This is a genomic window from Enterococcus sp. DIV2379, from assembly GCF_050542965.1.
Lineage (GTDB): Bacteria > Bacillota > Bacilli > Lactobacillales > Enterococcaceae > Enterococcus_D > Enterococcus_D entomosocium.
Map to the genome: position 1 here is coordinate 2,893,774 of NZ_CP172938.1, position 57,671 is coordinate 2,951,444.

52 protein-coding genes (2 of these 52 only partly in view) are annotated in these 57,671 nt (G+C 42.5%); 12 read left to right on the top strand and 40 right to left on the bottom strand.

Annotation, left to right across the window (positions count from 1 at the left end; all coding sequences use genetic code 11):
• A protein-coding gene (xylB, locus tag IGI92_RS13245) for a xylulokinase (RefSeq protein WP_400449864.1) crosses the window boundary here: on the bottom strand, positions 1-652 show its beginning. Its footprint begins 845 nt before the window's first position; only the first 652 of its 1,497 coding nucleotides appear in the window; the start codon lies at positions 650-652; its stop codon lies beyond the left edge, outside the window.
• A 250-nt stretch (positions 653-902) separates the two neighbouring features.
• Here xylB and IGI92_RS13250 point away from each other — a divergent pair, with 250 nt between their 5' ends.
• On the top strand, positions 903-2,081 hold the full coding sequence (locus IGI92_RS13250; RefSeq protein ID WP_005234059.1) for an ROK family transcriptional regulator: 1,179 nt from the start codon (positions 903-905) through the stop codon (positions 2,079-2,081).
• Between the two features lie 55 nt (positions 2,082-2,136).
• Here IGI92_RS13250 and IGI92_RS13255 read toward each other — a convergent pair whose 3' ends face one another.
• The 4 genes from IGI92_RS13255 to IGI92_RS13270 form a co-directional block, all read right to left on the bottom strand.
• Positions 2,137-2,970, bottom strand: a complete 834-nt coding sequence (locus IGI92_RS13255; protein ID WP_196043967.1) for a carbohydrate ABC transporter permease — start codon at positions 2,968-2,970, stop codon at positions 2,137-2,139.
• Positions 2,971-3,882: a carbohydrate ABC transporter permease gene (locus tag IGI92_RS13260; RefSeq protein ID WP_015510298.1), complete on the bottom strand. Its 912-nt coding sequence runs from the start codon at positions 3,880-3,882 to the stop codon at positions 2,971-2,973. It lies immediately after the preceding gene.
• A 129-nt stretch (positions 3,883-4,011) separates the two neighbouring features.
• On the bottom strand, positions 4,012-5,337 hold the full coding sequence (locus tag IGI92_RS13265) for an ABC transporter substrate-binding protein (RefSeq protein ID WP_087664632.1): 1,326 nt from the start codon (positions 5,335-5,337) through the stop codon (positions 4,012-4,014).
• On the bottom strand, positions 5,334-6,950 hold the full coding sequence (locus tag IGI92_RS13270; protein ID WP_087664631.1) for a glycoside hydrolase family 43 protein: 1,617 nt from the start codon (positions 6,948-6,950) through the stop codon (positions 5,334-5,336). The genes IGI92_RS13265 and IGI92_RS13270 overlap by 4 nt, the downstream gene beginning before the upstream one ends.
• A gap of 265 nt (positions 6,951-7,215) precedes the next feature.
• On the opposite strand from IGI92_RS13270, the gene IGI92_RS13275 reads away from it, so the two are divergent.
• Positions 7,216-8,007: a helix-turn-helix domain-containing protein gene (locus tag IGI92_RS13275; RefSeq protein ID WP_400449867.1), complete on the top strand. Its 792-nt coding sequence runs from the start codon at positions 7,216-7,218 to the stop codon at positions 8,005-8,007.
• A 265-nt stretch (positions 8,008-8,272) separates the two neighbouring features.
• Here the strand turns inward: IGI92_RS13275 and IGI92_RS13280 are convergent, their stop codons facing one another.
• The 11 genes from IGI92_RS13280 to gnd form a co-directional block, all read right to left on the bottom strand.
• A complete protein-coding gene (locus tag IGI92_RS13280; RefSeq protein ID WP_087664630.1) occupies positions 8,273-8,995 on the bottom strand; it encodes an HAD family hydrolase in 723 nt (240 codons plus the stop codon).
• A 96-nt stretch (positions 8,996-9,091) separates the two neighbouring features.
• Positions 9,092-9,709, bottom strand: coding sequence for a bifunctional 4-hydroxy-2-oxoglutarate aldolase/2-dehydro-3-deoxy-phosphogluconate aldolase (locus IGI92_RS13285; protein ID WP_301388186.1), 618 nt, complete (start codon positions 9,707-9,709; stop codon positions 9,092-9,094).
• Positions 9,706-10,803: a mannonate dehydratase gene (gene uxuA, locus IGI92_RS13290; protein ID WP_005234052.1), complete on the bottom strand. Its 1,098-nt coding sequence runs from the start codon at positions 10,801-10,803 to the stop codon at positions 9,706-9,708. Before uxuA ends, IGI92_RS13285 begins: the two co-directional genes overlap by 4 nt.
• A gap of 20 nt (positions 10,804-10,823) precedes the next feature.
• On the bottom strand, positions 10,824-11,279 hold the full coding sequence (locus IGI92_RS13295; protein ID WP_005234051.1) for a PTS sugar transporter subunit IIA: 456 nt from the start codon (positions 11,277-11,279) through the stop codon (positions 10,824-10,826).
• A 24-nt stretch (positions 11,280-11,303) separates the two neighbouring features.
• Positions 11,304-12,179 carry a hypothetical protein gene (locus tag IGI92_RS13300; RefSeq protein WP_301388182.1) on the bottom strand — a complete coding sequence of 292 codons (876 nt, stop codon included), beginning with the start codon at positions 12,177-12,179 and terminating at the stop codon, positions 11,304-11,306.
• 102 nt (positions 12,180-12,281) lie between these two features.
• The gene (locus tag IGI92_RS13305; RefSeq protein ID WP_061053213.1) at positions 12,282-12,788 is read right to left on the bottom strand and encodes a PTS system mannose/fructose/N-acetylgalactosamine-transporter subunit IIB; all 507 of its coding nucleotides are present in this window, start codon (positions 12,786-12,788) and stop codon (positions 12,282-12,284) included.
• A gap of 18 nt (positions 12,789-12,806) precedes the next feature.
• Entirely contained in the window at positions 12,807-13,664 is an 858-nt protein-coding gene (locus IGI92_RS13310; RefSeq protein ID WP_301388180.1) for a PTS system mannose/fructose/sorbose family transporter subunit IID, read from the bottom strand.
• Positions 13,665-13,683: 19 nt separating this feature from the next.
• The gene (locus tag IGI92_RS13315) at positions 13,684-14,517 is read right to left on the bottom strand and encodes a PTS mannose/fructose/sorbose/N-acetylgalactosamine transporter subunit IIC (protein ID WP_016621661.1); all 834 of its coding nucleotides are present in this window, start codon (positions 14,515-14,517) and stop codon (positions 13,684-13,686) included.
• Positions 14,518-14,528: 11 nt separating this feature from the next.
• Complete coding sequence (locus IGI92_RS13320) at positions 14,529-15,632, bottom strand: iron-containing alcohol dehydrogenase family protein (RefSeq protein WP_301388178.1); 1,104 nt, start codon at positions 15,630-15,632, stop codon at positions 14,529-14,531.
• Between the two features lie 15 nt (positions 15,633-15,647).
• Positions 15,648-16,649, bottom strand: a complete 1,002-nt coding sequence (locus tag IGI92_RS13325) for a D-isomer specific 2-hydroxyacid dehydrogenase family protein (protein ID WP_016621663.1) — start codon at positions 16,647-16,649, stop codon at positions 15,648-15,650.
• Between the two features lie 11 nt (positions 16,650-16,660).
• Positions 16,661-17,560, bottom strand: coding sequence for a phosphogluconate dehydrogenase (NAD(+)-dependent, decarboxylating) (gnd, locus tag IGI92_RS13330; RefSeq protein ID WP_016621664.1), 900 nt, complete (start codon positions 17,558-17,560; stop codon positions 16,661-16,663).
• A gap of 152 nt (positions 17,561-17,712) precedes the next feature.
• On the opposite strand from gnd, the gene IGI92_RS13335 reads away from it, so the two are divergent.
• The gene (locus IGI92_RS13335) at positions 17,713-18,564 is read left to right on the top strand and encodes a MurR/RpiR family transcriptional regulator (RefSeq protein WP_005228428.1); all 852 of its coding nucleotides are present in this window, start codon (positions 17,713-17,715) and stop codon (positions 18,562-18,564) included.
• Between the two features lie 255 nt (positions 18,565-18,819).
• Here the strand turns inward: IGI92_RS13335 and IGI92_RS13340 are convergent, their stop codons facing one another.
• The 3 genes from IGI92_RS13340 to IGI92_RS13350 all read right to left on the bottom strand — a co-directional run bounded on the left by IGI92_RS13340 (position 18,820) and on the right by IGI92_RS13350 (position 21,597).
• On the bottom strand, positions 18,820-19,191 hold the full coding sequence (locus tag IGI92_RS13340) for a YccF domain-containing protein (protein WP_010749951.1): 372 nt from the start codon (positions 19,189-19,191) through the stop codon (positions 18,820-18,822).
• Positions 19,192-19,341: 150 nt separating this feature from the next.
• Positions 19,342-20,406: a DUF1002 domain-containing protein gene (locus IGI92_RS13345; protein WP_008380562.1), complete on the bottom strand. Its 1,065-nt coding sequence runs from the start codon at positions 20,404-20,406 to the stop codon at positions 19,342-19,344.
• 177 nt (positions 20,407-20,583) lie between these two features.
• Positions 20,584-21,597: an acyltransferase family protein gene (locus tag IGI92_RS13350; protein ID WP_430607233.1), complete on the bottom strand. Its 1,014-nt coding sequence runs from the start codon at positions 21,595-21,597 to the stop codon at positions 20,584-20,586.
• Positions 21,598-21,832: 235 nt separating this feature from the next.
• Between IGI92_RS13350 and IGI92_RS13355 the strand changes: the two genes are divergently transcribed.
• Positions 21,833-22,624 (top strand): helix-turn-helix domain-containing protein, encoded by a 792-nt coding sequence (locus tag IGI92_RS13355; RefSeq protein ID WP_008380558.1) that lies wholly within the window; start codon positions 21,833-21,835, stop codon positions 22,622-22,624.
• A gap of 46 nt (positions 22,625-22,670) precedes the next feature.
• Here the strand turns inward: IGI92_RS13355 and IGI92_RS13360 are convergent, their stop codons facing one another.
• Positions 22,671-23,339, bottom strand: coding sequence for a CPBP family intramembrane glutamic endopeptidase (locus IGI92_RS13360; RefSeq protein ID WP_034872126.1), 669 nt, complete (start codon positions 23,337-23,339; stop codon positions 22,671-22,673).
• Positions 23,340-23,735: 396 nt separating this feature from the next.
• On the opposite strand from IGI92_RS13360, the gene IGI92_RS13365 reads away from it, so the two are divergent.
• The 3 genes from IGI92_RS13365 to IGI92_RS13375 are packed head-to-tail and all read left to right on the top strand — an operon-like array spanning position 23,736 to position 26,289.
• Positions 23,736-24,710: an ABC transporter ATP-binding protein gene (locus IGI92_RS13365; RefSeq protein ID WP_005234036.1), complete on the top strand. Its 975-nt coding sequence runs from the start codon at positions 23,736-23,738 to the stop codon at positions 24,708-24,710.
• Positions 24,707-25,510, top strand: a complete 804-nt coding sequence (locus IGI92_RS13370) for an ABC transporter permease (protein ID WP_016621669.1) — start codon at positions 24,707-24,709, stop codon at positions 25,508-25,510. The genes IGI92_RS13365 and IGI92_RS13370 overlap by 4 nt, the downstream gene beginning before the upstream one ends.
• Positions 25,511-25,515: 5 nt before the next feature.
• Positions 25,516-26,289: an ABC transporter permease gene (locus tag IGI92_RS13375; protein ID WP_005228413.1), complete on the top strand. Its 774-nt coding sequence runs from the start codon at positions 25,516-25,518 to the stop codon at positions 26,287-26,289.
• A 55-nt stretch (positions 26,290-26,344) separates the two neighbouring features.
• Here the strand turns inward: IGI92_RS13375 and IGI92_RS13380 are convergent, their stop codons facing one another.
• The 4 genes from IGI92_RS13380 to IGI92_RS13395 all read right to left on the bottom strand — a co-directional run bounded on the left by IGI92_RS13380 (position 26,345) and on the right by IGI92_RS13395 (position 30,980).
• Positions 26,345-26,803 (bottom strand): PTS sugar transporter subunit IIA, encoded by a 459-nt coding sequence (locus IGI92_RS13380; protein WP_016621670.1) that lies wholly within the window; start codon positions 26,801-26,803, stop codon positions 26,345-26,347.
• A gap of 13 nt (positions 26,804-26,816) precedes the next feature.
• A complete protein-coding gene (locus IGI92_RS13385) occupies positions 26,817-27,983 on the bottom strand; it encodes an MFS transporter (protein ID WP_010749958.1) in 1,167 nt (388 codons plus the stop codon).
• 65 nt (positions 27,984-28,048) lie between these two features.
• Positions 28,049-29,380, bottom strand: coding sequence for a 6-phospho-alpha-glucosidase (locus IGI92_RS13390; protein ID WP_301388876.1), 1,332 nt, complete (start codon positions 29,378-29,380; stop codon positions 28,049-28,051).
• A 28-nt stretch (positions 29,381-29,408) separates the two neighbouring features.
• Positions 29,409-30,980 carry an alpha-glucoside-specific PTS transporter subunit IIBC gene (locus tag IGI92_RS13395; protein WP_016612789.1) on the bottom strand — a complete coding sequence of 524 codons (1,572 nt, stop codon included), beginning with the start codon at positions 30,978-30,980 and terminating at the stop codon, positions 29,409-29,411.
• Between the two features lie 180 nt (positions 30,981-31,160).
• On the opposite strand from IGI92_RS13395, the gene IGI92_RS13400 reads away from it, so the two are divergent.
• Complete coding sequence (locus IGI92_RS13400) at positions 31,161-31,934, top strand: MurR/RpiR family transcriptional regulator (protein ID WP_016621673.1); 774 nt, start codon at positions 31,161-31,163, stop codon at positions 31,932-31,934.
• 27 nt (positions 31,935-31,961) lie between these two features.
• Here IGI92_RS13400 and IGI92_RS13405 read toward each other — a convergent pair whose 3' ends face one another.
• From IGI92_RS13405 to IGI92_RS13445, 9 genes are all read right to left on the bottom strand, one after another.
• Complete coding sequence (locus IGI92_RS13405) at positions 31,962-32,207, bottom strand: hypothetical protein (RefSeq protein WP_181409202.1); 246 nt, start codon at positions 32,205-32,207, stop codon at positions 31,962-31,964.
• Between the two features lie 567 nt (positions 32,208-32,774).
• Complete coding sequence (locus IGI92_RS13410) at positions 32,775-35,690, bottom strand: FAD-dependent oxidoreductase (RefSeq protein ID WP_430607237.1); 2,916 nt, start codon at positions 35,688-35,690, stop codon at positions 32,775-32,777.
• Between the two features lie 138 nt (positions 35,691-35,828).
• On the bottom strand, positions 35,829-36,668 hold the full coding sequence (locus tag IGI92_RS13415; RefSeq protein WP_061053223.1) for an SDR family NAD(P)-dependent oxidoreductase: 840 nt from the start codon (positions 36,666-36,668) through the stop codon (positions 35,829-35,831).
• An 87-nt stretch (positions 36,669-36,755) separates the two neighbouring features.
• Positions 36,756-37,424, bottom strand: coding sequence for a hypothetical protein (locus IGI92_RS13420; RefSeq protein WP_301388869.1), 669 nt, complete (start codon positions 37,422-37,424; stop codon positions 36,756-36,758).
• A 12-nt stretch (positions 37,425-37,436) separates the two neighbouring features.
• Complete coding sequence (locus tag IGI92_RS13425; protein WP_400449875.1) at positions 37,437-39,557, bottom strand: hydantoinase/oxoprolinase family protein; 2,121 nt, start codon at positions 39,555-39,557, stop codon at positions 37,437-37,439.
• A 17-nt stretch (positions 39,558-39,574) separates the two neighbouring features.
• Complete coding sequence (locus tag IGI92_RS13430) at positions 39,575-40,903, bottom strand: citrate transporter (RefSeq protein WP_301388866.1); 1,329 nt, start codon at positions 40,901-40,903, stop codon at positions 39,575-39,577.
• Positions 40,904-41,018: 115 nt separating this feature from the next.
• On the bottom strand, positions 41,019-42,302 hold the full coding sequence (locus tag IGI92_RS13435) for an MFS transporter (RefSeq protein WP_016621680.1): 1,284 nt from the start codon (positions 42,300-42,302) through the stop codon (positions 41,019-41,021).
• A gap of 87 nt (positions 42,303-42,389) precedes the next feature.
• Positions 42,390-43,238 carry a shikimate dehydrogenase gene (gene aroE, locus IGI92_RS13440; RefSeq protein WP_016621681.1) on the bottom strand — a complete coding sequence of 283 codons (849 nt, stop codon included), beginning with the start codon at positions 43,236-43,238 and terminating at the stop codon, positions 42,390-42,392.
• Between the two features lie 30 nt (positions 43,239-43,268).
• Positions 43,269-44,120, bottom strand: coding sequence for a sugar phosphate isomerase/epimerase family protein (locus IGI92_RS13445; RefSeq protein WP_301388864.1), 852 nt, complete (start codon positions 44,118-44,120; stop codon positions 43,269-43,271).
• 236 nt (positions 44,121-44,356) lie between these two features.
• Here IGI92_RS13445 and IGI92_RS13450 point away from each other — a divergent pair, with 236 nt between their 5' ends.
• Positions 44,357-45,256, top strand: coding sequence for a LysR family transcriptional regulator (locus tag IGI92_RS13450; RefSeq protein WP_005234023.1), 900 nt, complete (start codon positions 44,357-44,359; stop codon positions 45,254-45,256).
• A 144-nt stretch (positions 45,257-45,400) separates the two neighbouring features.
• Here the strand turns inward: IGI92_RS13450 and IGI92_RS13455 are convergent, their stop codons facing one another.
• The 4 genes from IGI92_RS13455 to IGI92_RS13470 all read right to left on the bottom strand — a co-directional run bounded on the left by IGI92_RS13455 (position 45,401) and on the right by IGI92_RS13470 (position 49,440).
• The gene (locus IGI92_RS13455) at positions 45,401-46,027 is read right to left on the bottom strand and encodes a restriction endonuclease (RefSeq protein ID WP_016621684.1); all 627 of its coding nucleotides are present in this window, start codon (positions 46,025-46,027) and stop codon (positions 45,401-45,403) included.
• Positions 46,028-46,519: 492 nt separating this feature from the next.
• Positions 46,520-46,783 (bottom strand): type B 50S ribosomal protein L31, encoded by a 264-nt coding sequence (locus IGI92_RS13460; protein WP_008380527.1) that lies wholly within the window; start codon positions 46,781-46,783, stop codon positions 46,520-46,522.
• 99 nt (positions 46,784-46,882) lie between these two features.
• Positions 46,883-48,178 (bottom strand): transcription termination factor Rho, encoded by a 1,296-nt coding sequence (rho, locus tag IGI92_RS13465; RefSeq protein ID WP_005233978.1) that lies wholly within the window; start codon positions 48,176-48,178, stop codon positions 46,883-46,885.
• A 2-nt stretch (positions 48,179-48,180) separates the two neighbouring features.
• Positions 48,181-49,440: a UDP-N-acetylglucosamine 1-carboxyvinyltransferase gene (locus IGI92_RS13470; RefSeq protein WP_005233977.1), complete on the bottom strand. Its 1,260-nt coding sequence runs from the start codon at positions 49,438-49,440 to the stop codon at positions 48,181-48,183.
• A 241-nt stretch (positions 49,441-49,681) separates the two neighbouring features.
• On the opposite strand from IGI92_RS13470, the gene IGI92_RS13475 reads away from it, so the two are divergent.
• Positions 49,682-50,416 (top strand): ABC transporter ATP-binding protein, encoded by a 735-nt coding sequence (locus IGI92_RS13475; RefSeq protein ID WP_016621686.1) that lies wholly within the window; start codon positions 49,682-49,684, stop codon positions 50,414-50,416.
• A complete protein-coding gene (locus tag IGI92_RS13480; RefSeq protein ID WP_430607241.1) occupies positions 50,400-51,947 on the top strand; it encodes a putative ABC exporter domain-containing protein in 1,548 nt (515 codons plus the stop codon). Before IGI92_RS13475 ends, IGI92_RS13480 begins: the two co-directional genes overlap by 17 nt.
• Before the next feature lie 92 nt (positions 51,948-52,039).
• Here the strand turns inward: IGI92_RS13480 and IGI92_RS13485 are convergent, their stop codons facing one another.
• Entirely contained in the window at positions 52,040-52,909 is an 870-nt protein-coding gene (locus IGI92_RS13485; protein WP_005228297.1) for a class II fructose-bisphosphate aldolase, read from the bottom strand.
• A 368-nt stretch (positions 52,910-53,277) separates the two neighbouring features.
• Between IGI92_RS13485 and IGI92_RS13490 the strand changes: the two genes are divergently transcribed.
• Positions 53,278-53,733, top strand: coding sequence for a YehR family lipoprotein (locus IGI92_RS13490; RefSeq protein ID WP_005228292.1), 456 nt, complete (start codon positions 53,278-53,280; stop codon positions 53,731-53,733).
• A gap of 265 nt (positions 53,734-53,998) precedes the next feature.
• Here the strand turns inward: IGI92_RS13490 and IGI92_RS13495 are convergent, their stop codons facing one another.
• A complete protein-coding gene (locus tag IGI92_RS13495) occupies positions 53,999-55,606 on the bottom strand; it encodes a CTP synthase (protein WP_008380521.1) in 1,608 nt (535 codons plus the stop codon).
• Positions 55,607-56,131: 525 nt separating this feature from the next.
• Positions 56,132-57,671, bottom strand: partial view of a glycoside hydrolase family 53 protein gene (locus IGI92_RS13500; RefSeq protein WP_016621690.1) — the 3' portion only. 92 nt of this gene lie beyond the right edge of the window; the window shows 1,540 of its 1,632 coding nt (coding positions 93-1,632); its start codon lies beyond the right edge, outside the window; its stop codon occupies positions 56,132-56,134.

The window sequence follows — 57,671 nt, forward strand, 5'->3', positions numbered from 1 at the left end:
GCATTTTCCCTACAGGCGCTGCTGATTCAAAAAGCGGCGGCAGTAAATCCGATGCGATTGCGAATTTTTCTAGAATGGCTTCAGACCAGCACTTCTTTTCGATATCCAGCAGTAACGTACCCGCCGCATCAGAATAATCCATCGAATAGTTACCAGTCAGCCAAAAAGCCAAGTAGTCTTTTGGCAACATCATGTGACGAACTTGTTGCCAATGTTCAGGCTCGTGTTCTTGGACCCATAAAATTTTGGGTAAGGTGAACCCTTCCAAAGCAATATTCTTGGTGATTGCTTTTATTTCCTCTCCAAAGGATGCCATGATCGCTTGACATTGTTTGGTGGTTCGAACGTCATTCCATAATATTGCCGGACGAATGACTCGGTTTTCTTCATCCAATAAAACAAGACTATGCATTTGCCCGGAAAAGCTGATGCCGATCAATTCTTTCTGCAACGTTGGAAGCTGCTGGATCAAGGTTTTGATTACCTTATCTGCCGCCTCTTGCCAATGCACAGGCTCTTGCTCACTGAACCCCGGTCTAGGGGATGACAATGGATAGTCAACACTTGCTGTTTCTTGGAGTTCCCCGGTTTGATCAAAAACTAAGCCTTTTAACGCACTTGTTCCTAGATCCAACCCTAAAAAATAAGCCATCTCTTCTCTCCTTCCTCTGTTTGAAGCAGTTAACCATTGCCTCTCAATCGGTTAATTAGCATTCAAAACTAACTAATTGGATAGTAAACGATTCTCGTATTTCTGTCAAGCGCTTTCAACGATTCTTTCTTTGATTTTCGTTCTCAAACTGCTGCTCCTACATTCTTCCTCTTTTCTTTATTCTTCAGCTTGCACAATATTAATTTGCACGGTAAACTAACACTAATCACATCTATGAAGAGGAGAACACATGATTATCAATAAAATGGGCATACGCGAACAAAATGAAGCGGCTGTATTGAAGACGATCATTGACAATGAAAATGTGTCACGAGCGGAAGTATCAAATTTGACCCATCTCAATAAAGCGTCTGTTTCTCAAATAACCAAAAAACTGATCGACACGGACTTCGTTCGCGAAGTCGGCATTGGGGATTCCACTTCGATCGGTGGTCGCAAACCGATTCAATTGCAATTCAATCACCGCAGCAGCTTAGCTGTTACCTTTGACATCGGCTATAACTATGTTCGTGGAATGCTTTCTTATATCAATGGCGAGATGATCGCCTCCGCCGATCATTCCCATGAATTGATCACCAAAGAAAATGTACTGGCGACGATCGATTCCATGATGAAAGAATTTTGGCCGCAAATGCCGCAAACCACTCATGGATTAGTAGGAATCTGTTTGGCGATCCACGGCATCGTTCACAATCAGACGATCACCTTTGCCCCCTACTACGACTTGGAACACTTTGATTTGATCGCCCCTTTGAGCCAAAAATACAATACGGCGGTCTATATAGAGAACGAAGCCAATCTGACGGCTTTAGGCGAGTACTGTTTTTCTTCTGATTCCACGAATTTACTGAGCGTCAGCGTCCATAGCGGGATCGGTGTCGGAATCATCGTTGATGGGCAGCTGCAAACCGGTACTCACGGCATGGCGGGGGAAGTTGGCCATTCTACGCTCTTTCCTCACGGCAACTTGTGTCCTTGCGGCAATCGAGGTTGCTTAGAGCAATATGCCTCGAACAAAGTCTTGTTTGATACCTATAGCCACTATACAAAAACTGCGTTCGTTAATTCGGATACCTTCGCACAAGCCTACCATGCCGGAGAAAAATCAGCAGTCGAATTGGCGCAACAAAATGTTGAGTTTCTTAGTATTGGGCTGAATAATGTCATCACTTTTTCTGATCCCGAAGAAGTCTATATCAACAGCTCGATCTATCGCAAAATTCCTGATTTATTGCTGGCGCTGCAGCAAAAATTGACCAGCCAGTTCACCAAAAACACGAAGATCAAAAACAGTCGATTAGGCGATCAAGCCCCGTTATTTGGCGGCAACGTTTTAGTGGCAAAACATTTCTTAAATATCAACGATTTGCGCTTTGCGGCACTTGATCTCTCCCGTGCGATCCGTTAAATGAATGCTGGACTGAAAACTCAGTCCAGCGTTTTCTTTTGGTAAAAGGGTCTCGCTATCCTTTGATTCCGCCAGCCGTCACACCGCCCACGATGTATTTCGATAGAAACAGGTAAATCAGCAGTAAAGGAATAATACTTAATGAGATCCCTAGATACATACTGCCAAATTCAGTACGGTAAACATCAGTTTTCAACAATTGGACCAGCATCGGCAACGTATACTTTTCCGTATCGTTGATCAAGATCAAGGGCATCAAGAAATTATTCCACGAGGTCACGAACGAGAAAATCGCCATGGTAGCTAAGCCCGGTTTCATCAAGGGCAACATGATGCGATGGAAAATTTTGATTTCGCCGGCTCCGTCTAGACGAGCAGAATCTGCCAAATCAGGATGATAGATCGTTTCTAAGTATTGCTTTAAGAAAAAAACGGTCGCGGGTGATGCGATCGCTGGTAAAATCAATGGCAGAAAATTATTTAAGAGCCCTAAGCGATTCATAAATTGATAAAAACCGATCATGCTGATTTGCTGAGGAATCATGATCAGCCCAAGAATGACAGCAAACAGGACTTTCTTGCCACGAAATTCATAGGCGATCACGCCATAAGCCGTCAGCGCCGAAAAATACACATTGAGAACGGTAGCACCAGCAGCAATCAGGAAACTATTTTTAAACCCATTGAAAACATTGAAGCCTCTGCCCATTAAGACGGACCAGTTGTATTGGAGATTACCGCCGGGCCACAAGGACAGCCCTTGCTGGATCTGTTCCGCTGAACGGGTTGCATTGACTAAGACGACCCAAAACGGCAATATACTTAGGATGGTCAGCAATACCAAAAAGACATAGATCAACAATCGTTTTGCTCGATAGTTATTTTCCATTTATTTTCGCCCCACTTTGCTGTTTTCTTTGAAAAATTGAAACAATAACGTGCTTAATACGATTGAAAGTACCAATAATAGTACCGACGCGGTTGCGGCAACGTTGAAATTCCGACTCCCGGTAAAGGCCTGGTTGTAGATGAACATCGTGATCGTTAAGACACTATTGTTGGGATTACCGTTTGTCAGCAAAAAAGGAATGTCGAACATTTGCAAGCCGCCAATCAAGGACGTCACCAATGTATAAAGCAAGATTGGTTTTAACAAAGGCAGCGTGATCTTGCGGAAAATTTGACCATCATTGGCTCCATCGACCATTGCTGATTCAAAAAGAGCATCATCAATGCTCAAAATGCCCGAAACCAAAACGATCGTTGTCTGACCATACCACATCCAAAATTGGATGAAGGAAACGATCAGCCGAGTGCCCGTTTCACTACGGAAAAAGTCATAAGGCTGGTCCAAAACACCGAAATGCTGCAAGACTAGGTTGATCGGACCTAACGGAAAACTGAACAAAACAAAAAATAAGATTGCTACTGAAGCCGCAGTAATGATGTTGGGTAAGTAAAAAGCGACTTTGAAGAAGCCTTTCCCTCGCAAGCGCAGCTTGATATTGGTAAACCATGCCGCCAACAACAAAGCCAAGCCAATTTGAGGGACAAAGTTTACGCCCCACAAAATAAAAGTATTGCTGATCGATTTTAAAAATAACGGGTTGCGAAAAATCGCAAAATAGTTATCCAGTCCGACAAGATTGGCAGCTGGATTCCACCCTTTTAGATCTGTAAAGCTCAGGTAAATCGTATAGAGAATTGGATAAAGCTGAAAAACCAAGAATGCTAGAAAAAATGGTGCGATAAATAATAGCCCATAGCGATGATACTGTTCAAATCTTCTCTTATTCTGCATCGTAATCCCCCTGATATTTTTTTCTTCCACTGTCAACTTCTGCCTGTAAAGACAAGCCATTTAAGCAGCGCCATCGTACCTAGAAAAGGTTGAAACCGACCCCGTCTTCGGTGCCGGTTTCAACAACACCTAATCTACTTGAACATCTGGATAAGCATTGACAACCGCATCTTTAAAGTTTTGGATCGCCGTTTCCTGATCCACTTCACCTTTTGAATATGGTGTCAAACAACTATCCGTAAAGAGGGTTTCAATCGTCTGGTCATACTCGGTCAGAATTTTCGCGTTGATGTCTTGAACCATATCGGCAAATTCTGCATAGTGGTTTTGACCGCCTAAAAATTCCTCTTGGTATTCGCTTTTAATTTCTTCAACGACTCGCTCATTCGATACAAAATCACCGGTATCTTCGGCCCATTGTTTTAAAAATGCTTGATCTGTGGTCAAGTAAGCCACCAATTGCGCCGCTTCTTCTTGCATCTCAGAATTTGCCGTAGCACCGATCCATGTGCCGCCCCAGAACCACGACGACGGTCCTTGGATCATGCGCCAGTCCCCTTCTGTTGAGCTGGAGTTATCGGCAGCTGTCGCATTTGGTTTTAACCAATAGTGCAGTCCCCATGTCGGCAAACTATAACCGAATACATTGTCGCTATTCATTCCAGCAAACCAAGCTTCTGATTGTCCTTCTGTATCTTGTGTCAGGCCTTCTTCTACAAATTTTCGTGATATATCCAACAAATCATACAAACTGTCGTCGATCACTAATTTACCGTCTTCAACCCAGCCATGTTCGCGTTGACCATAAAAAGGCTTCGCCAAATCTTGGACACTAGAGATCATATAGGTGGTTCCACCACTTTTTTCTTTGACTGCTTTGGCTTCCTCATAGAACTTGTCGTAGTCTGACAAGGCCGCTTGCGCAGCCGCTGGATCATCGATCCCTAGCAGCTCTTCTGCCATCGACGCCCGGTAATAAAACCCGCCAGGAGCAGCTTGCCAAGCCAAGGCATGAAGAACCCCGTCTTTTGAAGTTCCTACGTCTTTGACATATTGATACGTATCTGCCGCGGCTTCATCAAGTCCCAGTGAACCAAGGTCTGCCATCATCCCTGATTCCACATATTTTTTGACAAAGGCAGATTCTAAAGCAATCACATCTGGTGCATCTTTGGAACCGAGAATCGGATCGAGCTTGGTCTCGAATTGGTCAGAAGGAATCTCCACGATCCGAATGTCATAGGCCAAATCGTCATGCGCCGGCAAATAGTAATCATTGATCATCGTTGATAATTCTGAAGTAAAGGTCCAAACCACGAGTTCATCCTTGCCACTGCTTCCCGTTGCGCTGTTATCCGAGCCACTGTTTCCTGAACCATTCCCGCAGCCACTAAGCATAAAAGCCGCTAAGCCCGCCACTGACGCTGTTTGTAAGACCCGTTTCCAATTTTTCATCTTTCTTCCTCCTCGATTTTTTGATAGTCAAATGAATCAAAATCAGCCGCCAAACGATTGCCAGTCGTATCGATCGCAAACATCCCCACAAAAGCCCCCGTAAAGAACCCACCGTAATGTTCTGCCACATAGTCGTCAGACAATTGCAAGCTGTCAAATAGCTGATCGATGACCTGCCACTCTTTTTGATCAAAGGAGTACGCGTATTGATAGTGGGCATAATTGACGATCGTTTTGAAGTAGACCGTTTGTACATCGGCTGGTATCACAACTTTTGATACTTTTTGGCTCTTCAGTTGGCCCTTTTCGCTTGCCAATACAGTGATGATTTTTCCTTTCCTCTCATCATGAGTGATGTAGATCGCCGACCAATTTTGTGTATTGTAGTAATTCGTCATGCCTGCCAACTGTAGAAACGAGGTCGGCGAAAATTCGACGGCAGTCGTTGCTTCGAAACGAAAATCGCTCCATCTTCTTGCCACCAGTGCTTGATGGAACAAGGAATTGAACGACTCTCGCCCATACAAGCGCAAATACCCTGGTCGTGCGGTCAAACTACCGATTTCCTCAGAAAAAGGAATCCGCAAGGTTTGAAACATTGGTGCCAACGACGCATCTTCAAAATCATCAAAGCCTGATTCTGTTTCCCACGGATGTTCGGGCAGCTGTGGCTGTGGGACCTCCGCTTTTGGAAAGTTCCCGCCTGTGATATACGGCCAATCATTTTCCCAGTAAACAGACTGGATCGCTGTTTCTCGTCCGAGCGGGCAATAGCCGCGATTTTCTAAGAGGGGTGTTTCTGGATACTTCAGCGCTCGTCCTGTTAAGTGAACAAAATACCATTCATCGGTCTGCGTTTTCACAAATGAACCATGACCGGCTTTTTGTAGCGGGATCTCTGGCTGTCCCCATGAACTAATTAGAGGGTTTTGAGGATGAACTTCATAGGGGCCTTCAATGTGTGTTCCACGAGCGATGGTACTTGCATGTTCAAATTGGGTGCCGCCTTCTGCCGTCAATAAATAATAATAGCCGTTCACTTTATACATGACCGGTGCTTCAGTCAATTTGCGCTCTGTTCCGTTGAAGATAATTTTGGGCTGCCCCACCAATTTCTTGGCTTGCCAATCAAACTCTTGGAGAGCGATCCCATAAAAGGAATGGTTTGTCGGGCGATAATCCCAGACCATGTTCAGAAAATATTTTTTGCCGTCATCGTCATGAAATAAAGAGGGATCGAAACCAGAAGAATTCATATAGATTGGTTCTGACCAATCCCCATCAATGGTTTCACAGGTGATCAAATAATTGTTCACATCTTTCCAGCTATTGGATTGTGTTTTGACATCTGAATAAATCAACCAAAAACGACCATCACTGTAACTTAAGTTTGGCGCCCAAACGCCCCCAGAATCAGGATTTCCCAGCATATTCAACTGACTGACACGATTGACTGGTGTACTGATCAAGCGCCAGTTCTTCAAATCCTTCGAATGGAAGATGCGCACACCTGGAAACCATTCAAAGGTCGACGTAGCAATGTAATAATCTTCTCCTGCACGACAAATACTCGGGTCTGGATGAAAGCCTGTTAGTATCGGATTGGTAATCAAAAAATTTCCTCCTCTTTCCCTTTTTGGCATTTTGTGATTCAACTGAGAGTCAGTAGGAATGAGCTTCTTTCAGTTAGTAAGTTTTCTTTACTAATATACCTAACTAAAAAAAGAAACTTGTTACTGCAGTCCATTTTAAAAATATTCACTAATCATTGTTCTATTTACTTTCTTCAGCTGAACTGTCATAATTATAAAATGAAATCGCTATCATTCACAGGACGATTTCCACACATCGATAGACAAAAAATGGAGGAAAGATTGCGTGACCATTTTAGAAGAATATCATTTTGGCGAATACCTAGGCGTTTCCAGTTACCATCCCTACTCGCTTAATTACATGGAACATTTTCATCGTTCCTTTGAATTGCTTTTTTGTAGTGAAGGCGAAGCGGTTGTCAAAATCGAAGAAAGTCCCTATGTCCTTACAACTGGCCAAGTGTTATTAGTCATGCCTTACCAGACCCATGCCATCGAAACCCCCAAGGAATCACAACTGCATATTCTGGTTTTTTCGCCGGAGTTTATTCCAGATTTTTATGCCAAAACCAAAGATTTCGCTTTGTCAGATCCGGTTATCACCATTGATCCATTTGCCAAGCAGCTCTACTATCCTTTATTTGAAACGGATTCCCTCTATTTACGAAAATCGGCACTGTATCAAGTCCTTTACCTTTTTGAGCACCAAACGACTTTACTACCAGCCAAAAACCAAGAGGATATCCTGATCCAGCTGCTTGCCTATATCGAGTCACACTTCAAAGAAGAGCTGACGCTCGAAAAACTAAGCAGCAGTATCGGTTATAGTAGCGTCTACGTTTCCAGAATGATCACTGAGAAATTGAAAAGCACCTTTCCCCGACTTTTGAATCAAGCAAGAATACGCCATGCCTCTTTTTTGCTGACTCATAGTCTCTTGCCGATTACGGAAGTAGCAGAACAGGCTGGCTTTCAAAATGTGCGAACCTTCAATCGAAATTTCAAAGCTTTGACCTCACTGACTCCGAAAGAATACCGCTTAACACACAATGCTCATTTTTCATTGCTGAAGGAATAGCAAAACAAAAAAGCAGCTTCACTTACCTATAAAGTGAGCTGCTACAATCTTACTCGTTATTCTAGTCAGCCTTTTGCCACGTTCCCAGAAAGTAGTGAAAAACGTTCTAACGCTCCCCTTCTTCATAGAGAAATGAGCAGGAAAAAACCAATTGCCAAAATGAACCTTTGTTGTTTTACCGATTCCGCAACGCTATGCCTGATTTATAGCACCGTATGTTCTTGCTTAATGCCGTTTGCTTTATCGAAGCTTCTTGGAACATCGATCAAGCCCAAGAAAAATGATTCACGACTAGCCAGTCTCTGACTTCCGTCAGATCAGAAAAAGTTTTCACCTGTGCAGCTACTTCTTGCTCAAGTTTTGGCTGTTTAAGCAAAGGATACTTCCCATTTTTCTTGACTGGCAAAATACTCAAATCATCCGCAATCAGAAAAGCTGGGATCTTGGCTTGTTTTGCAGCTCTTATGCCGGCTAGAGAATCTTCTAATACCAAGGCTGCTTCAGGCTTTACGCCTAATTGTTGGCATGCTGTCAGAAAGATTTCTGGATCAGGTTTGCCCTTTCGCACTTGATCCCCAGAAACCACCGTATCAAACCAATCTGGCATCTGTTCCATTTCAAAATACGCCTTGATTTTTTCTTTCGACGAAGAGGACGCCACGGCTATCAAGCAATCTTGTTTTTTTAATGCTTCCAATAGTTCAAGAAGGCCGGGCTTTTTGAACACCCGTTTTTCTTCAGCTAAAATCACTTCTTTCTGACGATTCATCGCTTCTCGCCACCGATCCGTTGGTACCGTACTGCCATAGAGTTCCTGCATCCCTTTACGAATATCTGCTTCCGTTCTGCCAGTCAGGTAATAATAAACATCTTGGCAAACTTCAAAATCATACTCCTCCGCGGCTCTTAAATAGGCGCGGTAAGCTAACCGACCAGTTTCAAACATCAAACCGTCCATATCAAAAATCACCAGTTTTATCTTCTCCATCCTATGGCCTCCTTTGCTTTTCTGCGAATAAAAAAGCAATGGTACCAAAATCCTTTGGCACCCATTGCTTCATCTTGTTTATATACAGCTGACTGCTCAACTTAGCAATGATTTTACATGCGCCAAATGGCTGTCAGCCTTTTCCCGCCCTTCTTTTACTAGCGCTTCTGACAGAATGAAGGATCCGCCAACCGCTAATACTTGCGGATCAGATAAATAGTCTTGAACATTTTCGAGAGTGATTCCGCCAGTTGGGACAAATCGAATATCGTAAAACGGACCACTGAGGGCTTTGATTGCCGACAAGCCCCCGTAGATATCCGCAGGGAAAAATTTCACAACTGATAAGCCATAATCCGTTGCCCGTTGAATGTCATTGGGGGTAGCTGTCCCTGGAAACACTGGAATGTTTTCGGCAAGACAAAATTCCACCACATCAGGTACAAGAGCAGGGGAAACAATAAAGCGCGCCCCTTTCTCAACCGCTGCTTTCGCTTGTTCTAAGGTGCGGACCGTGCCTGCGCCTACGATCAATTTGCCCGATTGAGAGAGTTTTTCAATCGCTTCTAAAGCAAGGTCACTGCGGAAGGTTATTTCAATAAAATACAGTTCATGCTCAATCAGCAGTGATTCTACTACTGGCAAATAGGTAAGGTCTGTTGCAGTGTAAAGAGGCAACACCCTTGTTTTTGCCAATTGTTCATAGAGTGTCATACGCTCTCTCCTCCCTTCGTTCCCCTCGATTGCATTTGCTCTTTCAAGACGGCTTCATGAAGCCCTTGAAGATAACTGATACCAATCGCGCGATCATACAGACCATAGCCTGGCATCGCCACTTCCCCCCAGATCGTCCGCCCGTGATCAGGACGGATGACACCATCAAAACCGACCTCAACCAAGGCTTTCATAATGGCATACATATCTAACGATCCTTCAGTGGAAAGATGGGCAGATTCTTTAAATTTGCGTTCCCCCATAAACAACACATTGCGAAAATGAACAAAGTTGATGCGGCCTTTTAAGCCATGAACGATCTCCACCATGTCGTTTTCTGGATCGGCACCTAACGAACCGGTGCACAACGTTACCCCATTATAAGGCGAATCCACGATGGCCATGATTTTTTTCAAGTCCTCTAAATTTTTGGTGATCCGTGGCAAACCAAAAATTTCCCAAGGTGGATCGTCCGGATGGATCGCCATTTTCACATCTACTTCTTCACACACAGGAATGATCCGCTTTAAGAAATAGCTTAAGTTATCAAAGAGGATCTCTTGAGTGACCCCTTCATAAGTTGCCATCAAACGCTGGAACTTTTTCAGTCGTTCTTCTTCCCAGCCTGGCAATTTAAAGCCTTTTGATTGGCTATGGATCAGCGTATACATCTCACTAGGTTCCATATCATCCACAACGGCTTGATCATAGAGCAAAGAGAAGCTGCCATCCTCGTTTTGATAAAATAGATTTGTTTTTGCCCAGCCGAAGATCGGTTTGAAGCTATAGCAGATCATATGTACATCACAAGCTGCTAAATTCCGAATTGTTTGAATATATTGATCGATGTAGTGATCCCGTTCCTCTGTTCCGGCTTTGATCGCATCGTGGATCGCCACACTCTCAATCCCTAATAGTGAAAGATGCTCTTTTTCAATTGATGCTTTTAGTGCGTTGATTTCGGAAATCTCCCAGACATCTCCAGGCATTTTATTTAGAAGTGTTCCTACAATGCCGTGCATTCCTGGAATTTGTCGAATATTCGTTAACGGGATCGTATCCCCTTCCCCGTACCATCGAAACCCCCATTGCATTTGCTGTCATCCTTTCGTTTTTAAAAATCATCGTCCTCATCAGTCTCTTCGCTACTATCACCTGCTGAAGAATTGTGCCAAAGCGCTACACTGTTTTCTCCTTGCTGGATCACTGCTGCCACCGCCTGTTCAATCGGTGTCGCCAAAAATTGGTGATTGATCGCTTCTAATACCATCGGCAAATTCACCCCGCCGATCACATACGTCTTTTCCTGAAGCGATTCTTCTAATTGATTGATCGTTACAACCGACTGATTGTAGGGACTCGCACTCAATAGATCAGCAAACACCAAGACACCGTCCCCTTGATCTGTTTCATGAATCGCTTCATGGATTTTGTTTCCCAGAAGTTGAATATCCTCTCCGTGGTTCAAATTAACGACCGCAATATTTTCGACACTGCCCATGATCACCTCTGCAGCATCTTTAAAACCAGTACTCAGCTGTCCGTGAGTTGCCAATACGATTCCTAACAAATGTTATTCCTCCTTTTTCGCTTCCTAACCAAATAACGCAAGAACTTTTTGCATATTCCTCAGATTCAGCTCTTTTTGCTTTAATTGTTTTCTAGGCAGCACATACGTCTGATCCTGCTGCTTTTCTGCACAAAACAGATAGTTGATGCTGCCCATTGCTTCACTACTGTGTTCGATCGCCAACTGCTGCAGTTGCCCTTCATTGAATTGCTTGCCGATAGCTCGAATCGGAGCATCGGCACCAATAGAATCTAAATAATATATCTTCGCATTCGGCCTTACTGAATCACGTAACACTTCCAACCCGCGTTCTCCGTAACTTCCGTCATCAAGAAATGCGAAGGCCGTCGCTGTTTGACTGTTTTGACTGATCAAGGACAGCAGCGCTAAGATAGAGGAGGTATTGCGGGTTAGATTTTGCTGAAATCCTGCCCCGCGGCTTACGCGATTTAATAGCAGAAAATAAATACCGACCCCTGAAGCAAAAAGCGCTGTTTGCCAAGACAATAAGGGAAATCTCCCTGAGGCAAAGTGGATATAAAGCCAAGTCCCCAACAACCCTAAAAGAATCATCACTGCTGAAGCAGTCAGAATAAATTGATTTGTTTTACGGCCTTGCTCCTGCCGATCAAAAAAATGGTAATCGCCGAAATGCTCTGGCGGTGTATCATAATACGTGCAGATGATCCGTTTTGCTTTAGTCAGATCACCAACATACAAATTGCGTGAGGCGTTTTTTTTCGTGTGATCATACTCGATCACCTGAAGGTCTTTGCGAAATGGAATGATATCCGCGATGAGTGCCTTCAAAAATCTTTGTTTGCTTTTATCCGTTGATCGCGCTCGGTAGACATACCGATAACGAAACAGCCAATCACGAAATGCTTCTGTTTGATTCATGGCGGATTCTCCTATTCACAATTTACTGACAAGGAAGGAGGAACTCTATTTTTATAAGACCCTCCGCCTTCCTCTTCAACAGATGACGAACTCGCTCAATGATTACAAATTGAACTGCTTCAACACATCTTTAAGTGTTGATTTCGGTGCAGAAGGCGTTGCCTGAAAATAGATTGATTCCACACCATATTCTTCATTCATTTCTTTGAGTTTTTGCGCATCCGCTTGATTTAAATAAACAGATTTTGTTACCAAGAGATCCTTCTCGGGATCTTTTTGGGCAATACCGCCTATGTTCAATTCTTTCATCGGCACGCCGTGTTTGACTAAGTCGTACATCACGCTGACGGTTTTAGCGATCAAAATACAGTTGTAATCTTTGAAGTTGTATTCATCCCAGTAAAACTTGGCTTTTTCTGGTGTAACGACGATCGTTTTTTGCCCTGTTCGGCTACCGGCATTTTTGTATAGTTCCCGCATGAACTTATCCTTAGCTACTACCTCATCCACTACAAAGATCGAGTTGACTCCGCTTTTTTGCGACAAGGTCATCATGACCTGCCCATGGATCAATCGTTCATCTACTCGTGCTAAATTTACTACACCCATTGTTGACACTTCCTTTTCTTATAAAATACCGACACCGGATAAAATAATCAGAATCAAAGTCAGCCATAGCAATGCTTGCGTGACTTTTAATCCTTTCTTTGTATAGAACCAGTAGACGCCCATTACAACTGCTAACGGCAAGATCCCTGGTACAATCTGATCAAGGATATCTTGGATAATAAATTCTCGTCCAGAAATATCAAACTGCAGCGAAGAACTGACTTTGACATAGTTTCCAGCCAGAACCCCCATCATAAACAAACCGAGAACCGACAGTGTTTCAATGGCAGTTTGAACACCTGTACTCTGCATCAAGCCAGTTGCGTTGCGTCCCATTGAGAACGCTTGGCGGGCAAAAAACATTCCTAGAGAAACTTGATACAGTGCAAAGCAAATGAACGGAAACAACGCACCTAGCGGACTTCCTTGCTGTGCCCAAGGGACGGCAATCGCAATAAAGATATATTGAACGGTTCCTGAGTCGATGGCATCCCCGATTCCTGCTAAAGCACCCATCAAACCAGCTTTCGTGTTGTACATTAGATCATCCTGCATCAAGATCTCTTTTTTCTCATGCTCTTCCTCGGCCCGCTGTTGTTCCATTGATGACATCAGCCCAGTAATAACACCGCCACCCCAACTTAGCTGGGTATTGAAAAACAACAGTTGGCGTTTGTAGGCAGCTTTCAGTGCCTCATCGTCTTTGTAAAGTTTGCGCAAAATCGGCATCATGGCGTATAAAAGCGATGGTGATAAATACCGTTCAAACGAATGCGGGATCTCATTGGCGAAATGCCATCTTAGGTATGCTTTTGTGACATCTTTCTTCGTGATTTCTTCCGGTGCGCCTTGCGCTTTTTGAATTATTTCGGTCATTACTGCTCCTCCTTATCGATTAGAACCCGTCATCATAGTCATCGTCATCATCAAAGGATGGTGATGCTGTATTCGTTTCTGGGGCTGGGGCCAATTTTCCTTTTTGTGACTGAACAAAAATCAACGCGATCAAAATACCAAAAATCGCATAGGTGACCATGGTAATTTCTAGCGAACTGAAAACTACACTCATGAAATAGGCCAAGAAGAAAAAGACCATATAATCTTTTCGACCGATCACATAGACGGTAGTTGCAATCCCGATCGCTGCCAATCCGCCGCCGACTACTTCTAAAATATGGATAACGACTGTCCCCTCAAGAGCATTGATGACATCAGCAATCAGTGGAGCTCCTAAATAAAGTGCAATAAATACCAGCGGAACAAATAAAATAAATGAAGCCAGCGTTGGGTATAAAATAATTGAACGAGTCATTGCTTTGTCATTAAGATCTTCCACTGCTTTATCCGTATATTTTCCTAAGAAGGTATTGATAAAGAAACGGAACTGATACAAATAACTCCCTAGCAAACCAACAGGTACGGCAACAGCAATCGCTGCTTCTGGTTGCAGATTTCCTAGCAAAGCTACCGGTACGGCAATCGCCGCAGCAATTGAAGGTTCCGCTGGCATGGATCCGCCAGGAGAAAATACCCCCATGTAAATCATTTGTAAAGCGGCAGTAACGATCATGGCTTGAGCCACATTTCCCATCACCAGTCCGACAACTAATCCCGTCATCAATGGTGAAAAACGTAAAGTCAGTGTGGCGCCTCCGCCGAGCCAACGAGACATGACTGCTGCAACCCATAGCGCAATCAGTAAACTTTGTGTAACACTTAATGTATCCATTTTTCCTCCTCCTAAACTTCTTTCAAATAGTTTTCTAAATCAAGAACAGCTTCTTTCAAGCGTTCTTTGGTGATTAAGACTGGAATCAAGTGTACTTTTTCTTTTGAATCTATGAACTGCACCAACTGATCAATGACTTGTGCATCTTCAGGAAAAATACCCATTTGATGTAAACTCATTGGTAAGTGCAATTCTTGATAAAAGGGGATCAACTGATCGATGACCATCCATTTTTCTTCAAGGGCTAATTGATAAAACATCCCATAGGCAACCTTTTCCCCGTGAAGAAAACGATGACTTTCAGGCAGATATTTACTGATGGCATCATGCATCGCATGCGCCGCTGCATTGCGGGCATATTTATCGCCTAGCCCGCCTACCATTCCAGCAACTGCAATAACGATCTCCGACAAGTGACAAAAGGCGTCTGTCACTTCCTGCCGCTTCATATCTTCAATCGCTTGTTTCGATTGTGTCAAAATAGCTGTTTCGCATAATTTTGCTGTATAGCCTGCCATTTGCAAGAAAGGCTCATTTTTCAAATGTGGTTGGGCTAAGATTGCTTCCGATTCAATCCACTTTGCCAACGTATCTGCTAAACCGGCGATAAAGTAGGAGACTGGTGCATCGATCACTAACGTCGGATCGGTAATCAAAAAAGCAGCCTGTCTTAAATAGTGTTCCGACTTCCCTTCAGATTCTCCCGACTCTTTATACATGACAGACAAGGGTGTCCATGGTGCACAATTACTGGCCAATGTTGGGATCAGTCCAAAGGGTCGATTGACTACATGTGCTGCATATCCCACTAAGTCGGCTAACTTCCCGCCACCAACCCCCAGAATAAAATCGATCGCCAGTTCTTCAACAAGATCAGCAATCAGTCCAGCGCCATAATAGCTACATTCTCCTGTGTAGCGATGATAAAAAATTTCCAAATGCGCATCTTCTAAAAAGGGTAATTTTGGTTTCGCTTTTTCCCATGAAACCGTTCCATGTACGAGCAGCAGTCGTTTTACTTTGTACTCTTTTAATACTTCCGGCACATAGTCGATCGCGCCTTCATGGTAACGATAAACTTGCGGTCCAACCTTTACTTTTAAATCCGTTAGCACGAGCTTCACTCTCCTTTATACAGCCAAAAACCGACTTTCCGCTTGAACAGCACGGTCTGGCAGCAGTCCCTTAACGATTCGTTCAATATCCGTTACACATTTGTTTCCCATCTCTTCTAAGCATTCCATAGTATAAGCTGATGTATGCGGTGTCATAACTACATTTTCAAAAGCTAAATACGGATGATCTTTATGACCAGGCTCTTCCTCTAAGACATCGGTGGCAAGACCAGCGATTTTCCCACTTTTTAATCCGCTTACAATTGCCTCTTCATTCAAAAGTGCGCCACGGGCACTATTGGAGAGATACACTTGATCTTTCATTTTTGAAATTTCTTCAAAGGAAATCATATGATAATTTTCCTCCGTCAAGTTAGCACATAGACAAATAATATCTGATTTTGCTAGCAGCTCGTCTAGATCGACTTTTTTTCCACCATAGCTTTGAATATGCAAAGCTGACTTGTATGGATCGTATGCCAAAACCTCGCAGCGGAAACCATTTCTCAATATTTCTACTACACAACTTCCAGTATTGCCGACACCAATCACGCCTACTGTCTTGTTAAATAGTGCGCGTCCGACAAAGTTCGCTCGTTTTTCCCATTGATCTTCGCGAACTTTTGTATTCGATTCAACTGTACAGCGCAGAAGCGCCAATAGATTGGTCACATTATTTTCTGCTACTGCATCACGCTCGACCAAAGCTGGAATGATCGAAACAATCGTTTGGTGGTCCTTCGCTGCTTCTAAATCAATATTGTTATAGCCGATCCCGTGGCGTGTGATCAGTAGCAATTCATCTTTGTACTCAAAAAACTCTTTGGTAAAAAATGGGGTAACACTTGCTATAATGATGTTATATCCCTTAAGCTTTTCTGCCAATTCTTTCCCATTGATTTCGCTATCGAACGTGAAATGACTGACAGTTCCGATTGCTTTCAACCGCTCGATATGTTGCGGAAAGATTTTTCCAAAGCTGCTGGAATTCACTATAGCGATCTTAAACTGTTCCATATTCTTCCTCCTTACTCTTTTGCAACAATCTCGTGACCACCAAAACCATTCCTTAGCGCAGAGACGACTTTTGCTGAGAAACTGTCTTCTTCTTGGGACAAATTTCTCATAAACAAACTCATAGCGATCGTCGGTACAGCAACATTCATCTCCAAAGCCGTTTCCACTGTCCACCTAGCTTCACCAGAAGCTGCAACAACCCCGCGATATTCCTCCAACTTAGGGCTCTCATTAAATTGGGCCGCTGCGATTTCCATCAGCCAGCTGCGAATAACCGATCCATGATTCCATACCTCTGCGACGGAAGCCAAATCAAAGTCATAGGCACTTTGTTCAATCAATTGAAAGCCTTCACCGATGGCTTGCATCATTCCGTATTCGATACCGTTATGGACCATCTTTAGAAAATGACCGCTTCCTGATTCCCCTGCATAAAGGTAGCCTCCTAAAACAGCCACATCTGCAAACAAAGATTCCACCTCTGAAAAAGCGATTTCATTCCCGCCAATCATCAAACATGCATCTTTTCTAGCTCCGGAAACCCCACCAGAAGTCCCACAATCAAAGTAATGCACCTCTTTTTCTTTAAACCAGGCTGCTCGGCGAATCGAATCTTTGTAATTAGAATTTCCGCCTTCAATCACGATGTCTTTCGCTGATACAAGGGGCCATAGTTCTTCAAGAATCCCCTCAGTCACAGTTCCCGCAGGAAGCATCAACCATAAAACCCGTCGGCCGCTAAAAGAATTCGTCAAATCAGCTAGCGTTTGATAGAGTGTAATTCCAGCTTCTTTCGCTGTTTTCTGCGCATGTATCGAAAGATCCAGCCCTTTTACTTGATAACCTTGATCTTTTAAATTGAGGGCCAAGTTCAATCCCATTTTTCCAAGTCCGATAATTCCTATCTCCATGACAGCGCCTCCATTTCATACTTTCATTATACAAAAAAATATTTTTTTGTAAACACAAAAAATAAAAATATTTTTTATTTGCTTTTTTTCTTTAAAAGAGGTAACGTAACAATACAAAGATAATAATGTTCATATAAAGGAGGTAACCGTCTTTGACTGTTTCGATTCGCCTGCAAATAAAAACGCTTTATAAAGACTTAAGTCTCAAAGAACAAGCGATTGCCGACTACATTTTGGAAAATCCTAGTAAAGTCAGCCACAGTTCAATCAGTGATTTATCCAATGAATTAGGCATCGCTGATTCGACCTTTTTTCAATTCACAAAAAAACTCGGTTACAACGGATTTAAAGACTTCAAAATGGCAATGCTGATGCAGGAAAATGATTTTTCTGCCATTTCGATCCATGAAAATATCCAGAAGTCTGATAATGAATTGACTATGGCTCAAAAAGTATTTGATTCCAATATGACCACATTGACTGATACCAAAAATCTTTTGAAAGAAGAAGATTTAAAGCTTGCTGCTGCAATGATCAATCAATCTAAACGACTTTTTTTCTTCGGCGTTGGTGGTTCAGAGATCGTGGCAACCGATGCCTATCACAAATTTTTGCGCTCGCCGATCACTGTTTTTCACAGCAGTGATTATCACATCCAACTGATGGAGGCTTCATTGTTGACGCCAGATGATTGCGGCATTTTTATCTCTCATACTGGAAAATCAAGAGAAACCATTGAACTAGCTCAAGTTGCCAAAAACAATGGTGCCAAAATTATCGTCATTACTAGCCATGCTGCTTCCCCTTTAGCCAAACTCGGCGACGTGGTTTTCATCTCTATTTCCGAAGAAACTGAGTTTCGCTCAGAGGCATTGGCATCCAGAATCGCTCAACTGAGCATCATGGATTCCCTCTATGTCATCTTAATGTTTATCAATCGAGACAAAGCGCAACAATCGATTGCCAAAATTCGACGCTCCATTTCAAAAATCAAAGAACCCTGAGAAGGGAAGAAAAAACTTACATTTTTCTGCGTTTCGCTAATTCTTTTGTGAATCACAGTTGATATGCAAAAAAACTTGTGCGTTTTTTCTGTACTCTTCGTTGGTTTCTTATCAACTTTTTCAGTTCTGAATCTCAAATGCGCTGAGCCTGCCAAAAATCTTGTCCCTTACTCTTGCTAATGTTCGCAAAAAAACCACATCACAAAGCTATCCGCTCTGTAATGTGGTTTTTTAAGACTATCTTTTTTAGGTAAATCAATAACGACTAGACACAATCTCTGCTCCAAAGGGCATCAACGCTAAGCGCGCCATTTTCAATGATTGCGCCGCAAATGGAATGCCGATGATCGTGATGGCTAGAATGACTGCGCTAGCTAAATGGCCTAAAGCCAGTGGTATACCAGAAAAAATCAACCATAAAATATTTAGAATCACGGACACGCCACCGCCACGGTAAACGATGTCTTTCCCAAATGGTGCGAGTGACAACGTCGCAAACTTAAAACATTGCAGACCAATGGGAATGCCGATGATGGTGATACACCATAAACACCCAGCCAAAAACCATGAGATCGCACCGATCAAGCCGCCAAAGACAAACCAAATCACGTTGCCTAAAAAATTCATCTGATTGCCCTCCTTCTTTTTTAATAAAGACTGCTCCTGTTTTAGCAAAGAAAGCAGAGGACATCGAAAGCCCTCAGACGTGCGCTATCGTCTGATGCTCCGCTTCTCTTTTTTCTTAATACAAGCGAAATGTGTTATTTTGTAAAATGCTTATTGCCCAGAATCAACGGTTGATTCGCTGCTATTGTTAGACTCATTTGAGTCATTGCCGAAGACACCGGTGATCGAAGACCAGATGCCGCTAAAGAAGCTCTTGATATTTTCCCAAAGTCCCTTAGAGGTTTCTTCGATTTGCTTGCGGGCTTCTGACAGATCCAATTCTTTGATGAAGTCATCGAAGATATTGTTGTCTCGCATGTCGCTCATCAAAGAGGTCAACTCAGAAATTTGATTTTCCGTAACGATTCCTTCAAGTCCGTTGTCCTTCAAGGCTTTTTCTACTGTTTCTTGAATATCTGCTTGGGTTAATTCCGTACCATCTGCAGTTTGAGCAGCCAAATCGGTTTTCGCTTGTTCTTGCGCTGCATTCAAAGCTTCATCGGAATAGCCTTCTTTATCTTTATTCTCTTCGGTGATCGTAGACAGCACATCCATCTCATCTTGAGCTACGGCTACTCGATTCTGATTGATGACACCGCCTGATTCTTCAACGATTTTGTATACCCCAGCTAAAGCTCCGGAACCGTCGATCGGTACGGCAGAAGCGACCGTTAGCTTCGCATCAGTGATCCCTGCCGTCAGCGCTGCATTTTGGTACTGGGCTGCAGTGATGCGGGTAATGTTATCTGGTGTCGCGATATCGACAGTGATTCCTGCCCCGCTTTCTAAAGTCTGCATTCTGACCGAGCTATAGACCGCCCAATCTGCAGTAAAGCCGCCATCGGGAATGTATTTCATCAAGTCATTACCGTTTGTCGTATAAATCGGTGTTTCGCCTTGGATGCCTAAGCGCTCAAGTGTGTAGTCTTCTTGTGCTTTCGTCAAGGCATTTCCGATCGCCACAGCATTGACTTGCAAACGATCTGAACTGCTGTCAGAGGTACTTGTTTGACTGTCGGTAGTGGCTGTCGTTGCGGTAGAACTGCTTGTTGCAGTGGAACTGCTCGTCGTTGAATTGGTTTCGTCAGCAAAAACTTGTGGTGCTGCTAATAAAACTTGGCTAGATACCAAGAGAGTCGCTAAAATCATCGCTGGTTTTCGAGTCTGTTTTTTCATCACTATATCCTCCAAGTGTTGATCTCTTTTTCAGGGATTTTTCCCTCTTACTGCTGTTATTGTACTATAGGTTTTCTTGCAAAGCCTACGTCTAGGGTCTGAAATGAAGAAAAACTTAGAACTCTGCTGCTATTTAAAAAAAGTGTAACTTGGTTTTATCCTTGGTGCAGCAATGCTTTAGGCGCTTTTCTTTTCATCAACTGTTTTTTTAGCAAACCCAACAGCATAGGATTTGAAATGACTGCCCACTTTCCTCAAGCCGAGAAAGGCTCCCGTTAAAACTATCGTATAAAAGAACAACGGAAACCCTCCTAGTAAAAAAAAGACTTTCCCGGATTCCAGAAACAGCGGGTGACTCAGAAAGATCAATCGACTAGCCTCAGCTGCTTGTTTTGCTTGCCAAGTCCGCTTTTGTGTTTGCTGCTTGATCAGCCAAGCAAGGAAAAAAAGAGTCGTCGGCACAAAGAACAGCATGAAATTCTTATCGTCCCCCTGATTGAGATACACGAGTCGACCTTCAATGCCTAATAAGCAAAGAGAGACCGCGAATTTTCTGCCAAGATGCTTCGTGAAAAAAGGACGTTTCTGGTGTTCACCTAAACAAAACCCGCACAGCAAAAAAAGAAACCCATAAAAAAGACCGTTTCTCGTTGTAAAAAATAGAGTCCGATAATTTTGATAAAATACCAATAAAGGTCCACTTAAATAACTGCTGTACGTTTCAAGACAGCCAATCAAATACAAACTGATCGCCAGTAAAAACTGCCACCGATAGCCAAGAAAACGGGTTTTCCTTACTAACCACATGCCAAAGAGCAACGCTGGAAAATACCAAAGATGGTACCAGACCCCTACTGTTAAAAAGCCAGCAGCCAAACCGATGACCCGTAATGGATCGGCAAGATTTTGCTGTCCTAAATAAAACCAACCTAAGGGAAGATACACGATCGACCAACGCAAATAAAGCTTGAATTGTCGTTTGCACCATTGCTGCCATGAACAGGTGCTCTTTTGAAAAAAATAGCCATTCAGCAGGAGAAAAAAAGGAACCGCCAAACGACATAAGAGACTCTTTAACAAAAAATGAAGCTCGTTGTTTTCTGCCAGTCGACCACAGTGAACGAGAATCACCAGTAAGGAAGCGAAGAATTGGGTATAGCCAATTGGAACCATAAGGTGTTTTGTCTTCATTCGATCGTTTCTCCTTTCTCCGTCAAATTTGATCAAACATACTTCACTCTACTGGCCCTTTCTTTTTCTGACCAGCACTGAAAGCTTCCAGAATAGAAAGACAGTGCAACAAGTAGAAACATTGATAAATAAAGGATGTTACCCTTTGTTGCATCGTTAATTTCATAGATCCTCGTTCGCATAGAAAAGAGTTTGCTATAATATATAAGAAGAATGATGGAGGCAAAACAGACACATGGATATTGGGAAAATTATTAAAGAAGAACGCACCAAACGAAATCTCACGCAAGAACAATTGGCGCAGGAATTTTTTGTCACTCGGCAACTGATTTCAAAATGGGAAAACGGCAAGAGCTATCCTGATCTAGACCAAGTAGTCAAACTGAGCAACTATTTTGAATTGACCTTGGACTATTTATTAAAAGAAGACAAACAGATGGTCCAAGAACTCAATCTGACCACCCACCGAAAACGAATTGGCCTCGTATTGATCGCCCTTTTGACTGTTCTCAGTATTAGCTTAAGTACGATTTTGCTGGCAGGATTTTGGATCGATCCAGTCTTTTTCACAAAAGAAGACCTAACGATCACTTCTATTAAAAAGTACCACTTGCCTGCCACTGAGATAACAAATCAGGAAACCGGACAAGTGATTCAGCTGCCTGAAGATACGGAATACTTGATCACTTATACGATCGATCGGCCAATGGTAAAAACGGGCCGTCTGTCGGGTTATAAAGAATACAGCAGCGAAAATGCCAGCCAATTAATGGTTTCGGGTTATCACGGTTTTCATTTTGGCACGCAAACAAGCAAAATCGTCATTCGCAGCAATCGCGAAGACAATTTAGCTGCACCAGAATTAAATGCAAACAAGGATCTTTATCTTCGTAATATGAATAAAGCGCGCGCCTATCAAAAATCTGCAGCAGGTGACGCATTTTCTATCGAAGACGAAGGCGATCTCCTCTTTACTGCAGAAGAACTGGAACAATTACCCTTTGAACAAGGACAACTGCCAGAGTAAACAAAAACCACCGAATCGTTTTGATCGGTGGTTTTTTGCTGACTTCTTAACCTAACAAGATCATTGCGATCGCCGCCAAGGCATTATTGAGAAAATGCATGGCGATGGCTGTTTCTAAGCGCTTGGTTTTTACATAAATCAACGCCATGATCAGCCCCATAGCACCGTAGATCAAAAACTCGACCAGATTGGTGACGGAATGGATGATACTAAAAACGGCTACACTTGAAATGATCCCGACTATCGGGTATTTCTTGAATAAAAGGCCGATAAACCCACCACGGAAAACGATTTCTTCCATGATTGGCGCCGCCACAGCGATCAATAGGAAGATCAAAAGCGGATTTTCGCCTGTAAACAGTTCCCCTAACAATGCATCATTCGCGGTCGCCTCTTGATCGGATATATGCTGCAGATACATGGTACCACCAACAGCAACGACTCGACCTAAAACAAAACCACCGATGATCCATAGCCAGTTGCGCTTCGTTGACCACCCAAAGTCAAAGGTGGCAAGTCCTAGCTTCCGAGCCAAATACATCAGTAGGCCAATGTTTGCCAAAAGCAAGGCAATCAACCCGTAGCTCATCATCGCAGGAATCCTCGGCTCTCCTGCTTCCAAATAATAGATTTTTACCACACTGAATACGGTCATCCCTACTTGACTTAGTAAGAATAAGCCAATCAAAATAAATAAGTTCTTTACTGCTTTCATGCTCTCCTCCATTGTTTGCTCATTGCATTTTGCAGGATTGGGTTACGACAAATCATGACACAGTCCATCACTTGGTTCCCCATATATCCAGAAACTGCTTAGCCGCTATCGGCTTGTTTCTAATGATACTGAGTTTCCTTAGTATTTACAACAAATAAAAAATAAAAACAGTTATTTTGCGTATTTTATCCAACAAACCACGTTTTTTCTTTCGCTGCCCTCAAAAAAATATAAGTAGTGTTTGAAAAAAGCGCTCTCTTATGCTACACTGTTCCTACTTTTGTTTGGCTGACGAACCGCTGCCCCAACCATGTTCGTTTGGACCAACTCGTTGCGAGTATTCGATTTCGAATGCTCTTTTTGTCGCGTTTGTCAAAAGAAAGTGAGTGAATCCAAATGATCCAAGTAGAACACCTCAGCAAGACCTTCCAAGTGTCCAAGCGAAAAAGCGGCTTTCGCCAAGCAGCCAAAGCATTTCTTTCTCGTGAAACCACCACCGTCCATGCGTTGCAAGACATCAGCTTTACCATCAATGAAGGCGAAATGGTTGGCTACATCGGGCCTAATGGTGCTGGAAAAAGTACCACCATAAAAATCATGTGCGGGATTTTGACCCCTGATCAAGGCATTTGTCACATCAATGGTCGTACGCCTTGGCAAGAACGTATTCAACATGTCAAAGACATCGGCGTCGTCTTCGGGCAGCGCAGTCAACTCTGGTGGGATGTCCCCGTCAATGACAGCTTTGATTTGATCCGTGATATCTACAAAGTCGACGCTGCTAGTTATCAGCGCAACCTAGAAGAATTAGTCACCTTACTAGATTTAGGTGAGATCTTAAAAACCCCTGCTCGGTCCTTGAGTCTCGGTCAGCGTATGCGCTGTGAGATCGCCGCCTCCTTACTCCATGACCCCAAAATCTTATTTCTTGATGAACCCACCATCGGTTTAGATGCTGTATCAAAGATTGCCGTGCGTCAGTTTATTAAAAAAAGAAACCAAGAAAAAGGCACCACAGTCATCCTGACGACCCACGATATGCAAGATATCGAGGCGCTGACACAGCGAATTCTGTTGATCGGCAAAGGGCAAATTTTGCTGGATGGTCGCCTCGATGAACTAAAGCATCGTTTTTCTGATGTCAAAACGCTGGAGATCGACTATCAAGGGAATGAACCTCATCTGCCAGAAAACGTCCAGCTGCTTCAAAAAGACGTTGGTCGCCTTGTTCTGAAACTTGATCCCAAAGAAGTGTCGGTCGCTCAGCTGCTCAGTCTGCTCAGCAATCAAGTCGAGATCACCGATTTGGCCGTTGCCAGTATCACCGCCGAAGAAATGGTCGCTAAGCTGTATCAGGAGTATCAAATATGAGGAAGTATCAGGCATTTTTCCGCATTCGCTTTATCAATACCTTGCAATACCGCTCGGCGGCAATTGCCGGGATGGCTACGCAACTAGCTTGGGGCTTGATGGAAATTCTGGCATTCCACGCCTTTTACCAAGCAGATCCTAGTGCCTTTCCCATGACCTTTCAACAAACCGTCTCCTATGTTTGGCTCCAGCAAGCCTTCTTGTCTTTATTTATGTTGTGGTTCTTTGAGGCAGAAATTTTCAATACCATCACCACAGGGACGATCGCCTACGAACTTGTGCGGCCGATGGATCTATACAATCGCTGGTTTTGCCAATCGGCTGCCAATCGCTTAGCAAAAGCCGTCTTGCGTTGCGGACCGATTTTTGTGATTGCCTTTTTACTGCCAGCACCTTATCGCTTGATTCTGCCAGCAAACATCGTTGCCCTGTTCTTGTTTCTTTTGTCTATGGCGCTGAGTTTAGGTGTAGTGATCGCTATGTCGCAGCTGGTCTATATCTCGACTTTTTACACATTATCCTCCATCGGGGTGCGGATCGTCATCAGCTCCATCGGTGAATTTTTAGCTGGCGGGGTCATTCCTCTGCCTTTCTTTCCACAGCCTTTTCGCCAATTCGTGGAACTATTGCCTTTTGCTTCCATGCAAAACGTCCCGCTGCGAATTTACAACGGGGATCTGACTGGCTTTGCGCTTGTTTCTGCATTGCTCTTACAAGCGTTTTGGCTCGTACTTTTGATCGTGATCGGAAAAATTTGGCTGCAGCAGGCACTCAAGCGTGTCGTTGTGCAAGGAGGTTAAGGAATATGGTTTATTGGCATTATTTTTGTATTCATCTCAAAAGTCAGATGCAATATAAAGTTTCCTTTGTGTTAACTGCTTTGGGACAATTTCTAGGTTCCTTTACTGCTTTTTTAGGCATTTGGTTTATGTTTACCCGGTTTCATCAAGTGGATGGCTTCACCTTTGAAGAAGTCTTGCTTTCCTTTGCGACGGTTTTGTTTGCCTTTTCGATTGCGGAATGCTTCTTTCGCGGGTTCGATCTTTTTCCACAAATGATCAGTAATGGCGAGTTCGATCGGGCACTCGTGCGTCCTCGCTCCTTGATTTTTCAAGTCTTAGCTTCCAAAATGGAATTCTCGCGTCTCGGCCGTTTTATTCAAGCCTTGCTGTTGTTTGCTTATGCGATTCCTAATAGTGGAATTGCTTGGCATTTTGGAAATGTCCTGACTCTTTTTCTGATGATCGTCTGTGGCGCCCTCTTTTTCGCCCTATTGTTCTTAGTGTATGCCGCCATTTCCTTCTTTACGATCCAAGGACTTGAATTTATGAATATTTTTACCGATGGTGCCCGCGAATTCGGCCGCTACCCCTTCAGTATCTACGGAAAACACGTCTTGCGTTTATTGACCTACGTCGTGCCGATGGCTTGGTTTCAGTATTATCCGTTTCTGTATGTCATTGGTCGCGTAACTAATCCTTGGTGGATCTTATCGCCGTTGGTTTGTCTGCTCTTTGCCTTTCCCGCCTTCTTCTTTTGGCGAGTAGGTTTGAAGAACTATATTTCTACGGGTTCGTAAATAAAAAGGAGCGCCTCTCTTTGAAACTAAGAGAATGCGCTCCTTTTTTATTCGGTTATTTCAAGTGAAAAACAGCCTCTCCTTGCTGAATATCGCCGTCTGTTCGCAGGCACTTCCCGCCTTGTTCCTCCATGAAGACAACGATCACCATGGTCTCTTTGCCCATTTCCTCAACTGCTGCTACATCCATTTCTGCCAGCAACTCACCTGTCGTGACTGACTGGTTTTCTTGGACCGCGATCGTGAAGGGCTCCCCTGCTAACGCCACTGTTTCAATTCCCATATGGATCAAAAGGGAACGGCCATCCACCAACTCAACGGCTAAGGCATGCTGTGTTGGAAAAATCGTTCGAACCGTCCCGGCTGCTGGTGCATAGATTTTTCCGTGATGATGAGAAACGGCAAATCCATTTCCCATCATTTTAGACGAAAATACCTCATCTGGTACTTCTTCGATCGGTAGCAGTCGGCCTGTTACCGGTGCACAGATTTCTATTTTTCTTTTAAAAAGCATCCGTAATTCCTCCTTAGATTGCCGACAGTGTTCTCTGACAGCTAGAATAGATAAGAAAAGCTACGAAGGGCAATAAACCAAAGATAAAGATGGCAGTATCGAGGGACAGCACCTGCGAAAGAAAGCCGCCAGCTAATGGCGAAAGAAACGATGCCGCACCAATGTACACACTGATCGATATCAGTTGTCCAGAAGAAAAAACAGCTGGCGGTGTAATAGCACTGATAATCATTCGACTGCCGATGGTAAATGCCGGTACAGTGAAAAACTGCAGAAAACTGGCTGCCAAAAGTAAGAATGGGCTACTAGCAAGCCAATAGACAAAAAATTGTAAGGTTAAAAATATGCCTGCAATCAAAATCAAGCGCTCATTTTTCCATTTAGCAATCATGCGATTCAGCAAAAGGTACGCTGGAATTTCACAAAAGGATTGGATCGACCATTTCAGACCAACAAATTCACTGCCTCTTTCCATTGTAATCAGCTTGTCGATAACGACCGTATTGTTCGCAACGATTGTCAAGTACAAGAGAAAGAACAGTCCCGTATAAACCAAAAAGCGTCGGTCTTTGCATAACAGAAGAATGTCTGCCAGCGAGACACCGCTGTTTGTTGCTGTTCCTTGCTTTTGCGGTAAGGCGTTTTTCTCTGGGATCGTTCGTGAAAATGTATAATTGATAAGCAAAAAGAGGAGCAGCGGCAAACTAAACCAGCGATAATTATTGGAAAATAAAAAGAATGGCACGCAGACACTCATCATACTCCACCCTAAAGAGCCGTTTGCTTTGATTGAAGCAATTCTTTTTGAAGTACTGGACTCCGATAATACCCAGTTATCGAGCACCGTTGCTGTTGTATTGGCTAATCCACCCGCAATAGCCAATACCAGAAGATGGATCAGCCAGTGGTCTTTTCCTAACCAATAAAAACTAATGGAGAAGAAAACCAGAAAGATCATCAGAAGCATCGAAATACGTTTTAATCGTTTGCTCTTGTCCGAATAATAGCCGATCACTAACTGAAAAAGAATTGTCGTGATGCTGTAGGAGGCTAAAAACCAGCCTCTTTCAAGCGCATCATAGCCTTGCTCAGTTAAAAAAGGAACGATTTGTGTCATCAAAATCGCCATCGTTGCATATTGAACAAAATAGATTACTTGAAATTTGTGTTTGATTTCCATTCTTTGTTTATGATCGGCTGAAGGAAATTCCTTCAGCCGATCCCTTTCCTTTTTACCTGCTGAACCTATTTAAGTTCTGGCCAATATGGTTCGTTCGCCACAATCATTTCATCTAATATTTCTTTGGCGACTTTCGCACTTGGTACAGTTTTATTCATAGTAAAGGATTGCCACAATTTTTGGTAAGACTCTTGTTCCCAAGCATCAACTGCCAATTTTTCAGATGCGATCTGCTGCTCCATCAATCCCTTTTGGAATGTTGGAATATCACCGATCGACAAGACTTCGTAGCCATCTTTTCCAACTAGACAAGGCAGTTCCACCATTGCATCATGGGTAAAGTTGGCAATTGCGCCGTTGTTTTCAACAATAAGAATCATGCGTTCTTTCGTATTAAAGGTTAGTGCGCAAGCAAGGTCTGTAATAAAGGACGCATGTTCGTTTGAAGCAAATGTTGTATCAACTGCTGTGTTGTTTGCAACGATTCGTCGGCATTCATCAAACACATACTTCTCTCGTCCGTCAATGATCTCATTGGCACGGGTATACTCTTTGTCCGCATGAGCCACCGTTTCATCAGCCATCAAATAATATTTCAGATAGGTATTCGATAAAAATTCTGGTTCAATTTCGTGCAGATCTTTAGCCGCCCACATCGTTTCCAGCCAACTGCTTTCTTTATGCTGGCCTTTTTGTGTTTGTTCGGTGTAGCCGTACTTTTGAACATGCGCACTGATTTGTGGCATCAAGTCATTGCCGTCATGGTCTTTGATGCTGGTCCACCAGCCAAAATGATTCAAGCCGAAATAGCTCGTCTCAAATTCTTTCCGATCCTTCAACCCAATCACTCGCGCCATGATATCTTCCAAACAAACTGGCATATCACAAATATTGATGATTCTTGAATTTGGTCGGAATCTTCTGGTCGCTTCGGCAACGACTGCTGCTGGGTTGGAATAGTTCAAAAGCCAGGCATCTGGCGAGTATTTTTCCATGTAGTCGACTAGTTCTAAGATCGGTCCAATCGAGCGCAGGCCATAAGCTAAACCACCAGGTCCGCAGGTCTCTTGTCCGACAACATTATGCCTGAAAGGAATTTTCTCATCTTGTTCCCGCATAGCATATTTTCCGACACGAAGCTGTGCCATTACGATATCGACATCCGTAAAAGCTTCCTTTGGATCGGTTGAATATTCGAACTGTACTTCTGGCGCTCGCTCAGCAATAATGATCGAACAAGCTTTTGCTACGGTTTCTTGTCGCTTTTCATCGTTGTCATAAAATTTGATTTTTCTAACTGGAAAGCGCTCTTGACTTTCTAATAACATCATAACTAGCGATGGTGTATAGGTACTTCCGCCACCTGCAATTAAAATTGAACTTTTTTTCTTACTCATGGTACTTGTTCCTCCTTGTGATTCTGTTTTATTCGGCCATTAGTTCTTCGAATGATTCTCTAACCGTTGGTACCGTTAATCCTACAATGATTTGAATGCCGCCATTTCCAGGGTTGACCAATCCTGAGGCACCTGCTTCTTGAAACTGCGTACTATCTGCAACTTTGTCGGCATCCTTAACAGTCAAACGCAGCCGTGTCGCACAATTCGTTACATCAATGACATTGTCTTTCCCACCTACCAAGTGCATATAGGCCTGTGCTTGCCGCACATGTTTTGGTAATTTTTCATCTTGCTTTTTGTTGTCATAATCTGCTTTTGTATACAACTGCATTGCTGCAGTATCATCCTCACGTCCAGGCGTTTTTAAGTTGAACTTCTTGATCATAAAGGAGAACACAAAATACCAGATAGCGGTAAAAATCAGCCCGATAATGATTTGGGTAATATAAGTTGAACTGTGAAATTTCCACAAGGGCAGCCAATTTAGACCTAACCAGTTGATCAATCCGCCGCCAAAGTCCCCGACTACCCCGAAAGCATAGGAGATTGTGGCGATCGAAGCATCCAGTAAAGCATGAACGAACCATAATGCTGGTGCAACAAACAAGAAAGTAAACTCGATTGGTTCAGTGATTCCGGTCAAAATAGCCGTCAATGCTGCCGGTGCAATCAATGCGATCACTTTTTTCTTTTTATCAGGCCGAGCCGCTTGGATCATCGCTAAACTCAGACCTGCCGTTCCAAAGACTTTCGACATTCCTGATAGTGAGAAACCACCAAACGGATAGAGTTCTTTCAGCGAAAATGCAGTAGTTTGGAACTCGCCAATGTGGGAGGCCCAATAAACGGCCATTCCCCCTTCGACAACCGCACTGTCATAGGCAAACGGGGCATAAACAAAGTGATGCAAGCCTGTTGGAATCAGTATTTTTTGCAAGAACTGATAAATAAAGACACCGAAGTTTCCTGATTCAATGAAAAAGCCTTGCATACTTCTCATTCCCTCTTGGATAACTGGCCAGACAAAACACATGAGTACTGCCAAAGGAACCATGGCAAAAAAGGAAATCATGGTTACAAAGACTGAGCCACTGAAATTCGACAGCATTTCTGGCAATTCTTTTTCATAAAAGCGATTGTGGAGATAGACAACGATTCCCGAAATCAGCAAGCCGCCCATCATGCCGGTATCTAAGGTGATGATTCCCGCAATCGATGTCAACCCAGAACCAGCAGTTGCCCCTTGAGCTAAATCCACCGCAAATGATTCTGGCCACAAAGTTAAAATTGCATTTACAAAATAATTAAAAGCGATATAAGTAACGAGTGCTTCCATCGTAGCGCGGGCGGCGTATTTTTTAGCTAGACTGATCGGCAGCCCTACTACAAATAAAAGTGGCAATTGGAAGAAGGGTGTCCAGCCTCCTGCTGCAATCACATTCCAAAATTTGAACCAGAGGGTATCCGGTGCTGCGATGTCCCCCATGATCGTTTGATTCGAAAACAGCAGAGAAAAGCCGATAACGATCCCAAAAAAGGAAAACAGCATGACCGGTGCCAGCATCGCTCCGCCGAACCTTTGTATTTTTTTCATCATAGTTTTTCGTCCTTCACGTTTTTTAGTTAAGCGCTTTACTGATTCTCATTTTACTATTAAAATGATGCTATGAAACCCTTTTCCGTTGTTTAAAAGTTTCTCACATTTGAAAGGTTTTTTTCACATAAAATGTGAATTGTCACACAGAATCAATTGAGAGATAAAATGAGGAGATAGCCTATGCTGCAAGACCGTATCACTACCTACCAGTCAAGATTAACCGAGAATGACTTTTTGATCTGGTCCTACATCACAACTCACAAAAAGCACTGCTTGGCGATGTCCATCAATGATTTAGCCAAGGAGTGCATCGTTTCTAGGACGACGATCATGCGCTTTTGTCAAAAAATCGGCTTTGATGGCTTTTCAGAATTCAAATACCATTTAAAGAACGAGGTACAACAAGAAAATGCCCTACTCTCTGAGATTGAAGGAGAAATTCTCGACAATCATATTCAAACGATTGAAAATTTAAAAAAGAAAGATTTTACAGCATTGTGTAAGATGATGGCTCATGCCAAACGAATCTTTGTCTATGGTTCAGGGGACATTCAAAACCTTGTTTCCAATTATATGAAACTCTTATTTTTGCCTAATGGACTACTTGTTTACGATTTTGGTGCGATCTCAGTCAATGAACAATTTTATCGTATCATCGAGCCAGATGATTTAGTGATTTTGATTACTTTAAATGGTGAGTCACCCACCGTTGTCAAACTAGCAAAGCAACTGAAACAGCGGAATATCAACACTATAGGGATCACGAAGCTGAGAAACTCAACGGTTTCTAAACTTTGTTCTGAAACGATTTTCTTTTTAAATCCAGAGATCCAACCAACCGAAAATGCGATCGCTCCCTTTGAAACGACCGCAACACTTTTCTTTGTGATCGAGTACTTATTGCTAAAATATGACGCTTGGCAAAAACAAGCCGCAACCGTCTCAGAGCCATAAAAGTTCTCCTGATTTTCCTTAATTCATTTAACTTACAGTATTTTGAAAGACGCTTGAATAAGCCATTTTCAGCCAATTTCTGCTAGGAAAAGCCGGCAATCTCTGGTAAGATAAATAAAAACGTAAAAGAGGACCAGTTATGGAATATTTAGCGATTTTACTTGTTTTCTTTCTATTGAATGTAGTGATACTTGTACTTGGATTGAAGAAGAAACGAATCATGCTGCTTTTTCTGTCACTCTCTGGTTTATTGTTGGTTTGCTTGATTGCCATTTCTTACGTTTTCTTCTATTCAAATACACTTTAAGTTGTCAAAAACACGGGGAGATGGCTACGAACCTACCGAAACAAACGAGGCTGTTTTAGTCATTACACCCGATTTAGAAGCTATCGGACACACACAATTTATGTCCACCTTGAAACAAATCGCTGTTCTTTTGCTCTTTATCAAGTCTAGCGAAAGCAATATATGCACCTTTGATGTCGGTGATACCGTCCCCATCTTCGCACCAACCTTTGTAGATGCCCGTGCGTTCGCCGATCACTCTTCCAAGTCCGAGGTAGAACGATGTACCACTTATGTTTTTTTGCAAAGTAGATAGACAATGGATACAGAAGACCAATCAGTCGTATAGGACACGTTTGTGAAAATCACACGAAAAAACCAGGACCTCCGAAAGGATCGTTCTGGTTTTTTTGCTGATTTGATTATCTAGAGAAACGATCTAAATCGCTCTGATTCTAGCCAAATTTCTGAAAGAGAATTATAGAAGGATTCTCCTAGCTGATCCGTCATCGACGCTGGTTTCTCAATTTAGCAATAAAGCGAAAAAGCGGATTCTACGCTTTTTTCGGTCTTTTCGTCATTTCCCAAACAGCTTCTGCTGCTAATTTCCCAGAAGTCAATGCCCAGGCATTATTGGCACCTGATGGAGAGTCTGACCCCATGACGCCTCCCACAACTTCACCTGCAACATAGAGCCCTTTAATGGGCTGGTTTTGCTGATTCAAAACTTGCAACGAACGATTGACCGCTAACCCACCTAGCGTAGTCGCAAACCGAGGCTTTTGTTCGATAAGATAATAGGGACCTGCACCAATCGGTTCTTGCAAGTATTCAGGTGCACGGTGAAACTCTTCGTCGCTTCCTTGCGCTACCCAGTAGTTAAAATTATCCACTGTTTCGATCAGTTGTTCTACAGGCATCTGCGCTTTGATGGCTAACTGTTCTAACGTGGCAGCTTTAAGAATACGAGGTGTGGCCTTTCCTTCTTGCGCAATCCAACAAGCCAGCTCTTCACTGGTGATTCCGCCTTCTGCTACGCCTTGGCTGAAATGCTCAAAGTGTTTGCCGTCTAGCAATAAATAAAGCATTGGCGAGCGTTGTCTTAATAATGCTTCTAATACTAGCTTATTGCTAGCTCGCTCATTTACTACCCGCTTTCCAAATTGATTCACTAGAATACCGTTTTCTTTCAACACGATCAGATTGCCACCAATCGTTGATTTCGCCACCCCTTGAGAAATTTCCAATCCATTGGGATAGATTTTTCCTTGATCCATCGCTCGCGTTTGTGCCTTTAAAGCAGGGATGGTTGCCATCAACAGACCATCGCCGGTGGCAGATTTTGGTCCATAATACAAAATTTGCTTGAATCTTTCCTTGAGTAAGGAGGCATTATTCCCATAGCCACCGGTTGTCATAATGACTGTTGAGGCATAGATCATATGAGTTTTCCCTGATTCTTCGACGGCTTTAACGCCTATGACATTATTTTGATCATCTACTAGTAGCTGTTGGGCTTTCGTTTGGAGCAAGACCTGAACCGCACTATTCTGTAGTGTTTTACGGACGGTTTGGGCAAATCCAGCGCCGCCCCCTTGATAAGCAAGTTCGCGATTTTTTTGATATTCTGGTAGGACGTGCAGCCCTTGCTCCATATCGTAGGCTACACCTAAGTATTCATGGACCCAATCTGTGGTTTCTCCTACGTTCTCAGCGAAAAGGGTCAAAAGGTTTCGATCGTTCAGCCCATTCCCGTTTTCCAGAAAATCAGCCACCATTGCTGTCGGTGTATCATCTTTTACACCAGCAATCTGTTGTAGTTTCGAACCAGTCACGATTTGGTTTCCACCACTAATAGAGATCGCTCCGCCCACAAAACTTAATTTTTCCAGTAAGATGACCTTTCGTTCTAACTGATCCGCTCGCAATGCAGCAGCAAGCCCAGCAGCGCCTGAGCCAATGATCACTACATCAACTGCTTCTTCAACCACTTCTTCTGACCAAGCCACGACTGGCTTTGGCCGTGCTTTGAGGACCTCTACATCGGCGCCTGCAAGTTTTACCGCTTCTTCCACCCCTGCGATCACCCCTTGACTGGAAGCAGAAGCACCAGAAACAGCATCGACATTCAGCGTTTGTCCTTCAATGATCTGTGCCGGAATTCTCGTAAAGACTAAATCAGATAAACCTTCAGATTCATTGCCTTTATCAATCGTAATCTTTTCAATCGTTTCCTTTGAAAAAGTCACTTGCATTTCAATCGGACTATTGTGTCCTTGGGCTTGTACAAGATATGTCCCTGGTTGGTAAGCGACTTTCCGCTTTTGGAGTTCTTTCAAGCGTTCATGCTTTTGTTTCTCCTCTTCTGGATCAATGACCATATCTTCCATAAACTGCCACAATGGTGTTGGGATTTTCAACTCACTTTGCGCATGACTAAGAGCAAAATGACGAACAACTTTCTTCTCGGCGATCATCTGAACCCAATTAAGTTCGACTAAAAATCCTTTCCCGATGGCAAGCAAATCGTAGCCAATTTTCAGTGCTGCTTCTGCGTCTTCTCGTTGCAAGATAGAGCCCACTCCTATAATCGGAATAGTCGAAAGTTCAGGCGAACGCATTGTTAAAAACTTCACAATCAATGGCTCGCTGCTCTCGTTATCAATAATAGAACTTCGATGATAGGTTCCCATTGAAAAATGAAGGTACTCTGGCTTGCTTTTCGCTAGTTGATTCAACAAGTACATCGTTTCTTCAAAACAAATACCAGGCTTTTCCATTTCTTCTGGCGAAAAACGATAACCGATAACAAAGTCTTCAACCGATTCTTCTTGACGGACCCGCTGTACTTCTTTTAATACGGCTAATGGAAAGTGCGCTCTTTTTTCCAGACTGCCTCCCCAATGGTCGTTTCTGTGATTTGAATGGGGCGAGAAAAATTGTTGGATCAAAAAGGTATTCGCACCATGTATCTCCACACCATCGTAACCAGCTTTGATCGCACGCCTAGTCGCGTCTCCAAATCGTTGAATCATCGTTAGGATCTCATCATTACTCATTTCTTTCGGAACAGGTGCGTTTGGTCGTAACGCTGCGACGGGACTTGCGCAAATCGGTTGTACTCCACCATTGTACTCAGGCCATGCCATTCGTCCAGCATGATAAATTTGCAGGATCGCTTTCGAGCCTTTTTCTTTGATGGCTTTTGCTAATCTAGTGAGCCCAGCAATTTTCTTGTCTGTATCTACCCCGAGTGCTCCCGGAAACCCACGCCCATGTTCTTCGATAAAGCAGCTTTCTACGATCACTGCCGCAGCTGCACCGGCACGACAGCGATAGTATTCAATGATCTCTTCCGTTATTTCACCATCGTAAAAAGCAGATTGAGTTGTCATAGGTGCCATAACGAGTCGATTTTTAAGTTCAACGCTAGAAGATAGTTTGATCGGTTCAAATAATTCTTTTTTCATAAAAATCAGTTCCTTTCAAATAGCTTGCTTCGTCAGACCGCATGTATTAAGGCATCACGAAATACACCCATCTTTTTCGGACAAGTCGAAAAGATGAGTGTCTCCCCTGTTCAGTTATTACTTACTTCATTTCCCCATTTATTTTTGGTTTTCCGGCCGAGAATTGATGGCATACTGTTTACGCCCACCAGGTTTTGGTACTTGATCCCCCATCATGATCCCAAAACCGCCTTCAACACGTAATTCGTGCCCGTTCGTATAATCGGAACGTTCGCTGGCTAAGTAAAGGACTGCATTAGCAATGTCTTGCACATCGCCGATTCGCTTATTGGCAGTTAAACGTTTCCGCCCCTCTTCAACTTCTGGGTCTGCATAAAAGCTTGCGGATAAAGGTGTCTTCACAAAGCATGGCAAGACACAATTGCTGCGAAGGCCGTACTGCCCCCACTCTGCAGCCATTTGTTTCGACATCATATTAACTCCAGCCTTACTTGGGCTATACGCACCAGAATATGTTTCAGGGCTGATTGAGGCGATCGTTGAGACATGCACCATCCGCCCTGATTTTTGTGCGATCATCACTCGCCCGATTCTTTGAGAAACCAAGAAGTAGCCGTTTAAGTTGACGTCGATCACTTGTTTCCATTCTTCAAATGGTAGATCTTCAAGCAATGAAAATTTCAAAATAGCCGCTGTGTTTACCAAAACATCAATGCGGCCAAAATCTTCTTTGACCTTTTCTGCCAATGCATCTACCTGCTCTTCGATCGTCGAATTGCAGACATAACTGTTTACTTTCACACCGAATTGATCTGCTAGCTGTACAGCATAGTTGGCAAGGTTTTCCTCATGCAAATCAACTAATGCAAGTTGTGCGCCTTGATCAGCAAAGTCCTGTGCGATTTTTTTCCCCATACCACCTAAAGCGCCAGTAATAACTACGACTTCATTCTTAAGATTCAACCAAGATTGCTCCATCATTTATACCACCTCTAATATTGTTATATTCTTCACTAACAATATACCTTGATATGAGCAGAGAAACTAATTCTTTTTTTCCATTGATCAATAGCTTCTGTGAATGGTTTGTTCCTTTAACGCAGTCATAACGAGCGCTTGAGCGAGCTCAGGATTTTTACAATAGATTATGCAGCTAGCAAGCAATGTAGGGGAATTTTCCAGCTGATAAAACGTCTGTACAAAAGATGCAGCAGCGATCTCACTCAAGGAATAGAGACGTGCCTGTTTTTTCAAAAAACCTATCTGATAGTGCAGTTGTCTTTGAATGGTCCAGAGATTTTTACGATATTCCAATACATGAAACACTTCATGCATGAAAACCAATTCCGTAAGTGTCGTCGCAGGAAGTAATCGGCTTAATTGCTGTGCTTCGATAAAATGCTGCGCTTGCGCCAAGAAATTGCGATCAATCATAATATGATCTGTTTTTTTATAGACAGCAAAGGTATAGCGCTCCTGTTGCGCTTGCGCTTCAGGCAGTTCATTGATCTTTAATGAATCAATGATTCCTTGCAATTCTTGAGGATGCTCTCGATACCAGCGGGCTTCTTGCTTACCTATGCTTTCAGCAGTTTCAATAAAGGACTCTGCCTGCGCAGGATCAACTTTGGCGTGAAGGGGGTCTTGTTTGAACAGCTGCAGGTGAGGATTGGTTGCTTGAGACCATAGGTGTAAAAAATGTTGGCAAAATTCTTCTACTTTCACGGATCTCATTCCTTCCTTGGCCTACTGCAAGCGGTTCGCAGCAATAATAATAATCTCTTCTGTACCAATCAGCTGACTTAATTCAATATCGATCAACATCATCAATTGGATATAATCTGTCGAACTAAAATCAAAGAGACGCGGTCCAGCACAAATATAAAAATCTGGCCGGATGACTAGATCACTTTGGTAGTTCGCCATACTTTCCCAAAGACGAGCGATTTGTTCACTATAACTTTGGATCGTCGTTTTCACGACATCTGCATGGTCTCTTTGCACGCGAATAAAGCCTCGATGATCAATGACACAAACACGATCGCCTTTTTTTGTCGCTGCGCCATAAACATAAAAATGTTCACTTGTAGCACAAGAAACCACGTTTTCTTTAGCAACTTGCAGCTCAGCATAGGCAATGTCTTGCGCTTCTTCACGGTTAATTTGGTTTTGACGCTCAGCGGCTTGAGCAGCTGTGGTACCGGAGGCTCGCGCAGTAATTTTTTGCGTCTGAGGATCGATTTCAATATAGACTTCAATACTATCAGGCGTTGCCCCACTCTCGATCGCCAAAGTAGCTGCTTCTTGCTTGATTGCTGCAATATCCGCTTTTGTTGGATTCGGGACAATTCGTTCCACCACGTCTTGAACGACGGATAACGCCACACCGATCGATGAAATCACTTCAGCATTTTCAGGTATTTTATAATTCAACGACAATTGTTTCGCTGCATGTTTGATCAGTGAAGAGACGCCTCCTCCTACACCTACTAAAGTCATTTGGTTAGGCTCTAATTGATACTTGCGGGCAAAAGATTGAATCACAGGTGCTATTTTTTGGACTGCTTGATCCAATATTTGCTGTGCGACATCCTCCACCGTCGTTTCTAAGTACTTCGCTAAAGGCTGCATGGCTTTTCTGGCCGAATGGGCATTGCCATAGGAAAAATCATCCTTTGTGACATATCCTAAGACATTCGCTGCACAAGAATTCGTGATCGTAATTCGTTTCCCGTTAGCAAGTTTGATTGCAACATAATCTGCTGGGTCACCTTCTTTTGGTGCATAAAGCTCCAATTCTGGTGCAACGATCTCTTCTTCTGGCAGATACGTACTATATTCTAACCCAGCGATATGGGCACTTCTTGGGCCGACGTCTATCACGCCTTTTTTGTTCACTCGAACCATACTGCCGCCAGCCACACCTAGGACGCGAACATCTAATGAATTGACATACGTCTTATGACCTGCAATCTCTGAGTAATCGATGACTGGCCGACCATTTTTGATCACGCCAAGATTCGTAGAAGTTCCCCCTACTTCAAAATAAATACCGTTCGACGTTCGCAGATACATCAATGCTCCCATCACGCTGGCTGCTGGACCAGAAAGCATCGTTAGCACCGGTCGTTTTTTCATTTCAACAATGTCCATCAACCCGCCATCGCCCCGCATGATCATCAGTGGTACATCCACACCTGCTTGGCGAACACTATTTTCTGTTGAATTTGCCGTTTCCAGCATCGTTGGCAAAATCGATGCATTGATTGCTGCGGTACGGGTTCTCCGGGATAACCCATATAGTTTGGTCATCTCCGACGCCAAGGTTACTTCGATGCCCTTTCGTTTGGCTACTTCAGCGATTCTTTCTTCTGTTTGTAAATCATCTACACCAAAAGCTGCTGAAGTCACGATGACCTGAGTTTGTGCCTGTTGCAGTTCTGCTAATGCCGCTTCGATTGTTGCTTCTGAAAGCTCTTTTTTAGGAATAAAGCGAGCAACGACTTCAATACTTCTTCCCGTACCTAAATCAATGTCTTTTAATGCCGTTTGCCACTTTGCCAGCCAACCTTCGACGCCGCCCTTTGCTGTACTGATAATGCCGACCTTCGCTACATCTCCTTCTAAGAGTGCATTGGTGGCTTGGGTTGTGCTGTGAGCGACAAAGACCACTTCATCTGGCTGGATCTGATTTTCGGCTAAACACTTAATAAAAGAGGCCACTACACCTTCTGCAACCCCTTGCTCACTTTTGTGGGTCGTTTTTACAGATGACTTTCCAAGCACCTCTTGCGTGTCATTGTTGATTGCGACAGCTTTCGTATGAGTTCCACCCACATCAATGCCAATTCGGACACTTCTTCTCATTTTTTTCACCTACTTTTTTAAATCGGGCTATATAACAGGAACGTCGCAATTTCAAGAACCAGCGAAATGACGACTCCTGGTAAAAAAGCAACCTTCATGTAATCTTTCGTATTGATATTATTGAAGCCTAATCCCCAAGCATTCCAAGAAATGGTCAAATCAAAATGACCCATACCGATCATATTAGAAATGAACAACGGATATAAAAACGTCACAGGATAATTGGTTTGATTGCTGATTACTGCTAATAACGCTGCCCCACAACCAATCAAAGAAAGTGGCCCGCGAAACCAGGTCAAGGGAGCTAAAAAACCAAAAAGCAAACAAAGCGCTAAGGGATGCGTCGGAATGATTCCTCCTAGCAATGATTCAAAATAAGGTGCAGCGAAGGTTGCAGCTGCATTGAACATCGCAAGGGTCATCCAAAAGGCAACTAAGGTCGCAGTATCTTTGACCCCATCTGCAAAAATACGTGTCAAAATCTGAGAATCTTTTCTAAACCCATCCTTTAAAACACCACAAATCCACAAGGCATAAAGACTCGCACCAATAAAACAAAAGATCACTGGAAATTGAAAGATGATGACTCCTACGACCGGTATAAAAGGGGTAAGTAACGCCAAACTAGGAACGTCTTTAACTTTCGGTTCTTCTCCAACCGCCCAAGCATAGGTCAAACTTTCTACTCTCAAATACCCAATAGCAAAAATCGAAGAAACCAGAATCATCACAAAGAAAGCCAATAATCCAAACGAAAAATAATCATTATAGGTGTAATCAACCCCACCATTCACATTGCCAAAAAAGGCTTGATACTGTGTGAAATTGATTGGATTTAAGAAAACACCTGCTGCAACGGAAGCCGAAAAACTAAAGAATGCCACGACTTTAGGAATACCAATCGAAAATAAAATTGGCAATACGATCACGGCGATCGCGATGACAGATCCGGCACCTGACATGGATGAAAAGATAAAGCCGGTAATCAAATTGACAATTACTAGAATAATCGCTGGGCTATCCCCACCTAGTTCCACACTCTTACGAATGATAGTTGCCGCAATGCCCGTTTCCAACAAGATCCTACCAAAGAAGGCTCCTACAAAAATATTCATTTGTGAAGCCCCCCAGCGTTCTGGCGCCTGTTGATAGACCTGTGCCAGCATCTCGGTAAAAGGGAGGTTTTCAAATGCCGGATTGGGTGAAATGACATTCCCTATAAGCGGCAACAACACCCATAATGTTGCCATAACGATAAAACCAATCATCAGGTTATATCCTTTGATACAATAAAAAACCATGCCACCAAATGACACTACTAGTAATAAGCCAATCAAGCTATCCATTCTTCTTCTCCTCCATACAAATTACGCCGTTTGAACCTGCAGCCAGATACGCGAAAGCCGCCGTTTAACAAAAGCGAAAAAGGAGGAAGTGGTTGGCCACTATCCTCCAGGACGTTTAGTCCTTTAATTTATCAAATGCGCTGTAGCCAAATACTCTTTTGTGTTGCAGTAACAAATAAACCATCATGACGATCGCTAAAACCGCAGCTGCGAGTAATAAGCCCATCATAATAAAAATCGCTTGCGTTTCTCCTACTGACCGAGTCATGGAAGCAACGATGTAAGGTAAAAAGGTACTTGCTAAGCCCATCCAAGTATAGTAGATCCCGGTATTTCGACCTTTTGGTCCAGGGCAAAACATTTGTCGTACCCCTAGCCCAGTTTGCAACGCCCCTCCGGCAGCAAAGAAACCCAAGAAGGCGATACTGATGTAAATCACTACGACATGTTGGATCACTAATACCATCCCTAACGCAAGAGCGATGAATACCGTATCAATAAACAAGACTTTTAAGGGATTCCAACGCAATTTCCCCATCATTACTGCCCAAAACAAAACAGCCACCATTGAGCCAAAAGTATAGATCGATGTTAGCCCTGCTGACTGCATCTCAGTCAAACCAGCATTCGTCAAACCAAACGCTTTGGTATACTGTTGAGCACCGTACATGATGAACATACAGATGAAACCAAAGAACATTGTGAAGAAGTTAACGACCATATTCGGCTTAACAAGCATTCTGGCCTTCATTGCCGCAATTTCTTCTTGAACCGCATTCGTTTCTTTTCCATCAACGGTTGCCGCTTTTTCTTTCATCATGTCATCATAGGCGAATGGCGCGATAGCTGCTAAAATCGTGCAGACGATCGATAGGACTAATGGAATAATAATCCCCATCGACTGATTCCCAGACCCGATGAAATTTACCACAAGTAAGGGATAGATAACCCCTGACAAAGAAACAAAAAACTTGATCCCAATCATTGCTGAAGCCGCATATTTCGGTGCTGCTTCTTGAGAAGCGGGATACAATGCAGCATCCCAGAAACCAGAAGTCGCCACCCCTGCGATAAAGGCACAGACAGACGCGATCACCATATTCGTCGTCAGTAACAGACCTAAAAAGCATAGCGTATACAAAACAGCCCCCATGACCGCCATTTTTTTGCGTCCCACTTTATCCGAAATTTCTCCACCGATCCAGACGGTCAAAAATTTTCCTAATCCGGTCGCAGTGATGGCCAACGATACCGCAGCGGCTCCTGCAGAAGCATCGGTATAGCCCCATTTATCCGAAAAATAAGTCGCATTTTGGCTTAAAATAATGGCTTGGATCCCATGAGTGAAATAACACATATAGACAGTTGCCAGTGACAAAATATACTTTTTTGCTCTCATTTGTACGCTCCTTATAAAAGAACATCCAGCTTTCCTACGAAAATTTCCCTGTGGGTATTTCGTAGGAAAGGGATACTCGGTCCCTAGTTAGTTTGCTCTGACAGGCAGTTCCTTGCCAGTAAACAGTTTAAAGGCGGCTTTTCCTTGTCCCACCAGCATTCCTTTTCCACCCACGGTCTTACAACCTTTTGCGCTGGCATCTTTCAATAACTGGGTCATTGGTGGGTTATAGATCGCATCAGCCACCGTCAAATCTGCATGCAGTACCTCTGTGTCTGCAATCGGTGTCGCTGTATTTCCTTCACCCATTCCAACAGTCGTTGCATTCACTAAACAATCGGCTCCTTTTATTTTTTCAGCAAGTAACGCTTGATCCGTCAGATCATAAATATCAATTACTAGATCAGGGTAATATTCTTTGATACGGGCAACGGTCTCTTTGCCTTTTTCATAAAATGCATCTTTGATGTTGAAAATTGCAATGGAGGCTGCGCCTTCGATCGCCAATTGGACTTGGATCGCGGTGGCTGCTCCACCAGCTCCGATCACAACAAATTTTTGATCTTTCATTTTTACATCGTGTGCTTGCAGATTATCAACAAAGCCGACACCATCGGTAATATGGCCGACGAGCTTGCCTTCATCATTGACGATAGTATTGATGGCACCAACCATTTTTGCAGCGGGGGTCAATTCATCCATGTATTCTGCCGCTGCCGTCTTGCAAGGCATCGTGACATTTCCACTCATTTTGAAGGTTCGAAATGCCTCGATCGCCTGGGCGACTTGGTCTTCTTTAATGTCAAAAGCTAAATAAACTGCATCGATATCAAGCTGGTCAAAGCCATAATTATACATGGCTGGCGAACCAGAATGCCCAACAGGTGTACCGATCAATCCTAAGAGCTTCGTTTTTCCCGAAATTTTTTTGCTCATCGTATTTCCTCTTTTCTATTTGATTTTTTTTTACGCAAGCAATTCTGGCCATGCGTTTTGGATCACTTCAATACTGGTTTTGTAATTTTGCTCTGCTGCTTTTTGATAGCCTTGACTTAAAATCGGATCAGAAATCACTTCCGTGCCTACAACACGAGGCTTGATGCCGTGTGCTTTTAGTGCCCGTAAGAAGCCTTCGGCATCACCCCATCCTGTTCCTGGACATAAGCGATCGTGCATCGACTCATCCCGTAAGATCGTATCAGGATATCGTCTTTCTAAAACATCACAAATTTGGATCGAAACAACTTTCTCCGCTGGGACCCCTTCCAAGTCAGCTGCTGTCATGTTGGCTCTAGCCCAGTGCCATGTATCTAGGATCAGCATCCCATTTTCACAATCTGCCTCTTTGACAATATTCCACGCACTAGCTAGATCAGGAACACCGCTATAAGGCATGAATTCTAACCCAATAACTAATTCTTTTGCTCGTGTACATAGTTCTTTAAAGGCTTGGATATGAACCTCTGCTGGGTATTTTTCCATTAAGCCACAATTGATGTGCCCAACACCAAACAAACGTGCCATATGATAGATCGTTTGCTCTTTAAATTGTTGCAGCAGTGTTTCCGGTGTTTCCATCGTTTTATTTGGATCAGCCCACAAGGTGATATATTCGACCTCGGTTACTTTCATGTCATGTTCTGCAAGAATTTCAAGCATCCGCTCATCAGAATAGCCTTGCTTCACAGCAAGCATATAGGTCTCCGCACGTAAACCGATCCCGTCGTATCCTGCCTCTTTCGCGATCTTCACTCTGTCTTCAAAATTAATCTCTGTCCCTAATGTGTAAGAGCTAATCGTCAATGGAATGTTTCTCATGTTATTTCCCCCTTTAAAAGTCTGTAAACAACTACTACTTGGTTTACAGCTGGAAATAAAAACACGAACTAAAAAGCGGCCGCAGTAATTGTGCTTTTATTCACAATGTTTATTACCGTTATTATAGCTTTTCCCTCTCCGTACTTCTAATTGTTTTTTCTTTATGGATCTATAGATAAAAGATATAAGTCTTGTGATATACTGATAAAAAAAGAAGGATTTTAGAGGAGGTTTCTATGAATCTTCAGCATTTAAAATATTTTGATATCCTTGCTAGAGAAGAACACTATACACGTTCGAGTAAATTGCTCAACATCACACAACCAAGTCTCAGTAATGCCATTTCACTTTTAGAAGATGAGCTAGGTGTACAACTCTTTGAAAAAAACGGACGAAATGTGATCCTAACCAAGCCTGGAAAAATTTTCCATGAACATGTTATACGAACGTTAGAAAACTTAGATTCGGGTATCGATACAGTAACAAAAATCAGCAAAGGCTTTGGGCATATCAGCTTTGCTTTTTTGCAAGTCCTCGGTACATCTTACGTACCAAAAATCACTAAACAATTTCTTGAAGCAAATCCTGAAAAAAAGATTCAATTTGAATTTCACTCAGATAGCGTCAGTACCGAAACAGTCCAAGGACTAAAAACCTTGCGCTATGATCTCGGTATTTGTTCCTACATCACCAATGAACCAACCATTGAATTCGTCCCGATTGCAAGTCAAGAACTTGTCGTGATCACCGCGTTGGATCATCCTCTCGCACAATTTGATGAAGTCTCTTTGGACGACTTAGCAGAATATCCCCAGATTATTTTCAGCAAAAAAAGTGCCTTACGTGAAATCATCGATGACCTTTATCAGCGTAACAACGTCAGCTATCAAGTAGCCTACGAAGTCAAGATCGATCAAGTGATCGCTGGACTAGTCAGTCAAGGATTGGGGATTGCTATCATTCCCAATATGACGATGCTTGACTCTTTGCCCCTTAAGCGAATCAAACTTAATGGCATCAGTTGGGAGCGATACTTTTATTTAGCCTACAATAAAGAGACTTACTTACCACCTGTAGTCAGCAATTTCAAAGAATTTATTTTGGCCCATGCAAATCCGAAACAGATCGTTTATTGAGTGACTGGGTGGGTGAAAAACAAAGCTTTAGAAAATAGGAATAAAACTATGTTCCCGCCTTTTTTTGGCGTTTTCACTTAATAAAAAACAGACATTCATTAATGGAATGTCTGTTTTTTATTGCTTATTCTCTTGTTCTTTTTCTCATGACGAATAATTAAAAGAGCTATACTCACCGCACGTTTCGCAGATATAGTAATAATTGCGCTTCTTCTTATTGTAGAGTTTCAACTTCTTCCCATTTTTACAACTCTTGCATTCTTCTAATTCCGTCAAGGTTTTATAATAAAACAACTCACTGATCATCTCTGGATAAAAATGTGCAAGAAGCTCAATCAGTTTTTTTCTATCAACCAACAGTAGATTATCACCGGCTATTTCTAATGCTTGATCTGTAAAAAAATGTGTAGTGATGAAAAGCCCATTGGGAAACCCTTTGTCTGGAAAAATCCCTTTAAATGCGGCAACGAGTGGCTTACTGATCCGCTCCGTTGTTTTTTGCGGATTCCAGGCTTTACATTGGACCGCTATTGCCTTTTTATTATTAGAAAAAGCATACACATCAATACCACCATCTTTGTAACCATCGATGTTTTGGACGGTATATCCCATCTTTTGTAAAATACATTCAGCAATATAATTCAAATCCTCTGATTTACAGGTTTCTAATTGAGCCACAATCTTTTTCAATTTTTTCGGGTATGTACGTTCATTATGGTTGCTTAGTTCTGGGAAATTAATGACTTCCTTCTTTTTCTTAAATGAAAACATGTCTCTTCCTTTCTTGATTGTTTTGGATGTGATTCGTTAAAGCATAGCAAGTGAGTGGTCTTTAATTATGTAGAATAGAAACTGGTTCTTAAAGAGAGAACTATCTACTTTTCTCAATAAAAATCGTGTGAACTCGATAAAATAAGTCAAAAATAAGAAACTTATAACGGAATATTATTAATTTAATGATAATTTTATTCAAGATAAATGTCAATTGAAGTTTGAATATTCAATAATAATCGATGATTAAATCAAACCACTCTTGATCATTGCTCCATTTCGAAAATTACTAGATAGGATTCGTTACAGTGCTAATTTCCACATTCTTGCCTACAGATTTATTGATTCCTTTTACTTTGTTTGTAACAGATTCTGAATGGTTTCTTTCGGTTTAGCAGTTGAGTGTCTATTACCTATAAAAACAAAAAAGGTTTCCCTCGTAAAAGGGAAACCTCAGAAATGTTATCGAAACAACATTTACATTTATTTGTCTTATTCTGCAGCGTTGTTGTCTTTGAGACCGTATTTTTTGTTGAAACGGTCCACACGTCCGTCTGCTTGTGTGAATTTTTGACGTCCAGTGTAGAATGGATGTGAATCAGAAGTTACTTCGACACGGATCAATGGATACGTGTTGCCGTCTTCCCACTCAACAGTTTCTTGAGAATTCTTTGTAGAACCTGATAAGAATTTGAAACCAGTAGTTGAGTCCATGAATACAACTGGATGATAATCTGGATGGATATCTTGTTTCATTTCTTCTTCTCTCCTTTGCCCTGGCTCATTTGCTTCACCAGAGTTGATTTGTCGATTTTACAACATGACTATCTTACCATGTTTGGATTTTAGATGCAATTATCTTTTTATATTTCTTTTTGGCCGCTTGTCTCCGAAATGGACATCATGAAAAGCCGCTAAAAACTCTTCATTCTTTTTCGTTTTGCGCAAGAATTGAATGAATTGTTCTGTGAACTCCAAGGAATCCCCCAACATGTTGTTGCGTAAGCGCCAAGTTTCTTCCAATTGTTCACTGCTCATCAGCAATTCTTCTTTACGGGTACCAGATTTCTTGATGTCGATCGCTGGGAAGACCCGGCGTTCTGCGAGGCTGCGAGAAAGCTGCAGCTCCATATTGCCGGTTCCTTTAAACTCTTCATAGATGACATCATCCATGCGGCTGCCGGTATCTACCAAAGCTGTGGCAAGGATCGTCAAACTACCGCCTTCTTCAATATTGCGGGCAGCGCCAAAGAATTTCTTCGGTTTGTACAAAGCAGCTGGATCGATCCCGCCGCTTAGTGTACGTCCGCTTGGAGGAACGACTAAGTTATAAGCTCTCGCCAAACGAGTGATACTATCCATCAAAATCACGACATCACGCTTGTCTTCCACCAAGCGCATCGCCCGTTCTAGTACCAATTCTGAAACACGGGTATGATTGCTAGGCTGTAGGTCAAAGGTTGAAGAAACCACGTCACCCTTGACACTACGTTCTAGATCAGTTACTTCTTCTGGACGCTCGTCGATCAAAAGTACGATCAATTCCACCTCAGGATAGTTGTCCGTAATCCCATTGGCAATTTCTTTCAATATACTGGTTTTCCCAGCTTTAGGCGGGGCAACGATCAGTCCCCGTTGACCAAAACCCACTGGCGCCAGCATATCGATCATCCGAGTCGAAAGACGTCCTGACGTTGTTTCTAATTTTAAATGACGGTTCGGATAAAGGGGCGTCAGCGCTGGAAAATGCGGGCGCTCTTTGGCATCTTCTGGATCTTTGCCGTTAACAGACTCAACGTGCATCAATCCATAATAGCGTTCAGATTCCTTAGGCGGGCGCGCCTTACCGGCGACTTTATCGCCATTACGCAAACTAAACCGACGAATCTGTGAAGAAGAAATATAGATATCTTCTGCACTCGGTCCATAGTTGATTGGACGTAAAAAACCATAGCCTTCTTGGCCTACGATATCCAAGATTCCTTCCATATAAAAGAAGCCTTGTTTTTCCGCCTGCGCCCGTATCACAGCCAATGACAATTCTTTTTTATTCATTTGGCTGTAATAAGGAATTCGAAACTCTTTGGCAAAGGTGTAGATCTCTTTTAAGGTTTTGTTTTCCAACTCTGCCATCGTAAGATAATCGCTCATAATTACTCCTCTATCATTTGAATATCAGCTCCAAGAGCCGTTAGTTTTTCGATGATATGATCATAGCCGCGCAAAATGTACTCGACATTAAAGACGCTAGTCGTGCCAGTCGCCATCAATCCGGCAATAACTAGACAAGCCCCTGCCCGCAAATCAGAAGCGACAACTTCTGCTCCGTGCAATTGGCTCGGTCCGCTGACAAAAATCATGTTGCCTTCTGTCGTTGCTTGTGCGCCCATCCGTGCTAATTCAGGAATATGGTTGACCCGTTTGGCGTAAATCGTGTCCATAATCTCCGATGTTCCCTTTGCTTTTAGCAATAATGGTGTGATCGGCTGTTGCAGGTCTGTGGCAAATCCCGGATAAGGATAAGTTTTCACAGTCGCTGGTTTCAACTCTTTTGAGGGATGCACATAGATTTCATCTTCGCTAATATCCATTCGCACACCGATTTCTTCCAATTTCGCAATGTAGCTTTCTAGATGCTCATAAATCACATTTTTGACTGTAATGCCTTCACCCGCTGCTGCGGCTAAAGAAAGATAGGTTCCTGCTTCGATTCGGTCTGGAATAATAGAATGACGACAACCGTGCAGTTCTTCCACACCTTCGATACGAATTTCATTGGTACCTGCACCTCTGATTTTCGCTCCCATATTATTTAAAAGGGTCGCGACATCAATGATCTCAGGTTCCCGTGCAGCATTTTCAATGATCGTTTTACCTTTGGCTCTTACTGCTGCCAGCATTACATTGATTGTTGCTCCGATGGAGACCATATCTAAGAAAATCCGTTCGCCAGTCAAGCCTTCTTCTTCGGTACGCAAATACATGGCGCCATGCTCGTTGGTGACTTTTGCGCCAAGTGCTTCGAAGCCTTTGATATGCAAATCGATTGGTCGCGGGCCTAAGAAACAGCCGCCAGGCAACCCAACGACGCCTTCACCAAACTTCGCCAATAATGCCCCCATGAAATAATACGAAGCCCGTAGACTATTGATTTTTCCGTTAGGCATCGGGATCGAAACGATATTGGTTGGATCGATCTCTAGCGTATTGTTTTCAAAATGGGTCTTCACGCCCATGATTTCGATAATCTCAATTAATGAGTGCACATCTTGGATGTCGGGCACTCCTTCTAAAATGACCGGTGAATCAGCTAAGATCGCTGCCGGGATCAATGCGACTGCACTGTTTTTTGCGCCGCTAATGGTGACTTCACCTTTTAAGGGACGATTGCCGTTGATGACAATTTTTTTCATGGAATTCCACCTATACTCTTTTTTAATTTATGTGTATCATTCCAATTTTAGCACAGATCACTCAAAGAAAAAAGATGCAGGATATTTTATAAGTCAAAATAAGAAAACAAGTTTTTTAGTCTTTTAAATGAGTTTATCACACGCTTGTTTTAAGAATATTGATAAATCGGCAGAACTTCGATACACTTATTAAAAAACAGCAGATTTTTTCAGAAAATGAACGCATTAAGGAGAAGAATAAATGATTGAAGTAAAAAATTTGGTGAAGGATTATGGCAAAGTTTTAGGCGCTGACCATATCTCACTGTCGGCACCCCCCGGTCAATTAACTGTTTTGCTAGGGGCAAACGGGGCTGGAAAATCAACAACGATCAAAAGCATCATCGGATTATTAAAGTTTAAAGGAGAAGTCACCATTTGTGGTCATGATAACCTCAGCGTTGAAGCGAAACGGCTTTTTGCTTATATTCCTGAAACGCCTGTGCTTTTCGAACTATTAACGATACAAGAGCATATTGATTATATCGGCAATGCCTATAATTTACCAAATTACCAAGAGACGGCTGCTTATTACCTCAAATCGTTTCAACTTGACCACAAAAGAAAAACGATCGCCAAAGAGCTTTCTAAAGGTATGCGGCAGAAAGTCTCAATGATTCTTGCGCTAATGACGGAACCGAAGGCACTGCTGGTCGATGAGCCGATGATGGGTCTTGATCCAACAAGTATTCAAGAAACATTGAATATCCTGGCTTCCCTGAAAGAAAAAGGAACTAGCATTTTATTGAGCACGCATATCATTGATATGATCGATGATATTTGGGATAGTGCCTATATTTTAAAAGATGGAAAAGTGGTAGCTGAAACAAAAAAATCAACCCAAGAGGAACCCTTGAAAGAGCTGTTCTTTCGCGTCACTCAATCGCATATAGTTGAACAGGGAGGGGTTCTTGAAACAGATGAAATCATTAATTAACTTAACCTTTTTAAAAGCTAAAGGATTGGTACGGTACTATTTCAGCAGACCGCTTTCTGCTATCATCCTAATCATTGCATTGTTTTTTTTGCTCTTTCCGGTTGCCGGCATCTTTTTTTCTGGTCAAGAGAACTTCATGTCCATCCAGCAAATCGCCATCACCAATCTGAGCGTCTCAGCAATTGCGTCAGGCTTTCTGATAATCAGTTTATTTTCAAAGAAGCAAGCACTCTTTTATCAAGTAGATGCACATTTCCTATTTATCGGACCCTATTCGACTAAACAGATCCTTGGTTATGCGATTCTCTTTAGCCTCTCCCAAAGTGTGACAGTTGCATTAGGAATAATTTTCTTCCTTTGCGTGATTTTAGGACAACTGTTTTCACTTTCTTTTGTCTATCTTCTCTACTTGTTTTGGAGTACGCTCTTGTTCTTCTTTTTTTGGGAATTGGTTACAGGAATTTGGTACATCAATGAATTGATTCGCGAAAGAAAAACGTATTATCGCCTATTGTTAGCATCAGCTGCGTTACTTGGTATCTTAGGCTTTGTTGGCTTCAACTACTTTACAACGAATCATTTATTAGAAGCGCTTCTTTCTCTGACGAACCAGCCCTTCTTTTATTTTGTTCCAATCATTGGTTGGGGGAAATGGCTGATGGATGGCTACTCCAGTCAAAGTCTCTCCCACCTTCTTCTTAGCAATGGTTTTTATCTTTTGAGCTGTCTGTTGTTAAGCGTGCGTTTATGTACACTCAAAGGCTATTTCTTTGAACAAGCGATTCAGGATTCTGAAGAAGCGAGCGAAATGCTGCAAGAGGCGCTGGAAGGAAAAACACACGACTCAACGAAGGTCAGTGATGCTTCTGTTTCTTATCGTAAATTAGCAGGCGCTTCATTATCGAAACATATTCTATTGATGAAGAAGAAAAAAAGAATCCTTTCAACCAACGAACGGATGACTTTAGGTTCCTTACTCCTCCTTACATTTGTTTTCAAAGATATTTATGCGATGGCAGGAATTATTTGGCTTACATTGCTTAGTTTAGTCAAGGATACCGGCGTAGAAGAAGAAATGAAAAATATCTATATTTATATGATTCCAGATTCTTCTGCCAAAAAGTTATTCTATACCATGCTGATCCCTTTTCTAAAGGCTGGAATGATCATTGTTCTACCGCTTGTTTCGCTATTAATCTTTTTCGATCCTTCATTCTTCTTATGGCTAAATGTTACGCTTGTCTTGTTCTCTTTTTTGCTAGTCTTTTTTGTAGGCAATCTGCTTTCACTTCGTTGGTTGAAAGACCGTAACAATCTTTTAACACAAAGCCTGATCCGCTATCTAGTAATGTTTGCGGCGTGCGTGCCCCTTGTACTGATTATAGGAGGGATGTATTTCCTTCATCCAGAATTACTGAGAAATATCGGTTTGCTTGCCAGTATTGTTACCATCTGTAATTTGCTAATAGCAAGTATTGGTGGCTATTTCTGTTTGGATCTACTTAATGGCAATGGGCTTTATTCGGAATAACATACGTGATAATATAATTTACTCGACATCTTATCTACAACAAAAAAACCGCTGGAAAATATGCTTTCCAGCGGTTTTCGTTCATTATAAGATTAAGCTTTACCAGCTGAACCGAACCAGTCGATGTGTTCTTCTGCATCTTTAACGATTGCAGCAACACCTGGTGCTAATAATTTACGAGGGTCGAATCCTTTGCCTTCTTTATCTTTGCCAGCTTCGATGTATTCACGAGTTGCTTTAGCAAATGATAATTGGAATTCAGTATTTACGTTTACTTTAGAAACACCCATTGAGATTGCTTTTTCGATTTGGTCTTGAGGAATACCAGAACCACCGTGTAATACTAATGGTACATCAGAACCTACTGCATCAGCGATTGCTTGTAAGTGGTCAAAAGCAAGGCCTTTCCAGTTTTCAGGGTATTGACCGTGAATGTTACCAATTCCGCAAGCTAGGTAATCAATACCAGTTGCAACCATTTGTTTACATTCTTCGATGTCAGCTAATTCGCCAGAACCGATGATTCCATCTTCTTCTCCGCCGATTGAACCAACTTCACACTCAACAGAAACGCCTTTTGCGTGTGCTTTTTCGACAACTTCTTTAGCCAATTTCAAGTTTTCTTCAAATGGTAAGTGAGAGCCATCAAACATAACAGAAGTGTAACCAACTTCGATACATTCCATTGCTGCATCGTAATCACCATGGTCTAAGTGGATTGCAACTGGAACAGTGATGTTCATTGAATCAACCAAGTTTGTAACGATGTCTTTAGCAACTTTGTATCCGCCCATATATTTGGCAGCACCCATTGAAGTTTGGATTAGAACTGGCGCTTTTTTCGCTTCAGCAGCTTTTAAAATCGCTTGTGTCCATTCTAAGTTGTTTGTGTTGAATCCGCCGACTGCATATCCGCCTTGACGAGCAGCTTTTAAGAATTCAGCTCCTGATACTACTGGCATAAAAAATTCCTCCTAAGTTTTGAAAAACTTTATTTGTTAAGCAATGCTTAACCGACAATGCTATTTTAGCAAAGATTTGCGGTATTTGCTACTAAAAAGAGGAATTTCTCTTTTCAAAAAAAGATTGCACAAATATAAAAATCCAGCATTTTCATCATCTTTTCTGAAAGTCTACGATTCTGTAAGGTTTTTCTCTTCTGTCTACGGTCGTTAGATAACAAATCGGCATGTGAAAATTCGAGAAAAATTTCACATATTTTTTCGTTATTTTATCATAATCTTCCAGCAAATCCTTTCCTCTTCTCTTTTGAGCATAAGAATAGCCTTGTGAAAGCGGCTATATTATTATGTAAAAAAGGAGGGATAAAATGAAAAAAGCGCTTATTGGATTTTTGGCAGTCATCGGAGTTCTTTTCTTGGCAAGCTGTAGCTCGGGGGCCAAGGAAGAAACCAAAACATTCACAATGGATCAAAATGGGGTTTCGATGGAACTGGTCTTCACTTATGAAGGCGATAAAGTAAAAACTCAGACTGCGAACAATGTCATGCCTTATTCAGCGATCGGGGTAACGACTAAAGAAGAAGCACAAACCGTGCTTGATCCGATCGCTAAGAAGTATCAGCAAGTCAAAGGGTTGGACTATTCCCTCGACTATACAGATAGTGAAGCGACTGAATCCTTGACCATCAATTATGATGAGTTGGATTATGATTCAGCGAAACAATTGCCTGGGGTTAGTTTCGAAGGAAACACTGAAAATGGGATCAGCATGGAACGTACAGAGGAAATGCTCTTGGATCAAGGGTATAAATTAAAAGAATAATCCTCTCTATGCACCAGCAAATCAACATGGGTTTCCCGCTGGCGGATTTCATTCGAACTGTTAGCGAAAAAAATAATGCATCAGCCAGAAACTTCCGGTCGCTTTGACGGAAGTTTTTTTGTGTGCAAAAAGGGATAGCTTCTACCAACGCTCAAGCAAGTTTCAACCTTTTACGGATTACTGGGATCGCACAACTCAAAAAAACTCCCCATCTTGAGATGAGGAGTTTCGCACATTCATTGCTTGATTTTGCCGCTAGCGATTATTATGCTTGGCGGTTGTCTAATGAAGCTCCAACAAAGGCTTTGATCAAGCGTTGTGGGCGAGTTGGACGAGAAATCAATTCTGGGTGGAATTGGCAACCCACGAAGAATTTGTTTTCTGGGATCTCAACGATCTCAACCAAACGATTGTCTGGTGACACACCTGAGAAAACCATCCCGTTTGCTTCAAAGATTTCACGGTATTTGTTGTTGAATTCATAACGATGACGGTGACGTTCTTGAACAACTTCCTCCCCATCATAAGCTGCAGCTGTTTTGGTGCCTTTTTTCACTTTACATGGATACAAGCCTAAACGCAATGTTCCACCTAAGTTTTCGATGTTTTCTTGGTCAGCCATCAAGTCAATGATGTTGTTGGCTGTTTCAGGATCTGTTTCTGCGGAATTGGCATTTTCCAAGCCAACGACATTGCGGGCATATTCCACACAAGCCATTTGCATCCCTAGACAAATCCCTAAGAATGGCACATCGTTTTCCCGAGCATATCGGATCGCTTCGATTTTTCCTTCAATCCCGCGATCACCGAATCCACCAGGAACAAGAATACCGTCTACTTCACCTAAGTAAGAATCCACGTTTTCTCGTGTGATTTCTTGGGCTTTGATCCAATCGATCTCGATGTCTGCATCAAAGGCAAAACCAGAATGTTTCAAGGCTTCGACAACTGATAGATAAGCATCTGGCAATTCCACATATTTTCCAACTAACGCGATGCGTACTTTTTTCTTCAAATTCAGCACCTTTTCTTCCAATGCTTGCCATTCAGTCATGTCAGCAACTGGTGCAGTCAGTTTCAAATGATCACACACGATTTGATCCATGCCTTGCGCTTGCAGTGCCAATGGGATCGAATACAGGGTCTCAACGTCACGAGATTCGATCACGGCTTCTGGTGCCACGTCACAGAATTGTGCCAATTTGTTTTTTGTTGATTGTCCTACAGGTTGTTCTGTCCGAACGACCAAGATATTTGGTTGAATCCCTAAGCCGCGCAGTTCCTTCACACTATGTTGGGTCGGCTTTGTTTTCATTTCGCCTGCTGCTTTCAAATAAGGAATCAGCGTCGTATGGATGTACATCACGTTGTCCGCACCTACGTCTGCCTTCATTTGACGCAAAGCTTCTAGAAACGGCAATGATTCAATATCCCCTACTGTTCCGCCGACTTCTGTGATGATCACATCTGAATCAGTCATTTTGGCTGCCCGCATGATTTTTTCTTTGATCTCGTTGGTGATGTGCGGGATCACTTGAACAGTCGCGCCTAAGTATTCTCCTTTACGCTCTTTCCGCAAAACTTCTGAATAGATTTTTCCAGTTGTTACATTTGAGTATTTGTTCAAATTGATATCGATAAAGCGTTCATAGTGACCTAAGTCTAAGTCGGTCTCTGCTCCATCATCGGTTACGAATACTTCACCATGTTGATATGGGCTCATCGTTCCTGGATCGACGTTGATGTACGGATCGAATTTTTGAATGGTTACTTTCAAGCCACGATTTTTCAACAAACGTCCTAATGATGCTGCTACGATCCCTTTACCAATAGAAGAAACCACACCGCCGGTTACAAAAATATATTTTGTCATAAACTGAAAAACTCCTTTAATCTATTTTACAGGAAAAGCATTTAGAAAATAATAAAAGCTCCCTATCCATAAATGAATAGGGAGCGAAAATTCTAAATCACTTTCTGACTCTTGTAAAGAGTGCCCAAACAGAATGATACATTCTCACCTCACAAATGTCAAGAAAACTTTATCTGATTTTTTCAGAAAAAACGGAGGTTTCCAAACGAAGCGCTTTACGCTTCGATGCAGCTGGTTCCTCCTTTTTCACGCCGGCATTCTAAGGTTACTCTTTCTTAAACAACCTTCATGTTTTCTGCACAACTTTTTGCAATTTTTTCATTGCTTCTTACGAAATCGTTGAACTCTCTTTGGCATAATACAAAGTGTAGATGAAGTCTGGCGCTTTACTCGTTTTGGTAAAAATGATCGGAACGTATTTCTGGTTATTTTTGGCAAAGACGAGGTGCAGGTTCGATTCCTGCCTTCTACGCTAGTGATGCGGTTGAAAGAGGGATCTGAGAATCAATAGTAGTAATCCTTAGACTATTGTTTCACCAATGAAACAAAATCAACGTTCGTCCAAGCATTTTCTGAAGCCTTGCTGTAAACCCCGATTTCACAAACACCTGTTGTAATTGGAATGTCTTTGATTGTAATTTTTGTCCATTCACTTGTTTTATCAACCGCAGTATTTAGTTCCGCTCCACCATAATTTTTGATATATAACTGATTGGTATCAAACTCTCCCCCAGACATTACATAGGCACTCAATGTGTAAGTTCCATCGCTTATTCCACTAACATTTTGATAAGCTGATGCCTCGTAAGCTTGATCCTGCCAAAAAGTTAATTTGTAGTCTCCAAAAAAAGTCCCTGCTTCCGTTTTGATCGTACCTTCAGCTGTTCCTTGTTGAAACCACGTTTGCCAATCAGAAGGACTGGTCGTTGGTCCATCGCTCTCGAAACTTGCATTTTTAACCAGATTTGTTTGCGCCCCTGCTTGTTTAAACGCACGCAAGCTTGGCAAGGCGTTTCCAGCAAAATCAAACATCGCCTGGTTGTCCCATTCGTTTCCCATAGTAGATTGAACACCGAGATAATTCATACCTGCTTGTGTTGCCCAACTCACGTTTCCGTTGTACCAAAGAGGTTCCCAGTAAAAGAAGCCCGCCCCGCGATCATTCGGCACCGCTTGAATACGATCGGCCAGATCCAGCAAATACTCTGCTTGTCCTGTCGGTGTTGGTTCATATCCCCCCGCCGCTGCTTCGGCTTCGCCAAAAGCATTTGGCATAGTATCTGCATTCGCTATTGTATGCCCATAAGCTGTTTCAACTACGATCACTTCTTTGCCATACCGTTGGCTGATCGTATTCATATTGGTTTGAAGTTCATTCATTGAACCGTGCCAATACGGATAATACGATACTCCAATTAAATCAAATGACACTCCCCGACTGGTGATTTCATCAAACCACCAAGTAAATGCTCCTGTATCGCCACCATCAGCTAAATGGAGCATTACTGGAGTTGTTTTAGGTTGAGTGTCTCGAACAGCTTGGACACCAGACTTCAAAAAAGTAGCCAATCGATCAAACTCTCCCCCATCTTCTCCCCAAGACTTGCCATAAGGCCAGAGCATTCCACTATTCAGTTCATTGCCGATCTGAACCATATCAGGATAAACGTCTAGCTGCTTCATTTCCGACAGAACATTCTTTGTATAGTCATACAATGCCGTATTCATTTCTTCAAAGGTCAAATCTTGCCACGCTTTAGGAACATTCTGTTTCCCAGGATCAACCCAAAAATCACTGTAATGGAAATCTAGCAACACTTTGAGTCCAAGACTTTTTGCTCGTTTTGCAAGGGCAATCGTCGTTTCCAGATCATTTGTCCCTGCCCCATAACTTTCTCCGTTACTATTATAAGGATCCTGCCACAAACGCAGTCGAACATAGTTGACACCATTATTTTTTAGAATCTCTAAGGCATCTTTTGAAAAACCATCTTCATAATATTTTGCACCAGATTTTTCCATATCTGACAGGATTGAAATATCTGCTCCGCGAATAAATTCGCTG

What these genes read in the sequence shown, in the direction of transcription:
- IGI92_RS13250 (WP_005234059.1), top strand. Translation starts at nt 903, where the DNA reads ATGATTATCAATAAAATGGGCATACGCGAACAAAATGAAGCGGCTGTA.
- IGI92_RS13255 (WP_196043967.1), bottom strand. Translation starts at nt 2,970, where the DNA reads ATGGAAAATAACTATCGAGCAAAACGATTGTTGATCTATGTCTTTTTG.
- IGI92_RS13260 (WP_015510298.1), bottom strand. Translation starts at nt 3,882, where the DNA reads ATGCAGAATAAGAGAAGATTTGAACAGTATCATCGCTATGGGCTATTA.
- IGI92_RS13265 (WP_087664632.1), bottom strand. Translation starts at nt 5,337, where the DNA reads ATGAAAAATTGGAAACGGGTCTTACAAACAGCGTCAGTGGCGGGCTTA.
- IGI92_RS13280 (WP_087664630.1), bottom strand. Translation starts at nt 8,995, where the DNA reads ATGGAGAAGATAAAACTGGTGATTTTTGATATGGACGGTTTGATGTTT.
- IGI92_RS13285 (WP_301388186.1), bottom strand. Translation starts at nt 9,709, where the DNA reads ATGACACTCTATGAACAATTGGCAAAAACAAGGGTGTTGCCTCTTTAC.
- uxuA (WP_005234052.1), bottom strand. Translation starts at nt 10,803, where the DNA reads ATGCAATGGGGGTTTCGATGGTACGGGGAAGGGGATACGATCCCGTTA.
- IGI92_RS13300 (WP_301388182.1), bottom strand. Translation starts at nt 12,179, where the DNA reads ATGAATCAAACAGAAGCATTTCGTGATTGGCTGTTTCGTTATCGGTAT.
- IGI92_RS13305 (WP_061053213.1), bottom strand. Translation starts at nt 12,788, where the DNA reads ATGGGTGTAGTAAATTTAGCACGAGTAGATGAACGATTGATCCATGGG.
- IGI92_RS13310 (WP_301388180.1), bottom strand. Translation starts at nt 13,664, where the DNA reads ATGACCGAAATAATTCAAAAAGCGCAAGGCGCACCGGAAGAAATCACG.
- IGI92_RS13315 (WP_016621661.1), bottom strand. Translation starts at nt 14,517, where the DNA reads ATGGATACATTAAGTGTTACACAAAGTTTACTGATTGCGCTATGGGTT.
- IGI92_RS13325 (WP_016621663.1), bottom strand. Translation starts at nt 16,649, where the DNA reads ATGGAACAGTTTAAGATCGCTATAGTGAATTCCAGCAGCTTTGGAAAA.
- gnd (WP_016621664.1), bottom strand. Translation starts at nt 17,560, where the DNA reads ATGGAGATAGGAATTATCGGACTTGGAAAAATGGGATTGAACTTGGCC.
- IGI92_RS13340 (WP_010749951.1), bottom strand. Translation starts at nt 19,191, where the DNA reads ATGAATTTTTTAGGCAACGTGATTTGGTTTGTCTTTGGCGGCTTGATC.
- IGI92_RS13345 (WP_008380562.1), bottom strand. Translation starts at nt 20,406, where the DNA reads ATGAAAAAACAGACTCGAAAACCAGCGATGATTTTAGCGACTCTCTTG.
- IGI92_RS13350 (WP_430607233.1), bottom strand. Translation starts at nt 21,597, where the DNA reads ATGAAGACAAAACACCTTATGGTTCCAATTGGCTATACCCAATTCTTC.
- IGI92_RS13355 (WP_008380558.1), top strand. Translation starts at nt 21,833, where the DNA reads ATGGATATTGGGAAAATTATTAAAGAAGAACGCACCAAACGAAATCTC.
- IGI92_RS13360 (WP_034872126.1), bottom strand. Translation starts at nt 23,339, where the DNA reads ATGAAAGCAGTAAAGAACTTATTTATTTTGATTGGCTTATTCTTACTA.
- IGI92_RS13365 (WP_005234036.1), top strand. Translation starts at nt 23,736, where the DNA reads ATGATCCAAGTAGAACACCTCAGCAAGACCTTCCAAGTGTCCAAGCGA.
- IGI92_RS13370 (WP_016621669.1), top strand. Translation starts at nt 24,707, where the DNA reads ATGAGGAAGTATCAGGCATTTTTCCGCATTCGCTTTATCAATACCTTG.
- IGI92_RS13375 (WP_005228413.1), top strand. Translation starts at nt 25,516, where the DNA reads ATGGTTTATTGGCATTATTTTTGTATTCATCTCAAAAGTCAGATGCAA.
- IGI92_RS13380 (WP_016621670.1), bottom strand. Translation starts at nt 26,803, where the DNA reads ATGCTTTTTAAAAGAAAAATAGAAATCTGTGCACCGGTAACAGGCCGA.
- IGI92_RS13385 (WP_010749958.1), bottom strand. Translation starts at nt 27,983, where the DNA reads ATGGAAATCAAACACAAATTTCAAGTAATCTATTTTGTTCAATATGCA.
- IGI92_RS13390 (WP_301388876.1), bottom strand. Translation starts at nt 29,380, where the DNA reads ATGAGTAAGAAAAAAAGTTCAATTTTAATTGCAGGTGGCGGAAGTACC.
- IGI92_RS13395 (WP_016612789.1), bottom strand. Translation starts at nt 30,980, where the DNA reads ATGATGAAAAAAATACAAAGGTTCGGCGGAGCGATGCTGGCACCGGTC.
- IGI92_RS13400 (WP_016621673.1), top strand. Translation starts at nt 31,161, where the DNA reads ATGCTGCAAGACCGTATCACTACCTACCAGTCAAGATTAACCGAGAAT.
- IGI92_RS13405 (WP_181409202.1), bottom strand. Translation starts at nt 32,207, where the DNA reads ATGGCAATCAAGCAAACCAACAATAAACCAGAGAGTGACAGAAAAAGC.
- IGI92_RS13410 (WP_430607237.1), bottom strand. Translation starts at nt 35,690, where the DNA reads ATGAAAAAAGAATTATTTGAACCGATCAAACTATCTTCTAGCGTTGAA.
- IGI92_RS13415 (WP_061053223.1), bottom strand. Translation starts at nt 36,668, where the DNA reads ATGGAGCAATCTTGGTTGAATCTTAAGAATGAAGTCGTAGTTATTACT.
- IGI92_RS13420 (WP_301388869.1), bottom strand. Translation starts at nt 37,424, where the DNA reads ATGAGATCCGTGAAAGTAGAAGAATTTTGCCAACATTTTTTACACCTA.
- IGI92_RS13425 (WP_400449875.1), bottom strand. Translation starts at nt 39,557, where the DNA reads ATGAGAAGAAGTGTCCGAATTGGCATTGATGTGGGTGGAACTCATACG.
- IGI92_RS13430 (WP_301388866.1), bottom strand. Translation starts at nt 40,903, where the DNA reads ATGGATAGCTTGATTGGCTTATTACTAGTAGTGTCATTTGGTGGCATG.
- IGI92_RS13435 (WP_016621680.1), bottom strand. Translation starts at nt 42,302, where the DNA reads ATGAGAGCAAAAAAGTATATTTTGTCACTGGCAACTGTCTATATGTGT.
- aroE (WP_016621681.1), bottom strand. Translation starts at nt 43,238, where the DNA reads ATGAGCAAAAAAATTTCGGGAAAAACGAAGCTCTTAGGATTGATCGGT.
- IGI92_RS13445 (WP_301388864.1), bottom strand. Translation starts at nt 44,120, where the DNA reads ATGAGAAACATTCCATTGACGATTAGCTCTTACACATTAGGGACAGAG.
- IGI92_RS13450 (WP_005234023.1), top strand. Translation starts at nt 44,357, where the DNA reads ATGAATCTTCAGCATTTAAAATATTTTGATATCCTTGCTAGAGAAGAA.
- IGI92_RS13455 (WP_016621684.1), bottom strand. Translation starts at nt 46,027, where the DNA reads ATGTTTTCATTTAAGAAAAAGAAGGAAGTCATTAATTTCCCAGAACTA.
- IGI92_RS13460 (WP_008380527.1), bottom strand. Translation starts at nt 46,783, where the DNA reads ATGAAACAAGATATCCATCCAGATTATCATCCAGTTGTATTCATGGAC.
- rho (WP_005233978.1), bottom strand. Translation starts at nt 48,178, where the DNA reads ATGAGCGATTATCTTACGATGGCAGAGTTGGAAAACAAAACCTTAAAA.
- IGI92_RS13470 (WP_005233977.1), bottom strand. Translation starts at nt 49,440, where the DNA reads ATGAAAAAAATTGTCATCAACGGCAATCGTCCCTTAAAAGGTGAAGTC.
- IGI92_RS13475 (WP_016621686.1), top strand. Translation starts at nt 49,682, where the DNA reads ATGATTGAAGTAAAAAATTTGGTGAAGGATTATGGCAAAGTTTTAGGC.
- IGI92_RS13480 (WP_430607241.1), top strand. Translation starts at nt 50,400, where the DNA reads ATGAAATCATTAATTAACTTAACCTTTTTAAAAGCTAAAGGATTGGTA.
- IGI92_RS13485 (WP_005228297.1), bottom strand. Translation starts at nt 52,909, where the DNA reads ATGCCAGTAGTATCAGGAGCTGAATTCTTAAAAGCTGCTCGTCAAGGC.
- IGI92_RS13490 (WP_005228292.1), top strand. Translation starts at nt 53,278, where the DNA reads ATGAAAAAAGCGCTTATTGGATTTTTGGCAGTCATCGGAGTTCTTTTC.
- IGI92_RS13495 (WP_008380521.1), bottom strand. Translation starts at nt 55,606, where the DNA reads ATGACAAAATATATTTTTGTAACCGGCGGTGTGGTTTCTTCTATTGGT.